Raw genomic sequence first — 57,671 nt, 5'->3', positions numbered from 1 at the left:
TCGGCCAACGCCACCGCTATCCAACTGGCGTGCGCTACCGACAGCGTCACAAACCGCTCCACTTGCAACTCAAGCAGCAATTGCTGGAGATCTGCCAGCAGATCCTGTGCGCCAAGGAAGAGTCCAGCATCGCGATCAGACAGAGCGTGCCCCCGCCAGTCAAGGCTGATCACCCGATACTTTTGCGACGCCAGTGCGGTAAAGGGGGCAAATACGGTTTTTGGTTCACACCAACCGGGCAGCAGGACCAACGTCAGCGGGCCTGAACCGGAATCATGATAATCGAGAGAAAGGGTGCCATGGCGAAACGCTGTCATTTTGTCTCCTAAACGTCATATCCCCCACGATAAGGGGATTTGTGCATTAGCAGTAAAATGACAGCCTTCGTCAGTTTCATCTATTGGAATAGATGCTAAATAAGGGGCTTCGCACCGAATGAAAAAATACGCACTAAATAAACGCGATTAATGCCGTTCACAGGGATAAGCGGCGGTTAATGCCAGCATAATCACCGAAGGCGCGGAATAGTGAAGCTGTTCCGGGTGTTCATTTAAATACTGCATCACCGCGTCCGCCGCCATCCCCACGCTCATCCCGGCATCCGGACAAATGCTACGATTGCCCTGCATTGAGAAGGTATCGAATACGCCGGCCACATAGCCCATAAACATCCCGCCATCGAGCGCTTCGGCGACGGTAGCCGCTCCGTTCTTATTTTTCACATAGCCGCTGGTTTCCGACAGCAAGGCGCTGCCGGAATAAAACCCCGCGCTGGCCGCAGAGGAAAACAATATGGCCACCAAAAGAGAAATCCGCTTAATCATTGCTACGCATCCTGCCTATTATCAGTTTTTGATATTGTAGAATAGCGGCTTTACCGGCAAATGACGCCGTTACAGCCACTTTTCAGAAAATGAGCAAAAGCGGCAGCGTAATTATGCATCAACGGAAAGGCGTTGCGTCGCCTGCCCCTTCACGCACCACTTCCGGCGCGGACTCGGTCAGATCAATCACCGTGGTCGGTTGCTGGCCCAGGAAGCCGCCGTGGATCACCAGATCCACCTGCTTGCCCAGATGATCGTTGATCTCTTCCGGATCGGATTCGGCAAAATCATTGCCTGGCAGCATCAACGTGGTCGACATCATCGGCTCATTCAGCACTTCCAGCAGCGCCAACGCAATCGGGTTAGACGGCACGCGCAGACCGATGGTTTTACGCTTGTCGTTCATCAGGCGACGCGGGACTTCTTTGGTCGCTTTCAGAATGAACGTGTAGTTGCCGGGGGTGTTGTTCTTGATCAGTCGAAACGCGGTATTGTCGACATAAGCGTAAGTAGACAGCTCGGACAGATCGCGGCACACCAAGGTAAAATTATGATTGCTGTCCAATTGACGGATACGGCAGATGCGTTCCATGGCCGTCTTGTCTTCCAGCTTGCAACCCAACGCGTAGCCGGAATCGGTAGGATAGACGATCACCCCACCTTTACGCAGCACATCCACCGCCTGGTTGATCAGGCGCGGTTGCGGGTTATCTGGATGGATATAAAAAAGCTGACTCATGACTTGCTCCTAAAAATGATGCACGCGGGCGGCATCGCCCACGTTAAATCAACTGACCTTGCCCTGCTGCGGTTGTGGCCAGTCACGCCACACGGGTTCAACCCCTCCGGGTAACCACAGTTTGCGGCCCAGTTCGATCCACGAGCAGGGCTGATGAAAATCAGAGCCCTGCGACGCCAATAATTGATATTCCTGCGCATACTTTGCCAGTTGCGAACGCTCATGCGGTGCCTGCTGACACTGGGCAACCTCCATGGCATCCCCCCCTTGTTCGGCAAAGTGCGCCAACAACCGTTTCAGCCATTTGGCCGTCAGGTCGTAACGGCCCGGGTGCGCTATCACCGCCTGACCGCCGGATTGATGAATCACATCAATGGCTTGTTTTATTGTACACCACTGTGGCGGAACGTAGCCGGTTTTGCCTTTGGCCAGGTATTTCTTGAACACCTGAGCCATATTGTCAGCGATGCCAATCTGCACCAGATAACGGGCGAAGTGACCACGCGTCACCGCCCCACCGTCCGCCAACTTTTGCGCGCCTTCAAATGCACCGTCAATACGCGCTTTCGCCAGCCGGACGCCAATTTCCTGTGCGCGCAGGTTGCGGCGCTCAGTCTGCTCGGCCAACAATTGCACCATCGCCGGATGTGCAGTTTCAATTCCCAGACCCACGATATGAATCTCATGATTTTCCCACAGCGTGGAGATCTCCACCCCGTTCACCAACTGCAGCGGTAACGACAGCTCGGCAATGGTTGCGGCTGCGGCGGCTAAACCTTCGGTGGTGTCGTGGTCGGTAATCGCCAATACGCCTACCCGCATCTCGACGGCCCGCTGCACCAACTGCGCCGGCGTCAAATAGCCGTCAGAGGCGGTGGTATGGCTGTGGAGATCGTACAGGGTAAAGGCGGAAGGCTGGGGGCTGCTGTCTGTCAAAAGAAATATCCGTCAAAGGTTTGGCCTTCTATCATACCCGCGTTCGCCCGCAGGACGGAAATCTATTCTGGCCGACGGCCTCTTCCTCTCGATGAAAATTATTCACGCTTGCGGCTAAAACATTGTGTGAAAAGAGGGTTGACTTTATTCTCGCGAACCAGTTAACTAGTACACAAGTTCAGGGCGATACCCTGGTTGGATGATAAACAAGAGAGCACAGAAATGAATAAGCAAACTTCTCTTCTTCGTTGGTGGCGTACCTCCCTTTCGCGGGCGGTGTAATCACGCATACCTGTCATCTGACACTGCAGATTCCCTAAGCCCGCTGGTAACGCGGGCTTTTTTATGGACAAATTTTAACTGGAAGACTCAAGATGAACATCAAACCACAGCTTAAATTACTGAAGGCGGAGGCCAGTTACCGGGGCGATCCGACCACCATTTTCCACCAGTTGTGTGGCGCGCGTCCGGCGACCCTGCTGTTGGAATCCGCTGAAATCAACAGCAAGCAAAACCTGCAAAGCCTGCTGGTGATCGACAGTGCCCTGCGGATCACCGCACTGGGTCGTATCGTCACCCTGCAGGCGCTGACCGCCAACGGTGCGGCAATGCTGCCGCTGCTGGATGAGGCGCTGCCGCCTGAAGTACAGATTCAGGTGCGCCCTAACGGCCGGGAACTGACTTTCCCGCCGATTGACGCTATCCAGGATGAAGACGCTCGCCTGCGGTCGCTGTCGGTATTTGATGCGCTGCGCACCCTGCTAACATTGGTGGATTCTCCCGCCGACGAACGTGAAGCCGTCATGCTTGGTGGCCTGTTTGCTTACGACTTGGTCGCCGGCTTCGAAGACCTGCCGGCACTGCGTCAGGATCAGCGCTGCCCGGACTTCTGCTTCTATTTGGCGGAAACCCTGTTGGTGCTGGATCACCAACGCGGCGTCGCCCGTCTGCAGGCCAGCGTATTCACGGCCGACCCGACCGAGGAGCAACGCTTGCAACTGCGCCTGGAACAGCTGCAGGTTCAATTGAAACTGACGCCGCAGCCCATCCCTCACCAGAAGCTGGAAAACATGCAGCTGAGCTGCAACCAGACCGATGAAGAATACGGTGCCGTGGTCAGCGAGCTGCAACAAGCCATTCGTCAGGGTGAAATTTTCCAGGTGGTGCCGTCGCGTCGTTTCTCGCTGCCCTGCCCGGCCCCGCTGGCCGCGTATCAGACGCTGAAAGACAACAACCCAAGCCCCTATATGTTCTTTATGCAGGATGACGAGTTCACCCTGTTCGGCGCGTCGCCGGAAAGTGCCTTGAAATACGACGCCAACAACCGCCAGATTGAAATCTACCCGATTGCCGGTACCCGCCCACGCGGTCGTCGTGCCGACGGTTCATTGGACCTGGATCTTGACAGCCGTATCGAGCTGGAAATGCGTACTGACCATAAAGAGCTGGCTGAGCACCTGATGCTGGTCGATCTGGCGCGAAACGATCTGGCGCGCATCTGCCAGGCCGGCAGCCGCTACGTAGCCGATCTGACCAAAGTGGACCGCTACTCTTTCGTGATGCACCTGGTTTCCCGAGTGATCGGCACCTTGCGCGCCGACCTTGACGTGCTGCACGCCTATCAGGCCTGTATGAACATGGGCACGTTGAGCGGAGCACCTAAAGTGCGCGCCATGCAGCTGATCGCCGCTTCCGAAGGCACCCGTCGTGGCAGCTACGGCGGCGCAGTGGGTTACTTCACCGCCACCGGTGATTTGGATACCTGTATTGTCATCCGTTCCGCGTATGTTGAAGACGGCATTGCCACCGTGCAAGCCGGTGCCGGCGTAGTGCTGGATTCTGTACCACAGGCGGAAGCCGATGAAACCCGTAATAAGGCACGTGCCGTGCTGCGCGCCATTGCCAGTGCGCACCAGGCCAAGGAGGTGTTCTGATGGCCGATATCTTACTGCTCGATAACGTTGATTCCTTTACCTACAACCTGGTCGATCAGCTGCGCGCCAGCGGCCACCAGGTGGTGATTTATCGCAACCAAATTTCTGCCGAGGTGATTATCGAGCGCCTTCAGCAACTGACCCAGCCGGTGCTGATGCTGTCTCCTGGCCCGGGTACACCGGCCGAAGCCGGCTGCATGCCGGAGCTGTTGCAGCGCCTGCGCGGCCAGTTACCCATTATCGGCATCTGTCTCGGCCATCAGGCAATCGTCGAAGCCTATGGCGGGCACGTCGGCCAGGCCGGGGAAATCCTGCATGGCAAGGCGTCGGCCATCAGCCACGATGGCGAAGGGATGTTTGCCGGTATGGTGAACCCACTGCCGGTAGCCCGTTATCATTCCCTGGTCGGCAGCAATATCCCGGCCGAACTCACCGTTAACGCCCACTTCGGCGACATGGTGATGGCAGTTCGTCATGACAAGCATCGCGTATGCGGTTTCCAGTTCCATCCGGAATCTATCCTGACCACTCACGGCGCGCGTTTGCTTGAGCAAACTCTGGCCTGGGCGCTGGCGAAATAACGAGAGGAAACGACGATGCAAACTATTCTTGAAAAACTGTACCGCTCAGAGTCGATGAATCAGCAGGAAAGCCAGCAGTTGTTTAGCGCCATTGTTCGCGGTGAGCTGGAGCCAAGCCAGTTGGCCGCGGCGCTGATCAGCATGAAAATTCGCGGCGAACGTCCGGAAGAGATCGCCGGCGCGGCTAAAGCGCTGCTGGCCGATGCCCTGCCGTTCCCGCGCCCGGACTACCCGTTTGCCGATATCGTCGGCACCGGCGGTGACGGCACCAACAGCATTAATATTTCCACCGCCAGCGCCTTTGTGGCGGCCGCGTGCGGCGCCAAAGTGGCAAAACACGGTAACCGCAGCGTTTCCAGCCGGTCAGGATCATCCGATCTGCTGGCGGCGTTCGGCATTCGTCTGGATCTGCCAGCGGAACAGGCGCGCCAAGCGCTGGATGACCTGGGCGTATGCTTCCTGTTTGCGCCGCAGTATCACACCGGTTTCCGCCATGCGATGCCGGTACGTCAGCAGTTGAAAACCCGTACGGTATTCAACGTACTTGGCCCATTGATCAACCCGGCGCGTCCGCCGCTGGCGCTGATCGGCGTTTATAGCCCGGAATTGGTGCTGCCGATTGCCGAAACCCTGCGCGTGCTGGGTTACCAACGAGCCGCTGTTGTGCACGGCGGTGGCATGGATGAAGTGGCGATCCACACCGCGACCCACGTGGCCGAGCTGAACAACGGCGAAATTGAAAGCTATCAGCTGACGCCAGAATCCTTCGGGCTGCAACGCTACCCGCTGGAGGCCCTGCTGGGCGGTTCGCCGGAAGAAAATCGTGACATTCTGGCAAGGTTGTTACAAGGTAAAGGTGACCCGGCGCACGCCGCTGCGGTGGCCGCTAACGTGGCGCTGCTGCTGAAGTTATTCGGGCATGAAGACCTGCGCCAAAACGCGCAGCAGGCACTGGACATGATTCACAGCGGGAAAGCTTACGAGCGCGTAACCGCACTGGCAGCAAGAGGATAAATGATGCAGGAAACCGTGCTCAACAAGATTGTTCGTGATAAAGCGCAATGGGTCGCAGCACGACAGCAACAACAGCCACTGGCCAGTTTTCAAAATGAAATCGTCCCCAGCGAGCGTGGCTTTTATCACGCGCTGCAGGGTGCCAGAACGGCGTTTATTCTTGAATGTAAAAAGGCATCCCCTTCCAAAGGATTAATCCGCGAGAATTTCGATCCCGTGGAAATTGCTTCGGTCTACAAAGATTTCGCCTCGGCGATCTCGGTGTTGACCGATGAAAAATACTTCCAGGGCAGCTTCGACTTCCTGCCGCTGGTCAGCAAGACGGTGACACAGCCGGTGCTGTGCAAAGACTTTATTATCGACCCGTATCAGATCTATCTGGCGCGCTTCTATCAGGCCGACGCCATTCTGCTGATGCTGTCCGTGCTGAACGACGATCAGTACCGTCAATTGGCTGCGGTTGCGCACAGCCTGAACATGGGCGTGCTGACCGAAGTGATCAGCGAAGAAGAGCTGCAACGGGCCATTGCTTTGGAAGCGCGCGTGGTCGGTATCAATAACCGCGATCTGCGTGACCTGAGTATCGATCTGGATCGCACTCGCCAGTTGGCGCCTCGCGTCCCACACGGGGTGACGGTGATCAGCGAATCCGGCATCAACAATTACGGTCAGATCCGCGAACTGAGCCACTTTGCCAACGGTTTCCTGATTGGCAGCGCATTAATGTCGGAAACCGATCTCCGTGCCGCCGTTCGCCGGGTGATCCTGGGCGACAACAAAGTCTGCGGGCTGACCCGTCCGCAGGATGCCAGCGCGGCCTATCAGGCAGGTGCGGTGTATGGCGGACTGATTTTCGTCGGGCGTTCACCGCGCTATGTTGATATCAACCGCGCCCGTGAAGTTATCTCGGGTGCCCCCCTGAAATATGTCGGCGTATTCTGCGACGCGCAGGTAGAGACCCTGGTTAAAACCGTCGAACGCCTGGGGCTGAAAGCGGTGCAACTGCACGGTTCGGAAGATCAGGCCTATATCAGCGCCCTGCGCGCCGAACTGCCTGCCGAGTGCCAGATTTGGAAAGCCTTGAGCGTAAAAGACCATTTACCGCAGCGCGATTTGCAGCACGTTGACCGTTATCTGCTGGATAACGGCGCGGGTGGCACCGGGCAGCGTTTCGACTGGTCGGTACTGCACGGCGAAAACCTGGAAAACGTGATGCTGGCCGGTGGCCTGAGCGCAGACAACTGCGTTGACGCAGCCAAACTCGGCTGTGCCGGGTTGGACTTTAACTCCGGCGTAGAGAGCCAGCCCGGCATTAAGGATCCTGCCCGCCTGGCGGCGGTGTTCCAGACCCTGCGCGCTTACTAATTATGATTAACGGATAATAACGGGAACTAAAATGACGCTGCTTAACCCCTACTTCGGCGAATTTGGTGGCCAATATGTGCCGCAGATTCTGATGCCGGCCTTAAAACAACTGGAAGAAGCCTTTGTCAGCGCCCAGCGCGATCCAGAATTCCAGGCTGAATTTATCGACCTGTTGAAAAACTACGCCGGTCGCCCGACGGCTTTGACGCTGTGCAAAAACCTCACTGCCGGTACCAAAACCAAGCTATATCTGAAGCGTGAAGATCTGCTGCACGGTGGCGCGCACAAAACTAACCAGGTATTGGGTCAGGCGCTGTTGGCCAAGCGCATGGGCAAAACCGAAATCATCGCCGAGACCGGTGCCGGTCAACACGGCGTTGCCTCCGCACTGGCCTGTGCTCTGCTCGGCCTGAAGTGCCGCATTTATATGGGCGCCAAAGATATCGAGCGCCAGTCACCCAACGTCTTCCGCATGCGCCTGATGGGAGCAGAAGTGATCCCGGTGCACAGCGGTTCCTCCACGCTGAAAGATGCCTGTAACGAAGCGCTGCGCGACTGGTCCGGCAGCTACAAAACCGCCCACTATATGCTGGGTACCGCTGCAGGTCCGCACCCGTATCCGACGATTGTGCGTGAATTCCAGCGCATGATCGGCGAAGAAACCAAAGCACAAATGCTGGAACGTGAAGGCCGTCTGCCGGATGCCGTACTGGCCTGCGTTGGCGGTGGCTCGAACGCCATCGGTATGTTTGCCGACTTTATCGACGATACCAGCGTTGGGTTGATCGGCGTTGAACCTGCAGGTTTAGGGATTGAAACCGGCCAGCACGGCGCACCGCTCAAACACGGTCACGTGGGCATCTATTTCGGCATGAAGGCGCCGATGATGCAGACTTCCGAAGGCCAGATCGAAGAGTCCTACTCGATTTCCGCCGGCTTGGACTTCCCTTCAGTCGGGCCGCAACACGCCTATCTGAACAGCATCGGTCGGGCTGAATACGTGTCTATTACCGATGACGAAGCGCTGGACGCTTTCAAAGCGCTGTCGCGTAGCGAAGGGATTATCCCGGCGCTGGAGTCTTCCCATGCTCTGGCGCACGCACTGAAAATGATCCGTGAAACGCCGCAAAAAGAACAGATTCTGGTGGTTAACCTGTCCGGCCGCGGCGACAAAGACATATTTACCGTTCACGACATTCTGAAAGCTCGGGGAGAAATCTGATGGAACGTTACCAACAACTGTTCAACCGTCTGGCAGATAAGAAAGAAGGCGCGTTCGTCCCGTTCGTTACCCTCGGCGATCCGAACCCGGCGCTTTCGTTGCAGATCGTCGATACCCTGGTGGAAGCCGGTGCCGACGCGCTGGAACTGGGCATTCCGTTCTCCGATCCGCTGGCCGATGGCCCAACGATTCAAAGTGCTGCGCTGCGCGCCTTCGCCTCAGGCGTGACGCCAACCCAGTGCTTCGAAATGCTGGCGGCGATCCGCCAGAAACACCCGAGCATTCCTATCGGTCTGCTGATGTACGCCAACCTGGTGTTCCATAAAGGCATCGATGCGTTTTACCAACGCTGTGCCGAAGTCGGCGTTGATTCGGTACTGATTGCCGACGTGCCATATGAAGAGTCCGCGCCATTCCGTGCTGCAGCAACGCGCCATGGCATTGCACCTATCTTTATCTGCCCACCCAATGCAGACGACGATTTACTGCGTGAAATATCCTCACACGGCCGTGGCTACACCTACCTGTTGTCTCGTGCGGGCGTCACCGGCACCGAAAGTCGCGCTGAATTGCCACTTCATCACCTGGTGAATAAATTGCGCGAATATCATGCGGCACCGCCGCTGCAAGGGTTTGGCATTTCCGAACCGGCGCAGGTACGCGATGCGCTGCAGGCCGGTGCTGCCGGGGCGATATCCGGTTCGGCTATCGTTAAAATTATCGAGCAGAATCAAGCTAATCCGACAGAAATGCTGACGAAACTGGCGAGTTTTACGCGTGAAATGAAAGCGGCTACCCGGGCATAAGGCTTCAACGGCGGGTGCAGAAGATTGCGCCTGCCGATAACATCTTGTTTACCCTCAAAGTTGTGCGATTTTTTTTACATCTAAAGTTTGAACAAACCCAATTCTTGTCTCACACTTAGCGTTGCGCGTCGGGCATTTCTTTATTTTTAGGGGTGCACTACGTCTTCAGGTGAAAACCCGAATGTAGTTTCAACAATAACATTGCATGGAGAGTAATTTATGAAGCTATTTAAAACCCTTTCAGTCTTATGCATGGCTGCCGTTGTGGCATTCGCAGTGAGTGCCTGCGCGCCAACAGCGAAATCTGAAGGGACTGGCGGTTATATTGATGACACGGTAGTGACGACCAAGGTGAAGTCAGCGCTGCTGGCGGATAAAACCATCAAATCTACCGAAATCAGCGTCGAGACCTTTAAAGGTCGTGTGCAATTGAGTGGCTTTGTCACTTCGAGCGCCGATGCCAACCGTGCGGTGCAGGTAACTCGTGGCGTAGCGGGTGTGAAATCCGTCGAGAACGTCATGCAGATCAAGTAAAAATAAAACGGAGGCGCTGTATGCGCCTCCCTGTTCCACCGCTATCAGAAACGATAACCTGCCCCGAACATAAATACCCACGGATCCAAACGCGTATCTATGCTGTGATGATTACCGGCCGCATCGTCAAAGCGTGTTTTGGTTTCGATGTTCATCCACCAGACTGACATGTTCAGCATCCAGTGCTCATCCAGGTTGTAATCCAGGCCCGCCTGCGCGGCCACACCCCAGGAGTCTTTCAAACTCAGGTTGCTCAACCCGGCATCTTTGCCGTTGTCGTTGAATTTTTCATCGAAGAAGGTGGTGTAGTTCACGCCCACGCCCAGATACGGACGCAGTTTGTCCTGCTTGTCGCCAAAGTAATACTGCGCCATCAGGCTCGGCGGCAAGTCGTGCACCGTAGCGATATCACCGTTCACGGCGGAACCGTTCAAGCCCACCTTGTGGCGAAACGGCGTTGCGGCCAGCAGTTCGACACCAATATTGTCCGTAACCATATAGCCGAAGGTCAGGCCAAGCTGGGTGTTATTATTGGCGCTGAATGAGCCCTGCCCAAGTACATCATCCGATCCGGCATTTGGTCGTACGGTCGCAGAACCTGCACGGAAAAGAAAATCGCCTGCCTGATGCGCACTTGCCAACATAGGGGCCATCATCGCCGCCAATACCACCAGAGTTGTCTTTTTCATTATCCATTCCATTTGTGTGGTTATCATCCAAGGGGAATATACCTACTTACGGGTATTTATGATCCCATCGAGATCACATCTTATGTGTAAAAATTTTAATTCCTACTAAAAACAAGGTTACCTAAGAGACTAATAAATCGAGAATTGATCTGAATCAAAAAACGCTTTTTGTTGCAAATTATTTACATGTTCAAATATCAGTTGCTAAAAAAAACGCCGCTGCGTAATTTCATCTTCCGTGTTGGTTTTGGTTGGTGTCGTAAGGAGTCGGCGGGCAATCAAGATGAGCGAAATTCAAAATCCCTGTGTCAGTTGCGGCGCATGCTGCGGCTATTTTCGAGTGTCATTCTATTGGGCCGAAGCGGAAGATGGCGGCGGCGTGGTTCCTTTATCCCTAACAGAGCCGTTAACCCCCTTCCTGCGCTGTATGCAGGGGACCAACAGCAAGTCCCCACGCTGCACCGCACTCGACGGCGAAATCGGCAAAGCGGTTTCCTGTTCTATTTATCTTAATCGCCCCAGCCCCTGCCGTGAGTTCGATCAGTCGGGAGAGAATGGCCTGCGTAACGAAGCGTGCGACCGCGCTCGCGAACGTTATGGCCTGCCGCCATTGCCGGTTCCGTTGCCACTTTCTTTACCGATCGCCAAGATCGACGAAGAAATAGCCGTAGTGCAATTCGCGGGGTGCCACAGCGACGTGGAACAGGGTACAATCGCCCACTGATTTTGATTTATCTCTGTTTCTCGATGCCAAGGAGTCTGCATGCCTATCACGGCCAACACGTTGTACCGTGACAGTTTTAATTTTTTCCGTAACCAACTGGCCAGTATTCTGATACTGGCGCTGTTGACTGCGTTCATCTCTGTGATGCTCAATCAGGTTTTCAGCCCTGACATCGAGCAGTTGAAGATTCTGAGCGAAACGGAAGGTGACTTTGCTGCGTCCGCCGGTATGGGGATCCAGGAAATCATTCAACAAATGACGCCTGAACAGCAGATGGTGTTATTGAAGGTCTCAGCCGCCGCCACTTTCTCTGCGTTAGTGGGTAACGTGCTGCTGGTAGGCGGGATGTTGACGCTGGTTCGCCTGGTTTCTCAGGGGCAACGCCTGAGCGCCCTGCGCGCTATCGGGGCTTCCGCGCCGGAACTGCCGCGCTTGCTGCTGCTGCTGTTTATTTGCACGCTGCTGATCCAACTGGGGCTGACGCTGTTTGTCGTGCCGGGTGTGATTATGGCGATCGCCTTCTCGCTGGCCCCGGTAATCACCACCGCCGACAAGAAAGGCGTGTTCGCGTCGATCAAACTGAGCTGCAAACTGGCTTTCGCCAATGCGCGCGTGATTGTTCCGGCAATGATGCTGTGGCTGGCAGCCAAGCTGCTGGTGCTGTTTATGGTGAGCCACCTGTCGGTGCTGACCCCGAACGTCGCCAGCGTGGTTCTGACGGCTCTGAGCAACCTGGTTTCCGCCCTGTTGCTGATTTACCTGTTCCGCCTGTATATGCTGCTGCGCAGCTGATCTTGCGACAGGATGCAAAAAAGGCACGCTTCTGCGTGCCTTTTTGCTTATGAGGCCGCGGCTGGTTCCGCCTGCTCCTTGCTTTGAATCAGCTTCAGTGCCAGGTACAAATCCGGTACCAGTATTAATTCCCGATCGCGTCCTACCCGGTTGATGCGGAACCAGCGCGTCAATTCGGTGCGTCGCCCTGCCAACACCAATTTAACGTTACGCTGTAACAAATCACGTTTCAACTCATCAATTGCCGCCAGGACGCTGATATCGGCATGGGTAAAGCTGGTCACGGCGTCCACCACCACCCAGCGCGGTTGAAACGGCGTGCTATCCACCAGGTTCAGGATCCGTCGTTTGAAATACGCCACGTTGAAATAGGTCAACGGCGAGTTGAAGCGATACATCATCACCCCAGGCACCGGCTTAATGCCGTTATTGTTGCCCATCGAGTGGATCATGCCTTCGTCATTGACGCCCAACAGCTGCTCCGTCGGGCGGAATATCGTGCGCAAGAACTGCATCAACCCCAGTAATACCGCCAGGCCAATACCGCTGATTACCCCCACCAGCAGTACACAAAGGAAGGTAAACATCGCCAACCTGAAGGCCTGCGCATTGCGGCGCCGCATGATCCAGATACCGCGAATATCCAACAGCGACCAGGCGGCATACATCAGTACCACCCCCAGACCTGCCACCGGAATAAACTGCAATGGAGCCATCAGAAACAGCAACACGAAGGCAATCACCCCTGCCGCAATGATCGACACCAGTTGGCTCTTGCCACCGTTGGCGTCATTGACAGCCGTGCGCGAATCCGCCCCGCTGATGGCGAAACCCTGCGATAACGCCGAGACGATGTTCACCAGCCCCAGTGCGCGAAACTCCGCGTCCGCATTAACCTCATAGCCGTTCTTGGCCGCAAAGCTGCGGGCGGTCAGCATCATGCTGACGAAGCTCACGACCGCCAGGTTAAGCGCCGGGATCACCATATCGCGCAGCAAGCCTGGCTGAAAATCCGGCCACTGCACGATCGGCAATACGTCGCTAAAACCGCCAACCGTCACTACGCCGTGCTGCTGCAGCCCACCGGCCCAGGTAACAAAGGCCGCCAAAACGATGGCAAACAGCGGAGCTGGCCAGTTAGGCCGCCATTTTTTGAACCCGATCAGCGTAACCAGGGTCAGCAGCGAAACCGCCATGGTCAATACATCGCTGTGCATCAGATTGCCCGGTAAAGCGTAGATTCGCTCGATCAACTGCGCCGGATGCATGCCGAAACCCAGTACCTTGCCAATCTGATCGACCATGATGGTAATAGCCACCCCGTTGAGCAGCCCGCTGAGTATCGGTCTGGAGAGCAAGTCAGCAAGCGCGCCCAGCTTGAAACGGCTGGCTAACAGACACCAGGCGCCCATCATCGCCGTCATCATGATGGTAAGCTGCCAGTGGCGTTCCATGTTGCCCGCCGCCAGCGGCGTCACCACCGCGGCAATGACCGCACAGGTTGCAGCATCCGGCCCGACAATGAGCTGGCGTGAGGAACCGAAGAAGGCATAGGCAACCATCGGCAAAATACAGGAATAAAGCCCCACCACCGGACTAACCCCGGCCAATTCGGCATAGGCAATTGCCACCGGCAAGGCAACGGCGGCAACGGAAAGGCCGGCACGAATGTCCGGTTTAAGCCAACTGCGTTGATACCCTAATAAATGCGTCAAACCGGGCGTTAGCGCCTGGAGAGATTTCCACTGCATAACCTGTTTTCCGTTATAAATTATCCGGCTATTATTGGGCGTATCATGCGATGCCAATGCCGCGCTGGCAATCCACACGCTGCGAACTCGCGACTTCAATCGTAAGTTTATGCAAATTCCTGCTTTCATGGCGGAAATCCGTTGGCCAAACGCCGATAATCAGCGCTTCCCAGCGGTACACAGAACCCGCCAAATCCGGTATAGTCGGCCGATGAACAGATGATGGATTGATTTATGAAGCAGTTTCTTGATTTCCTCCCGCTAATTGTCTTTTTCGCCTTTTATAAGCTCTACGATATTTACGTGGCCTCTGGCGCGCTGATTGTCGCCACCGCCCTGGCACTGGTGTTCACCTGGTTCAAGTACCGCAAAATCGAGAAGATGACGCTGATCACCTTCCTGATGGTGCTGGTGTTCGGCACCCTGACGTTGGTGTTCCATAACGATTTGTTTATCAAATGGAAAGTGACCATCATCTACACGCTGTTCGCGCTGGCGCTGCTGATCAGCCAACTGGTGCTCAAGAAGCCGTTGGTGCAGCGCATGCTGGGGAAAGAGCTGACGCTGCCGGATAAAGTCTGGAACAACCTCAATCTGGCCTGGGCGGTTTTCTTCCTGGTCTGCGGCCTGGCGAACATCTACGTCGCTTTCTGGCTGCCTCAAAGCGTTTGGGTCAATTTTAAGGTGTTCGGCCTGACCGCGCTGACGCTGGTATTTACCCTGCTAAGCGGTATTTATATTTATCGGCACATGCCGGAAGAACAGAAAAAATAGTTACAAAATTGTTAATGCCCGTAGTCCTTGCTACGGGCAGTATAGTGAAATCCCTTCTTTGATAAGCAGACAGCTATGACTCAACAACGACCTTTACCCAGTGGCGAAATGGTGCTGCGCACGCTGGCGATGCCGGCTGATACCAACGCCAACGGTGATATTTTTGGCGGCTGGCTGATGTCGCAGATGGACATCGGCGGCGCTATTCAGGCAAAAGAAATTGCCGAGGGACGCGTAGTAACAGTACGCGTCGATGGTATGACCTTCCTGAAACCTGTCGCCGTGGGTGATGTGGTATGTTGCTATGCGCACTGTATCCGTACCGGGCGCAGTTCTATCACCATCAATATCGAAGTGTGGGTCAAGAAAGTGTCCTCCGCCCCGATAGGCCAGCGTTATCGCGCAACCGAGGCAGTATTTACCTATGTCGCGGTGGACGATGAGGGCAACTCACGGGCCCTGCCCGACGGAAAAATGAATTTCCGTGTAGGTTTCGATGAATAAGCCGTAGCGACAAAATTCGTTTTCAATTAGCCCGATGCACCCCATCGGGCTTTTTTATTGCTGCAGGTTAATCAACGCGTTTCAATAACGCCTTTTGGCGGTTAAAGGCCTGTATCTTGATTTTGCTTGTGTATAATCAACCGGGTACCCTCACGACGTGGGACGCCAGAGTCGGCCTATCGCTATCTTGGTCAGTGCTCCGCCTATCAATTCATCTTGTGGCATAAAACTGAGGTTATAAGTAGAGAATGGCTACCCTTAAAGACGTTGCACGCCATGCCGGTGTCTCTGTAACAACCGTATCTAACTTTATTAATAATAAAAAAAAGCTAAAAGATGATACCCGGCAGAGCATTCTGGAAGCCATTCAGGCTACCGGCTACCGACACAATGCCTTGGCCGCCTCACTCAAGAAAAACTCTGCCAGTTTAAAAAGCATTGGCATCATTTCTATCGTCGACCAAAACCCCTTTTTCTCCGAGCTGTTTTTCAAGCTGGAAAATGAATGCTTCAAGCAGGACTTTACCGTTATCTCCTGCTTCCGCCATGCCGATAAAGAGGATTTGCATACCTACATTAATTTAATGTCGGGCCGCGTGGACGGCATCATCCTCATATCGTTGAAGCGCGACAAAATTGATACCGTAATCAAACAGATCCATGCGGTGCCGGTGGTGGCTATCGCTTTCGATATCGGTGATGTGATGAGTTTGTGCGGGGGTACAGAGTTCAATTTACATAATGAGACTGGCGGCTATATAGCAGGACGGTTCTTGCTGTCCAAAGGGCACAAAAAAATTGCCTGTGTGACCGGGCCCAAAGCGTTAAAGACCACAACAAACCGTATCGCGGGTCTGAAAAAAGCACTGGGGGAATTTAACCTGCCTGAAGACTCCGTCGACTATATCGAAGGAAACTACACCTATCAGAGCGGCGTTGACGCCATGTATCAACTTTTCTCCTCCGCAGCGTTACCAACGGCCATTATCTGTCATAACGATTTAATGGCCATTGGCGTACAGAATGCGGCGAATGAACTGGGCTTGAAGATCCCCAGGGAGCTTTCAGTCATGGGTTACGATGATATAGAAATGTCCAAATTGTCTTTCCCGTCACTCTCCACGGTTAGAATTCCTTTGGACGACATTGCTTACCAAGCCCTGGAAGGCCTGACCATGAAAATGTCTCATCCAGGGAGTAAAGCCATAATATCAATAACACCTAGTCTGGTCGTCCGGGGATCGGTCAGTGAACCCGTCGATTTCGGAAAATGACGTTCAGAAACTAAACCGTCGCCTTCTCCACCATGGTCGCCATATAGAGGTCAAGCACCCCCTGGTGATCAACCTGAACGCAAACACGTTGCTTCGGTTTCCCGCTCCACTCATCAATCGGGTAACGTTTCCCCCCCTCTTTAAGCAGGGTATGCCCGATGGCCGGCCCTTCAGTAATCACCCGTATAGCGCCGACTTTGACGTCGAACAGCTCAGGGGCAATCGCATAGGCAATGGCCGAAGAGTCGTGCACATAAAACCCTTCCATACCCACTTCCCGTTGATGAAAGTCCGCATAAAAGCGCGTTATGCGATAAATGAACTCACCGTATCGGGCTGAATCCAGACGTAGTCGATCAATATATTCGCCGGTCATTACCGTTTGCTGAGTAACGTCCAGCCCAACGACAGTCACCGGCCAGTCAGTGGTCATGACCCTGTCGGCCGCATGCGGGTCGCCGATGATATTGGCTTCCGCGAAGGGAGTCACATTGCCCGTATGGCCGTTATGGCCAAATGCTCCGCCCATCACAATCACCTCTTTGACCAGGCTGGCAATGCTGGGATCCTTTTCAACCGCCAAAGCCAGATTGGTTAACCTGCCGACGGCGATTAAGGTAATCTCGTCCGGATGGGCTTTTACGCTATCGATAATGTAGTCATGAGCCGCTCGCTTATCGATGCCGGGATACTCCCCCGCAGGAATATCTATATCCCCCAGTCCATTTAACCCATGGACAAAAGTGGTTGGCTCACCCGCCGCGACGACCAGCGGGGTATCTGCACCCATCGCAACATCTGCTGTCAGACCAAACCGCTGATTGATATACAGCGCATTTCTGGTGGCATTCTCGATAGTCGCATTGCCAAAAACGGTGGTAATCCCCATCAGCTCTATCTCGGAACTGGCATGTGCCAGCAGCATCGCCATGCTGTCGTCAATGCCGGGATCCGTATCAAAAATGACTTTTCTCTTCATGAATATATTTCCTTTGTGGATTTGGTGTTTTCAATCTTCTCGAGTATCAGACAGGCAACAATGGCGATACAGACGGCGGTAAAGCCCAGGACCGTCATGACCATCGCGCTGGCCACCCCGAACCGATCAACGATGGCGGCAGACAAAGCCGGAGAAATCGTGCTGCCCACGGTTCCGCACGTCAGTAAAAAGGTAACCAGCACGGCCGGAGAATTTTTCACCTGTTGAGAGCCAACGGAAATGCCTAATTTATAGACGCACGAGGTCAGAAAACCGAAGCCGAGTGTGAGGCTCAGGAAAACTTTCGGACTGGGGGTCATGCTTAAGTAAAAGGTCAGCACAATGGCGATGATAGAGACTGCCACCAGCATTTTTCGCGGCGGGATCCTGTTAACCAAGACGGCCGCGGTGATCAATCCAAACACGGATGGCCCCCAATAGTTGCCTACGGCCGCCCCGGACTCCGCCGCTGACAAACCAAACGCCTGCTGCAAGTAACTGGGCGACCAGGTCAGGAAAGTACTCTGAGCAAACAGGTAAACACCGAGCGCAAACCCCATTAAAACCACTCTGGGGGTCATCACCTCTTTCCAGTTAAACCTGGCGCCTGGGGTGTTTGCTTTATCGGCTTCGGCCAAATCCCCTTTCGGATATTTCAATATAAAGGTGCTGATAAACACCAGCGCGGCAATCACGCCCGCCAGTCCGTAGGCGGTAGTCCATTGCATATTGGCCGCAATGATCATTGTCGCCATCGAGGGAAAGATAAAACCGGAAGCGCTAAAGGCACAATCAGTGGCGATAAAGGCAGAAGCACGTTTGTTTTCGTTGAAAACTTTGGAGATAAGCACTGCGCCGCCCGACAAACCGGTGCCGCAACAGGTGCCCAAAACAAAAAGATAGAACGAAACAACAAACGGATTTCTGACATCCAGAAACACCAATGCGGCCAGAACAACCAGGAAAATGGCATAGGTGACGCGCAGAATGTGACGGATCTCAAATCGAGAATACACCGCCATCGAGATGAACGTTCCCAAAAGCGTGCCGCCGGTCAGGTAAGAAAACATCGCCGCGGCGTCCGTGATGCCCATACCCAGATAAACTGACATCGGTTTAATAACAATGCCTATCTGAGTGAGGAGACCCGCCATCACCATATAGGTCATAAATGAGACAGACAGTAAGCTGGCTTGGTAAGAACTCATGGTTTTCCCCGAAAAGGTTTAACGTTACACCATTTCATTTTGTTTTATGTGCCGAAAAGTTGAAGTGATCGGGTTCACAATTAAGTTAAATGAGCGTTAATGTTGCGTGAAGTGAGAGAGCGATCGGCTTTTGTTCAATAAATCAGGTTGAGATGCGTGTTTCACTGTCAGGCGCAGTGAGGCAGGTTTTCTATAGCAGGACTTATAAAGGTTTATCGTTACACCATTTAGCTTCAATAAGACGTATTGCAGGATTAAGGCAACGCATAGCGAATTTCAGGCAGCAAAAAGGGCCGCCGAAGCGACCCTTGTCTTTAATTAACCCTAACCTGTCGGTCAGTTCATTTCCGTGGTGCCGTTAATTTTAAAGCGAATATTCACGGTACGATCTTTCGCTTCTTTGGCTTCATAACGCCACTTACGCATTGCCTGCTTCACTTCACGCTCGAACATATTGCGCGGTTCCGCAGACAGAATACGCACGTTGCTCACACGGCCGTCGCTGTCGATATCGAACTGTACCCGTACATTGCCTTCAATCTGCAATGCTCTGGCACGCGGCGGATAAATCGGATCGACACGGCTGAGCGCCCTCGGTGCCACATCACGCGAATTACCCGCCACCGGGGCTGACGGTGCCTGCTTAACTGGCGCTTTGTCGATAGGCTTGGCCGGCTGGTTATTTTCAAACGGCGAAGGCTCACGCGGCTCAGTTTTCTGCGGTTCACGCTTGACCGTTTTTTCAACCTTCGGCTTAGGTTTTGGCTTCGGTTTGGGTTTTACCGGCTCAGGTTTCAGTATTGCCTTCGGCGGCGGCTCCGGGATCGGTTCTGGTTCCGGCTCGGGTTCAGGCTCCACCTGCGGTTCTGGCTCCGGCTCGGCCGGCGCAGGAGGTGGCGGCTCCGCCATCGCGGCGGTATTGACCATCATGACGCTGATTGGCGCATCTTCAGGTTTCGGCAACTCCATCACTTCTTTGACAGAAGCATAGAGCAGACCCGCCACCAGGGCGCTATGTAAGCCAACGGACAGGACAATCGGCACGGACAAACGGCGATTAAGGAACATCTTTTTTAGCGGCATAATGATTCTGTTTCCTCTGGTTCGCCAAGTTTAAATGCAAATAGCAATCATATTCAATAACGAATGGCAAACTATCGCTCTAATCGTCGTTATTCATCGCTAAAACCTGCAAACTCATGGGGATATTAACCTTTCATTTGCCTTTTCACCGAGGCTTTTACACGCTTCATTAACCTGATTTACCGCCGCCAAGAAGCAAAAAACCCGCCGTAGCGGGTTATTCGTTATCAATGTGGTGTTATTCTTCATCGCCGTAATACAGCACGCCCAGTTTGATCAACGGCCGGCCCTGTGCTTTGCGGTGCAGGTTGGTGTCACGAAGTGAATAAACGCAACCGCAGTACTCCTGTTGATAGAAGCGCTCGCGCTTGCTGATGTCGATCATCCGCGAGGCACCGCCTTTTTTACGCCAGTTGTAATCCCAGTACTCAAGATCCGGGTATTTTTCTGCCGCACGCACGCCGCAGTCGGTGATTTGCTGCATATTCTTCCAGCGGGAGATGCCCAGCGAACTGGAAATGGTATCGTAGCCATTTTCGTGCGCATACAGCGCGGTACGTTCGAAACGCATGTCGAAGCACATCGTGCAACGGATGCCGCGCTCGGGTTCATGCTCCATCCCTTTGGCGCGAGCAAACCAGTTATCGGTATCGTAATCGGCGTCAATAATGGGTACGCCATGCTGCTCGGCAAAACGGATGTTCTCGTCTTTACGCAGCAGGTATTCCTTTTGCGGATGGATGTTCGGGTTATAGAAGAAAATGGCGTACTCGATGCCGGAGGCCTGAATGGCTTCCATCACCTCACCGGAACAGGGAGCACAGCAGGAGTGGAGCAGCAGCTTGCTTTTGCCCTCAGGCAAGTTGAGTTTCTCTCTAACCAGTTCCGTCATTTCTCTACCTCACAAACCTTGTCCGATGAATCGCGCGGCCGCACTATACGAATAAACACTAGCGGCTTCAAGGCATAAGCGCCAGCCATGGCTAAATTCCAGCGGGCGGGCATTCCCTTGTTTCGTCTTTTGCGCTACTTTAAATTTACCGTTCTATAGCAATGATTTTAAAGGTGAAACATGCTTTATCTGATCTACGCGCAAGACGTCCCCAACTCATTGGAAAACCGCCTGTCGGTACGCCCCGCGCACCTGGCGCGCCTGCAGGCACTGCGTGATGCGGGCCGTTTGGTGGTTGCCGGCCCCAACCCCGCCATCGACAGTAACGATCCGGGCAGCGCCGGTTTCAGCGGCTCCACCGTTATTGCGGAGTTCGCCTCGCTGGCGGACGCACAAGCCTGGGCTGAACAAGATCCCTACGTCGCAGCTGGCGTTTATGGTGACGTAACGGTCAAACCGTTCAAACAGGTGTTCTAGCGCGAAGACAGCCCACTGAACTCCCCCTCAGTGGGTTGTGACCACAAAGCATGGCCGGCTACGCCGACGATTGGCCTTACGTATATATCTCCTTCTTGGTTTAGCCTTGACTGGCACAACGACCTTCACCTTTCACGCTATTGTGCATGATGCGATGCGCTCATAGACTCTGGGTGCTGTATATAAATACAGTAACTCCAATTTTCCCTATGAGGATCAAATGATGAACACCTGCCCTGATATTGTCACATTGAGAAACACCGTACCTACCCTTGCCGGTGAGCTGATCGCAGTAACCGCCTATGATTCAAGCTGGAGCAGCAGTAACAGCCAACCTGCAGGCGGTGGCATCTTTGTCGCTAAAGCACAATCGACACCGGCAGACGACGGTGGCATGTTTATTCGCCCTAACTCGTCGTGGGTTTGGCTGCGTATATTGGAGGTGGCAGGTACAGTTTCACCTTATCTGTACGGTGCTAAAGGCGATGGTCTTGCTGACGATACGGATGCGATCCAAAAAGCGCATGACTATGCCAGTTCGTTGGCCAGTGCCAGTGGCTCCCGCGTGTTGAAAAACGGCAACCTAATTTTTGGCAATGGCCGCTTCAAGTGTACAAAGAAACTGATCTTTGACACCAAAACCGTCGATTATGATTTTTCCGGCGCATTGCTGGATTTCACGGATATGGCTCACGGCAGCCAAGATAAGCGTAATACCGCCATCGGATGGCAAAATGATGCCGGCTACGCTCAAGGCAATCTTAGTGTTAAAAATCTGCGTATGCTGGGTCCTGGGGCTGACACTTTTGTCGATGGGATGACATTTTCCACTTCGCTTTCGAAAAGTTACCCACGTAATTCTCTAACGTTCACCGGTGGTGGTCTTGAGGGGTTCGCCCATGGCCTGACAGGCACCACTAATTTCTATTTCCTACGCATGTATGCTTTTACCTTCAATCATTGCGACATCTGTTACTTCTTCCCAAACAACACTACAGACTCCGGTGAAGAGATGAACTTTCACAGCTGTGTCTTCGCGCAAAGTAACTGCGGCGTGAATCTTCAGGGAGGGTATAGCTATTTCTTCAACTGTTCCTTTGATTATATCTACGGAAAAAATGGGCAGCAGACATCGACGGACAGCCTGGGGAAATATATTCATATTGAAGGCGGACAGCACATTTTCCGCGATTGCCACGTTGAAGGCTACGGCCCACAGAATTACATCGTCAACATTCCGGATAATAAAAGCTGCAAGGTTAACTTTATTGGCGGTCTGTTCACCTTTAAAGCAGGAGGTAGCCCATCTACCTATCCCACCACGAGTAATCCATTTTATTTCGGCAACCTGGCCCGTGTCGTGTTTGAGAAGGTTAATATTGGACAGATGCAGCAAGATGGGGATGCGAACGTCAGCGGTTGGATTGATGGCGGCGGCTCGGCATCATTACATGATACTCAATTGCCTATTGCCTGGCCCTATTTGCTGACACAGGTTCGTACCGATAGCGGTATTCAGGACAACTGGCTCGACAGCACAACCTATACCAGTGGCACTGGCAATGAGAAATGGACCGAGGAGGTTTGGGTTCTTCCGCCAGGAGGGATTAACAGCGTGCGCAAATCTCGTTACGGCTGGGGAACCGCAAGCAGCACCAATTTTAGCCTCATCCGGCAGGCCGACTTTGTCTCACTGGGGCGTAACGTCTCCGCAGGCAGCGGCGTGTTTCAAGCCGTGTTAGGGACAATAAAGCTAAAAGGCTACGGCAGCGTCATTCATCATCTTCGCGCCAATACTTTCGCTGGTGATGGACAAAGCTGCCAGGTAAAAATTGTATGGGCAAAACTGAACGAATTTGGTGCACAGCAAGATAAAGAGCCCCAAATACTGCTGCAGCAGACAGGTCACTCGTACACCTTTAATTTCAGTGGCGTTGAATCTGAACTGAAAACCGTGACTATACCTGGCCAAATGCAAGGTTACACCACTCAGCCGCCCAACTTTGAACGCGCTCCTGACTGGGCAACTCATGCTTTTCTACTGATTGATGTGTCAAAAATGAAAAGTAACTTCGACTTGCGCATCACCGATGTTTATATGCGCCAGGTATAAAGAATTTAACATTGACTACAGCCGCGGAGGATCGCGGCTTTTCGTTGCGGACAAAAAAAAGCCAGCACGGAGTGGCTGGCTAAAGGGTTCTTCGAGGGAATATCTTGTTCGATAAACATACTCCCTTCCCCGCTGAATTCGCCATCTATCGGTGCGATAGGCACCGCCTGTACCGCTTATTTTTACCACTGCATGGAAAACCTACAGCTGCGACCTACACTTAAGCCGTAGTCATGTTCGAACTTATCCATTCGTTCTCTACGTAAAAGGAATAGTGATGAAAGCAACTAAATATCTGTTGGCTGTACTGGCATTCGCCTCCTTCTCTTCCATGGCCGCCATTGAAATCACCAAGGAAGAAGCCGCAAAACACACCGAAATTGGTCCGGTGACCATCTCACAAGATGGTGATGATACCGTGGGCATCGATCACGCAAGATTGTCTAAAGCGGTCGATGAAAAAGGCGGGAAATACTATGTGATTATCGGTCGCGAAGGGAAAACCTCCTTCGAAACCATCAATGCCGTGGCCTACAAATAACGCCTGAAGACTCAAATGGCGTATTAACGCGGCGGTGACTCGGGCCGCGTTAATCCTGATCCACTAATAATCTTCAGCGACTCTGCACATTTTGCAAAATCAATGTCTGCATATCCGCAAACATGGCATCCCACTCCGCCGGATCAATCTCCATCAAGCCAAAGTAGCGCAGCATAAATGCTCCTTCGGTGGCCAAAAACGCCAACCGCGCACGCTTGCCTTCCTCAGTGGTTAAATCCAGTCCGGCAATCCGGCTGCGGTACCATTCACGCGTACTGTCCAGATGCTCCGGGGTTTGGATCAGGGTCGCCATCAGCCCGGCAGCCTTGGCGCTGGAGGCCTGATCGGAGCTTCGGGTTGCCTGCAGATGCGCTTGCACACTCGTCGTGGCCGAGGGGTTTTCGCCGGCAATCTCATCGAATACTCGTTCATAGGCTTTACCCCAGCGATCGAACATCGCATCGATCATCGCGTCTTTGCTGCCAAAGCAATATTGCACGCCACCTTTTGAAATCCCCATCGCTCTGGCAACAGAATCAATGGTCAGCCCGGCGGCACCCTGCGTGGCGACAATCTCTTCCGCCACGTCCAGAACCTTGTCACGATCGATGCTGCGTTGACGTCCCATTGAGAAACCCTCTTTTCAATACATACGTATGGATATATATTACGCCAGTATACCACCCGGCAATCCTGAGTGGTGACGATCTTATAGCTACGCCCCCGCGTAGCTTGTTTTTTTGGAATAATATTATGCACGTAAACAACCGCTGGTTGATCCTGGCAATGATTTCCAGCGCGCTATTTTTGATTATTATCGACATGACGGTACTTTACACCGCTTTGCCACGGCTGACCCTGGCGCTGGATGCCAGCGCTTCGCAAAAATTATGGATCGTAAATGCCTATCCACTGGTGGTAGCGGGTTTACTGCCTGGTGCAGGCATGTTGAGCGATCGCATTGGTCATAAACGATTGTTTATAGCCGGGTTGCCGGTGTTTGCCGTCGCCTCGCTTTGCGCGGCCTTTTCCCCGTCGGCCGAATGGCTGATCGCCGCCCGGGTATTCCTTGCGGTAGGTGCCGCGATGATGATGCCGGCTACCCTTTCCATTGTCCGTCATGTCTTTACTGATGAGCGTGAACGCGCCTTGGCCATAGGCATCTGGGCAGCGGTGGCCTCTGGCGGCGCGGCTATTGGGCCAGTAGTTGGCGGCGTGCTGCTGGAGTATTTCTGGTGGGGCTCGGTGTTTTTGATCAACGTCCCTGTGGTGTTGGCAGTACTGCCGTTTGCATGGCGTTTGATTCCACACTGCGGCGGCGAAAACAAAAGCCCTTACGATATCATCGGCTCGGTACAGATCATGGCCGGTCTGGTTGGTTGTATCTATGCGTTAAAGGAACTAAGCAAAGCGGCACCCTCCTTTACCGCGTTGGCGATTGCCGCCGCGATCGGCATTGTCTCGCTCTGGCTATTTGTTCGCCGCCAACGGCGGGCACGCTATCCGATGATCGACTTCTCGTTGTTCCAGAATCGGCTGTTTGCCGGTGGCGTCGGGGTAGCGTTAGTGTCGATGATTGCGTTAGTCGGCGTAGAGCTGGTACTGACTCAACGGCTGCAGCTGGTGCTTGAACTTAGCCCTTTGCAGGCCGCGCTGTTTATTCTGCCGATCCCGCTGGCGTCAGCGCTGGCAGGCCCGTTAACCGGCTTACTGCTGCCGCGCTTCGGTGAGCGCAGCATGATACTCGGCGGATTTATTCTGACCGGCTTGGGTATCGCAGGCCTGGCTCTGCTTTACCAAAGCAGCCTGGTGTTGCAGCTGATTTGCCTGTTCATCGCCGGTTTTGGTCTTGGCGGCGTGATCACAGCAGCCTCAACCGCCATCATGCTTAACGCGCCGGAAGAGAAGTCAGGTATGGCAGCGTCGATCGAAGACGTTTCCTATGAACTCGGCGGGGTTCTGGGCATCACCTTGCTTGGCGGATTGATGACCGCCATCTATAGCCACAGCCTGGCACTGCCTGACAGCCTGCCGGTAAGTGATATCGCCTACGACAGCATCGACGAGGCGTTGAGGCTGGCCGCCAATCTGGCAGCCGATCAGGCTGAACAGCTAAAACAGCTGGCGCGCCTGGCATTCGACCGCGCATTTATCGTCGTGCTGATTGCAGCCGCTACGCTGATGGCACTGGGCGCCGGCGTGGCAAAAATGGCCTTGCGCAAGTAATGGTCGAAAGCTGCTGTTGTTGTTAACGCATTCTGCTTAAACTGATTTGGCAATTTGCTTCGCGGATTTATCGATATTGGTTTTGACGATTGCATTGATGCTTTTGAACGTCTTTAACCCTGCGATAAATCTGGTTACTGTGTTTGTTATGGATATTGTGTAAATCATCGAATCAAATAATCAGGAGAAGATTATTATGGCAACGACGAAGAAAGCAGCAAAAAACCATATCGGCCTGGACAGCAAACAATCGGCAAAACTCTCGGAAGCCTTGAATGCGCTGCTGGCGAATTATCAGGTGCTGTATATGAACGTACGCGGCTACCACTGGAACATTTCAGGCCCGCACTTCTTCGAGCTGCACGTCAAATTTGAAGAAACCTATAACGATCTGCTGACCAAAGTCGATGAACTGGCGGAGCGTATTTTGACCCTGGGTTCACAACCGCGTCATGCTTTTAGCGATTACCTGAAAACTTCCGACATCAAGGAAGACACCAACGTCACCGATGATAAAGGCACGCTAAGCGGTTTATTGCACGGCTATTCGGTGCTGCTGCAACAGCAGCGTGAACTGCTAACGCTGGCCGCCGATGCCGGTGATGAAGGGACCGCTTCCCTGATGAGCGACTACATCAAAGAGCAGGAAAAACAGGTGTGGATGCTTAACGCCTATCTGGGTAAATAACCCCCAGTCTCCGCTAACAAAACAGTCCCCTCAGGGACTGTTTTCGTTTTACCACTCGTATGACACCACAAACAGCAACGAACGTCGGTGCTGATCGTCCAGGCGACGCCGCACCCGAATGATATGCCGATTGCTGCATGACTGGCGTTCCAACCAGCGATGCCTGCGGCGCTGGCTCTGCCGCAACATCCGCCAGCGGCCCACTTCGTTTCTACTGCGTCTCATCGTTTCGTCACTCATTCGTCAAAAGCCAACGGCGGGCATTATAGCCCTTTCGCCGTGCGATCCAAGCCACAGTTTTTCGTATTTTACTCTGCCCCGACAACGCGGCAGTTAGCCCAAAATGTCCTTTTCGTTTACAGCAAGTGCCTTAAGACAATCATATTTTTGCAACATAAGCGCGGAGAAAAGGTTTCCCCTTTACCATTCTGTGCGTACACTCATCGTTGGTGGTTTGCGAACGGGATTTTTCGCCTTTATGACAACATTTTATACCGTAATCAGTTGGCTCATGGTGTTTGGTTACTGGCTGCTTATCGCCGGTGTGACCCTGCGTATTCTGATGAAACGCCGTGCCGTACCGTCAGCGATGGCCTGGCTGCTGGTTATCTACATTCTGCCGCTGTTTGGTATTGTGGCTTATTTATCTTTTGGCGAATTGCACCTGGGCAAACGCCGGGCCGAACGCGCCAAGGCCATGTGGCCCTCTACCGCACGCTGGCTGAGCGAATTAAAAGAGAGCCAGCGGATCTTCGCTACGGAGTACAGCGAGGTTGCCAGACCGCTGTTCCAACTGTGCGATCGCCGTCAGGGGATTGATGGTGTCAAAGGCAACCAACTTCAGCTGCTTACCACGACGGATTCAACGCTGGAAGCGCTTATCCGCGATATTGAGCTGGCTCGCCATAATATAGAGATGGTGTTTTATATCTGGCAGCCGGGCGGATTGGTGGATCAGGTCGCCGAGTCGCTGATGGCGGCCGCGCGCCGGGGCGTACACTGCCGCCTGATGCTGGATTCTGCCGGTAGCCTGCAATTTTTCCGTAGTCCCTATCCCGGCATGATGCGTAATGCCGGTATCGAAGTCGTGGAAGCACTCAAGGTCAACCTGTTCCGTGTGTTCCTTCGTCGAATGGATTTGCGCCAACACCGTAAAGTGGTACTGATCGACAACTATATTGCCTACACCGGCAGCATGAACATGGTGGACCCGCGCTATTTCAAACAGGATGCCGGCGTCGGCCAATGGATCGATTTGATGGCACGCATGGAGGGCCCGGTCGCCAGCACCATGGGGATCGTTTATGCCTGCGATTGGGAAATTGAAACCGGCAAACGTATCCTGCCGCCGCCGCCAGACGTCAATATCATGCCGTTCGAACAGGAAAGCGGCCACACGATCCAGGTTATCGCCTCCGGCCCCGGCTTCCCTGAAGAGATGATCCACCAGGCGCTGCTGACGGCCGTTTACTCTGCGCGCGAACAGCTGATCATGACCACGCCTTACTTTGTGCCAAGCGACGACCTGCTGCATGCTATCTGCACCGCTGCCCTGCGCGGGGTGGAGGTCAGCATTATTGTCCCACGCGACAACGACTCGACGATGGTACGCTGGGCCAGCCGCTCCTTCTTCTCCGAACTGCTGGAAGCGGGCGTGCGGATTTATCAGTTCGAAGGCGGTCTGCTGCATACCAAGAGCGTGTTGGTCGACGGTCAGCTCAGCCTGGTGGGTACGGTGAACCTGGACATGCGCAGCCTGTGGCTGAACTTCGAAATCACGCTGGTGATCGACGATGACGGTTTCGGCAGCGATCTGGCCTGTGTGCAGGATGATTACATTGCGCGTTCACAGTTGCTGAACGCCCAGGAGTGGCAGAAACGGCCGTTCTGGCATCGGATTGTCGAGCGCCTGTTCTACTTTTTCAGCCCGCTGCTATAAATGCCGTAGCGGGCATGGTTTAATAACGCCAAATCATTTGTGATCAGGATTTAATTATGGATTTGAATAACCGCCTTACTGAAGACGAAACGCTGGAACAGGCTTACGACATCTTTCTGGAACTGGCCGGCGACAATCTGGATCCGGCGGATATTCTGCTGTTCAATCTGCAGTTTGAGGAGCGCGGTGGCGCAGAACTGTATGACCCTGCGGAAGACTGGTCGGAACATGTGGATTTTGACCTGAACCCGGATTTCTTTGCCGAGGTAGTGATTGGTCTGGCAGACAGCGATGGCGAGCCAATCAATGACGTTTTTGCCCGCGTGCTGCTGTGCCGCGAGAAAGACCACAAGCTTTGCCACATCCTGTGGAAAGAGTAACCTTCTGATGTTCATATAACCCTGTCGGTCATCGCGACCGGCAGGGTTGCTTACCCTCCTCAGGCCACAATCACCTGAAGATTCGCCGGGAAAACCAAGTTCTTCAGTTTCTTCTCCGGATCGCTGGTCACCAACCACGAGATATCTTTTAACTCTGCCACCAGCCCTGTCGCATGGTTATTCAACTTGTGCCCATCGGCAAGGACAATGGTTTTGTTGCTGTTTTTGATCATCTGACGGGCAATGGCGGCCTCGTTCAAATCCTGATCCATCACCCCTGCCTTTGGGCTCACCGCCCCGGCACCGATGACCGCGTAATCCGCATAGAAAGCGCTGATCCCCTGCAATGCCACCGGGCCAATGCACTCCATTTTCGACAGGCCAAATTGGCCACCAATCAGGATCAGGTTAATCGTTGAATTGTCATGGAACAGATTGGCGATCACCGGAGAATTGGTGATGACGGTAAGCTGATTAATACCGGCAATCTGCTTGGCAAACTTCAGCGTCGTAGTCCCGAAGTCGATAAACAGCGAGTCCCCGGGCTTGATCAATTCGGCCGCCTTAATGGCAATGGCCTTTTTGTCGTCTTCAGCCAATTTGGCCCGCTGATTAAATTCCAGCTCAAACCCAAACTGAGCGATAACCGCCCCACCATGGATTTTCTTGATGTGTTTCAGCTCTTCAAGCTTATTCAGATCTCTGCGAATGGTTTCCTGAGAAACATTAAAGTCATCAGCCAATTCATTGACGAACACCTGCCCACTATTTTTCAACTTATCGAGAATGATGTTCCTTCGTTCTAATGCGTTTGAGTAATCCATCTTCTGATCCATTATGCTGTTTTTAACATTATAAAAAGTGTGGGTTTGCAGGGCATTTTATTGCTTGGTCGACAATTGTTTACCAACTCCTCACGTGAAGCAACTGCCCATTTCACTTTTCACAGGGCTAAAACCACAGCATAACCACACTGCCAGAAGCCAAAACCAAGATGTTGGTCACAATTAAATCGAAAATTGTGAGTTTGATGTTGATTTAATGTGCAGTGATGATACTAAATAATATAAACGGGCACAATGACAACATATAAACCACAAAATAGACCTGAGGGCTTTATGCTGAACCAACGCTATGCAGCCATTGACCAAGGAACAACAGGAACACGCGTCGTGGTGTTCGGCGAGGACGGAAAACATTTTTCCCCCGCCGCCATCGCGCACAAACAATTAACGCCCAATCCTGGTTGGGTGGAACATGATCCCATGGAGATCCTGCGCAATATTCGCACCTGTCTTAGCCAGTGTGGGGTCGTGGATGCCATTGGCCTGGCGCATCAGGGCGAAAGCGTCGTCGCCTGGGATGCCCAGAGCGGCCTGCCGCTCTATAACGCTATTATTTGGCAAGACCAGCGTACCGAATCCGTCATCCGTCAACTACGCAATGAAGGTTTTGAAGAGACCATCAGGGCGAAGACCGGCTTGCCACTGGATACGTATTTTTCCGGAAGCAAGCTGGGATGGATCATGCGCAATGTGCCCGGTGCCCGTGAGCTTTCACGCCGCGGCCATTTGCGACTCGGTACGATGGACAGTTTTTTCATGTTCCACCTGTGCGGGACACACATCACCGATTACAACTCGGCTTCCCGAACCTCGTTATTCAATATTCATACCCTGCAATGGGACGAAGAACTGTGTCGGTTATTTGGCGTTCCAATCGAAGCATTGCCAAACATTCGCGACAATACCGGCCATTTTGGCGACGTGACTTATGCCGGCAATACCACGCCGCTGACGGCCTGCATCGTCGATCAATTTGCCGGCACTTATGGTCATGGCTGCCTGCAGCCCGGTCAGATGAAAATCACTTTCGGCACCGGCGCGTTTTTGCAATCGATTACCGGTCCCAAGGTTCCCGACGCGCAAGGCTCAGGGCTGCTCCCAACATTATGCTGGAAATTACCGGGCGAGCCTCCGCTCTACGGCCTGGATGGCGGCGTCTATAACGCGGCATCAGCCATTAACTGGGCCAAAAAGATCGGCTTGTACAGCGATATCGAGGAGTTCTCCGATTTCCCGGATGAACCGGCCATCGCTCGCGGCTTGGCTTTTATCCCTGCACTCTCCGGCTTGGGTTGCCCCTATTGGGATCGCTCGGCAGCCGGATTATGGGCTGGGCTGTCGCTGGAAACCGAGCGCAAAGACATGCTGCAGTCCATTCTTGAAGGGATCGCCATGCGCTCGGCCGAGGTGATCTACGCCATGGACAAAGTTCGGCCCATTGGCGACACCATTTCGGTGGACGGTGGCTTATCGGCCAACCTCTACTTTAAGCAGTTCCTTGCCAGCCTGATCCAAAAACGCATCGTTACCCCTGCCAACCGGGAAATTACCGCGCAGGGTGTCGCTTTGCTGGCTCGCAAGGGCTTAGGCAACACCCACCCGATGAACGTCAGAACACAACACGTCACCACTGAGCCTGCAGAACGCGATCTGTCTCCTTATTTTGCAAAATATAAGGACATTATTTCCCGTTCCCGCAACCTGCGCGGCGAATAAATAATAAGAAAACGGAGGCAATTATGTCTGAGATTGGCAACATCATTATCTATATCATTATGGCCGGGACCCTGCTCGGCGCCATGGCTTCGGTGATCAAACCCGAAAGCGGATTGGGCAAAGAATTCGTCAATGGTATTCATTCCATTGGCCCGGTATTTCTGGCCCAGGCCGGTATTATGGCGGCGATCCCGATTCTTTCTTACGCTATTACCTACACCGTCGGCCCTCTGTTCCAATCAATGGGATCGGATGCGTCCATTGCCGCCCTGTCGATTATCGCCGTTGATATGGGCGGCTATCAGTTGGCAGACGCGATCGCGGCTAACCGTGATCAATGGATCACAGCCATGTTGGTTGGCTACACCTCCGGTGCCAGTATCGTTTATTTAATTCCGGTCGGCCTGGTCATGCTGCAGCAAAAAGACCACAAATATCTGGCGCTGGGCGCCATGGCGGGGTTAATCAGCATTCCGTTTGGCGTGCTGATTTCATTGATGATCATCACGCTTAATAATATTCCGGTACGGGATATCATCTCCACGGCATCCCCCGCCAACCACTATTTAAGCATCGACTTCTTCAATGCCTTGCAACTGCTTTCTCCCCTGTTCGTTTTTTGCATCCTGCTGGCGTTAGGGCTGAAATACCGAACCCTATGGATGGTCAAATGCTTTCTGTTCTTTGGCAAGATTATGGATGCCTTTATCAAAATGGTGCTGGCCGCCTGTATTATTCAGCACTTCACCGGGGTCTTTAGCAAAGTCTTTGGCGGTTGGGTGTTCGATCCTCTTTTCGCCGACGAAAAAGAACTTTACCGGGCGATTGAGATTGCGGGCTATATCGGCATCATGCTGGCGGGCACCTTCCCGATTTGCTACCTGTTCCAGAAGTACTGCCAGCGCCCGATGAAGTTTATCGGCCGACAACTTCGGCTCGCGGATGCCGGGGCCATTGGCATGGTCATGGTGCTGGCCAACATCATTGCTGTTTATCACCTGTTCAAAGATATGCGTGCCCGTGACAAAGTGCTGTGCGTGGCCTTTGGCATCTGTGCCCAAGCGACCTTAGGCGACCATTTGGCCTTTACCGCCAACTTCCAGCCCACCCTGGTCCTGCCGATTATGGTCGGTAAATTCCTTGCCGGTGCCATTGCCGTGACCATCGCAATCTTTATTTCCGTCCCAGAGGCGCAACGGATGGAGCAGCGCGACGCACGCGAAGAGGCGGCAGCGCAAAACGATCGGCCAACCGTTCCCCTGGCCGTTTAATTTCCCGCTTAATTCCCCAGCAGTGCCTGGCAACCAGGCACTGCTTTCTTTATGTAATCCTATGAGGTTCACCATGCGTAAGATATTCCTTGCCTGCCCCTACAGCCATGCCGATGAGAACGTGGTGCAGGAGCGATTTCACGCCTGCAATAAAGTGGCAGCCAACATCATCGAGGCCGGTCATGCGGTTTTCAGCCAGGTCACCATGTCGCACCCAATTAATTTGCAGTTGCAACACACTGATAAAGCAGAGATTGGCAAAATGTGGGCGCCGGTGGATGCGCTGTTTTTAGTCATGATGGAAGAGTTGATTATTTTGGACCTTCCCGGTTGGGATCAAAGCGCAGGCATTAAACGAGAGATTGAGTTCTATCAATCGCGCAATCAACGCGTAAGTCTGTGGTCAGAGGTTGAACACGAATTCAAATAGCTTTCTGGGCATCAGAATAAACTAAGCCTGCATATGCAGGCTTTTTCATTGTGCTGAGTGGGAAAAACCGCTATCGGGCGATAACGGTCAAGTGACTGTTCGGTGTGAGACCGGAAATATCGATATTTTTAAGAAGAATGCGACGTTCAGGCAAGCAGCGGTGCTTTCCGCGGTAAAGCTCTTTTTCACCGTCGCGTACGATGATTTCGCCTTTATGGTAACGGTTAACACGGACATTGAGCGTGACGCGATCGGCGGCCGGTGCTGATACGGAAACCCGATTTGGCGCAGCAAGACGGAATACCTCGTCCAGTTGAATAGGAATCTCAAATCGCACGGCGTCATCCTGTTGCAGAGATCGGGCAACTTGCCGACCTACGCGCAACCCTTCCTGGTAACACTGATCGCCCATATCGGCGGGGTGCGTCATATTACCTGCAACATAATAGGCCGGATCGGAACAGCGACCGTGCTGGTCGAACCATGGGCGGCCAGTCTCAGGCTCATAGGCCAAATGGCTGTTACGGATCAGCGTATACTCGCCGGTAAAGCGGCCGGTAAAAATAATGCTGTCGCAGGCCAATTGTTGTGAGCTGCCGTCCGCGGCGGTAAATTCGATACTTTCCACCCGCTCGCCGCCATTGATTTGAGTGATGTGCGCACCCAGATGGAGCTTAACGCCCATAATACGGGCATATAACGCAGCCACGCGAAACGCCGTTGGCCGGGGGTTTTCATCTATCAGAGCCAGCGCCTTTATGCCCGCATTGCGCAGCGTCCAGATAGTGGAAAAGCTGACCAGCTCAGACCCGACGATCACCGGCTTAATGCCAGGCTTGAGTTTTTTCAGATAGATAAACTGCTGTAACGCCCCTGCGGTCAGAACCCCCTGCGGCCTTACGCCGCTGACCAGCCTGGCATGGCGTGGCGTTTCGCGCACGCCCGTGGCAATAATCACGCGTTTGGCACGCAAGGTTTCAAGGCCCCGATCGTCAGAGATGATTACCTCGCCGCCGGGCTTGATATTTACCACCGTGGTGCCGGTTCTGATTTCACAATTGTTTTGCACCAGATTCAAAATGCGCTTGGCCCAGAGGTGCCCTTTCATCGGCCGGTAGAACGTCTGCATGCCGAACGTAGGGTGACGGCAATGGCGCGGTACGCCACCCGCCTGTTTTTCTCTTTCCAACAGCAGAACGCGGTTTACGCCTTCATCCCATAAAGCGCGGGCGGCGGCCAAACCGGCCGGCCCGGCGCCAATAATAATCACGTCATATGACTGACTCATTCTACCCTCCCAACGACCAGCGTGTTGTCCAGACGATCGCCCACGATTTCGGCAACCTGATTACTGCAGAAAAAGCCGTTGCAGCGTCCCATCATGACGCGGGTACGGCGACGCAAACCACCGATACATTCAGGCGGCACCGCCGAGTGGAATGCCGCCTCCAGCTCACGCCGCGTGACCAATTCGCAGTGACAGACAATGCCGCCATTGCCCGAACAGGCATAATCACGCGGCTGATAATCAGACAGCATCGGCATCACCGGCCACTGGAGTTCAGCAGGCGGTTGATCGGTAAAGAGCGGATTAAAATGGTCGCGATAAAGTGTTTCTACATGAGCGGCAATCCCCAACGCAGCCGTCAGCCCGGTGGAACGGATCCCGCCCACGCTGATCCAATTTTCCTGCGGATAGTGATAAATTCGGTACTCTTTCTTTTCCGTTGCCGGCCGTAGCCCGGCGTAGGTGGCGGTCACGCCGTATTGCGTCAAAGTCGGCAACATCCGGCTACCTTTTTCAATCAGCCCTTTGAGCACCGATTCATCGACATCGGCCCGGTTACGGTCGGTTTGCTCTTCAGCCGTCGGGCCCAGGATCATATTGCCGAAAATGGTTCGACACAGCAGAACGCCTTTGGTGGTGGGCGTCGGAACCGGCAGGATGATGGCATTGATATCCGCCGCGGCGGCTTTGTCATAGACCAGAAACTGCCCTTTCCTTGGGCGGATTTCATAATCTGGTTTCCGCCACAGGCCATCGATCAAATCGCCATGGTTACCCGCACAGTTGATCACCAACTTAGTACGCACGCTGCCTTGGCTAGTCTGCAATAACCAACCATGCTCATCGCGCGTCGCCTTGGTCACTTCACAGTTAAAACGGTAAGCCCCACCGTGCATCACGGCCTGCGTAACGTAAGCGAGCGGCGCACTCCAGGGATCGATGACATATTCACCGGGGACTAATACCCCACCCAGCACGCCCTCCGCTAATTTTGGCTCTCTCTGGTAAACTTCGGCGGCAGAAATCTGCGCCACGTCTGTCACCCCATTTTCATGTGCCTGTTTCACTATGCCAGGCAGCGCCGCGAGTTGTTCTTCGTTCCAGGCCACCACGATGGCCGTGGTCTGCAACAGCGGAAGGTTCATCTTTTCTCTGATCGCCAAATACTCGTCGTAACCCGCCTGCATGCATTGCAGCTCCAGGCTTCCCGTTGGCGCATCAAAACCGGTATGGAGGATCGCGCTGTTGGCCTTGCTGGCGCCGGACAAGATATCGCCGCCACGCTCCAGCAATAACGTTTTCGCGCCCATCAGGGTGAAACGTCGGAAAACGGCACATCCCACTACGCCGCCTCCGATAACTACCACATCAACATTTTCATTTAGCTGTGTCATACGCGTTTTCTCACCACGAAACATGTGATAATAAAACCACATAAACCACACCATTACAACATCAAAACCACACTTTAAAATCGCAAAGGGGACAGCGAAAATCATAGAAAAATAGAATTACCCATTGAATTTTATTTATTATTTTAAATAAATACGATGAACTTCATTTTTAGCCGCGTGAGTTATTTGTGGTTTTTGTTGGTTTTACCTTGTGGCGGGAATGCCATAAAAAAAGGGTTCATGCAAACATGAACCCTTCAGGCAACAAAATGGAATGAAATGGCCGTTTACAGCGGATCGACCTTCAGACAGGACACGGCATGGCGGAAGCTGCCTTCCAGCAGCGGACGCGTCTTGGCACATTCCGGCCCGGCGATCGGGCAGCGGGTGCGGAACACGCAGCCAGATGGCGGGTTGATCGGCGAAGGCAGTTCCCCTTCCAGTAACTGGATCTGCTTTTCCTTCTCCTTGTCCGGATCTGGGATCGGCACCGCCGACATCAACGCCTTGGTGTAAGGATGCTGTGGATTGTGGTACACCTCATCATACGTACCCAGCTCCACCGCATGGCCCAGATACATCACCAACACACGGTCGGAGATGTGTTTGACCACCGCCAGATCGTGGGCGATAAAGATCAGTGACAGGCCCATTTCACGCTGCAGTTGCTGCAGCAGGTTCACCACCTGCGCCTGAATCGACACGTCTAACGCCGAGACCGGCTCATCGCAGATCACCAACTTAGGTTCGAGGATCAAGGCGCGTGCAATCCCGATACGTTGGCACTGACCGCCAGAGAACTCGTGCGGATAGCGGTTGATCAGGTTAGGCAACAGACCAACCTTCAGCATCATCGCCTTTACCTTGTCTTTCACTTCCTGACGCGGCATTTTTGGGTAATAGGTACGCAGCGGTTCCGCGATAATTTCACCGATGGTCATGCGTGGGTTCAGCGAAGCCAGTGGATCCTGGAAGATCATCTGGATATCACTGCGGGTTTTGCGCCAGTCGACGTCACTCATGCCAAGCAGGTCTTTCCCCAACCAGGCCACGCGGCCGCTGGTAGCCTTCACCAGGCCGATAATGGCGCGGGCGAACGTCGATTTGCCACAGCCGGACTCGCCCACCACGCCCAGGGTTTCGCCTTCGAACAGGCGCAGCGTCACGCCATCAACGGCCTTGAGCGTTTTTGGCGGCTGCCAGAACCACTGTTTGTCATCATGAATGTCGAAGTGCACTTTCAAATCGGCCACTTCGAGCAGCACTTTCTTGTCGGTTACCGCAGTCATACCAACGCCTCCACCGGTTTAAAGCAGGCGCGCAGGCGCCCTTCACCAAACTGCTCCAATGGCGGAGCGCTCGAACATTGCGCCATCGCGTACGCACAACGCGGTTGGAACGGACAGCCCTTCGGCAGGCGCAGCAGGTTCGGCGGGTTGCCGGGAATGGTCATCAGCGCTTCGCCTTCGGCGTCAAGACGCGGTACCGCATTCAGCAAACCAATGGAATAAGGATGGCTCGGGTGATAGAACACATCCCGTGCGCTACCGTATTCCATGGTACGCCCGGCATACATCACCAAGACCTTATTACAGATACCGGCCACAACGCCCAGGTCGTGGGTGATCATGATGATCGCGGTATTGAACTCGCGCTTCAGCTCGTTCAGCAGCGTCATGATCTGCGCCTGCACCGTCACATCCAATGCGGTGGTCGGCTCATCGGCAATCAGCAGCTTGGGCCGGCACAGCAGTGCCATGGCGATCATCACGCGCTGGCGCATGCCACCGGAAAACTCATGCGGGTACATGCGCATGCGCTTGCGCGCTTCCGGCATTTTGACCGCATCTAACATGCGAACCGACTCTTCGAAAGCTTCGCTTTTGCTCATGTTTTTATGCAGCATCAGCACTTCCATCAGCTGCTCACCAACGCGCATATAAGGGTTGAGCGAGGTCATCGGGTCTTGGAAAATCATCGAAATTTCTTCTGCCCGCAGCTTGTTGAGCTGTTTTTCCGGCAGGTTGAGGATTTCACGACCGTTAAATTTGGCCGAACCGCCAATGCGGCCATTGCTGGCCAGCAGTCCCATCAACGCGAAGGCGGTCTGGGATTTGCCGGAACCGGATTCGCCCACGATACCCAGCGTTTCACCGGCGCGCAGATCAAAATTCAGATCGTTCACTGCCGTCACGTCACCGTCCGGGGTGCCGAAGGTCACGCGCAGATCTTTTACATCCAGCAACAGCGACGACTTCACGCTGCCGGCGGTTTGCAACTGCGGATTTTCAATGGTGCTCATGATTGCACTCCTTAACGATCTTTCGGGTCGAGGGCGTCACGCAGGCCATCGCCGATAAAGTTGAAACAAAACAGAGTGACAACCAGGAAACCCGCCGGGAACAGCAGCAACCACGGTGAAACTTCCATCGAGTTGGCGCCATCGCTCAGCAATGCACCCCAGCTGCTTAACGGCTCTTGCGTACCCAGCCCCAGGAAGCTGAGGAAAGATTCGAACAAGATCATGCTCGGTACCAGCAGTGAGGCGTAAACCACCACCACACCCAGCACGTTCGGCACGATATGGCGCAGCACGATGTTGCGGCTCGAAACCCCACACACCAACGCTGCTTCGATAAATTCTTTACGCTTCAGGCTCAGAGTTTGGCCACGCACGATACGCGCCATATCCAGCCACGACACCATGCCGATAGCGACAAAGATCAGCAGGATATTCTGCCCGAAGAAGGTCACCAGCAGGATCACGAAGAACATGAACGGGAAGGAGTTGAGGATCTCCAGCAGACGCATCATCACCGAGTCGATTTTACCGCCCAGGTAACCCGACATTGCGCCGTACAGAGTGCCGACAATCACCGCCACCAGCGCAGCCGACACGCCAACCATCAGCGAGATACGCCCGCCAATTGCCACGCGCACCAGCAGATCGCGCCCCGACGAGTCCGTACCGAAGTAGTGAGCCGATTCGAGACTTGGCGCGGCCGACATCATCGCCCAATCGGTATCGTCGTAGGCAAACTGCGACAGCCACGGCGCCGCAATCACAAACAGAGTAATCAAAGCCAATACGAACAGGCTGCTGAGCGCCGCCCGGTTGTGCACAAAGCGGCGACGGGCATCCTGCCACAGGCTGCGTCCTTCCACTTCGAGCTTCTCGCTGAAGTTCTCCAGAGCCTCGCTGTTCTTTTTCGTCAACATCATTTGCGTGCTCCAGCTTAATAACGAATTTTTGGATCGATAACGGCGTACAGCACGTCCACGATCGCGTTAAACAGGATAGTCAGAGCGCCAACCAGAATGGTCAGACTCAATACCAAAGAGTAGTCGCGGTTAAGCGCGCCGTTAACAAACAGCTGGCCGATACCCGGCAGGCCGTAAATGGTTTCGATAACCATTGACCCCGTGATGATGCCGACAAACGCCGGACCCATATAGGAAAGCACGGGCAATAACGCAGGCTTTAACGCATGGCGCAATATAATGCGGCGCATAGGCAAACCCTTGGCGCGCGCGGTACGGATAAAGTTTGAATGCAGCACTTCAATCATCGAGCCACGCGTGATACGGGCGATACTGGCGATATAGGCCAACGACAGCGCCACCATTGGCAAGATGATAAATTTCGGTGCCCCGCCATTCCAGCCCCCACCCGGCAGCCATTTCAGCGTGATGGCAAAGATCAGTACCAGTAACGGCGCCACCACGAAACTGGGGATCACCACCCCGGTCATGGCAAAACCCATCACCGTATAGTCCCATTTGGTATTTTGATTCAGCGCAGCCACCACACCGGCGCTAACCCCCAGGATCACCGCCAGCAAAAATGCGGCCAGGCCCAGTTTGGCAGAGACCGGGAATGAAGCAGCCACCAGATCGTTGACCGAATAATCTTTATATTTGAATGAAGGGCCAAAATCGCCCTGCGACAGCTGGGCCAGATAATGGCCGTACTGTTTCCAGATAGGATCGTTCAAATGATATTTGGCTTCGATGTTGGCCATCACTTCCGGCGGCAACGCGCGTTCGCCGGTAAATGGACTGCCGGGCGCCAGGCGCATCATAAAGAAGGAGATGGTGATCAGAATAAATAGCGTCGGGATCGCTTCCAATAAGCGACGAAATATAAATTTAAGCATTGCCCTAACCCTGTGTTGCAGCCTGATAACGGCTTATTATTCACAACATGGGCCGGCGGTTAACACCGCCGGCACTTACCGTATCAATGCTTGATGATGTACAGGTTTTTATCGTACACGTTATCAAGCGGGTCTTTACCGGTGTAACCCCCAACATAAGGTTTCACCAGACGGGCATTCACGTAGTAATAAACCGGAACGATGGCAGAATCTTTATCCAGCTGAACTTCGGCTTTCTGATACAGCTCGGCACGTTCTTCTTTGGTTTTCGCCGTCAGCACATTGGCCATCAGCTTATCGAATTCGGCGCTCTTATAGTGCGGGGTGTTACTGCTGCTGTCAGACAGCATCATGTTCAGGAACGAGCTAGGTTCGTTGTAGTCTGCACACCAGCCGGCACGCGCAACGTCGTAGGTCCCCTGATGGCGGGTATCCAGGAAGGTTTTCCACTCCTGGTTCACCAACTTCACATCCACACCCAGGTTTTTCTTCCAGATGGAGGCTGCGGCAATCGCCAGCTTCTTATGCAGATCTGAAGTGTTGTACAACAGGGAGAAGGTCAGCGGTTTGCCTGGGCCATAGCCTGCATCGGCCAGCAGCTTTTTCGCCACTTCATTGCGTTTTTCTTGCGTCCAGCTGAACCACTCAGGCGGAGTCAGTTTGGCGCCGTCGGTGTATGGCGGTGTGAAGCTGTAAGCCGGCAGATCGCCCTGGTTTTTCACTTTATTGGTGATGATGTCGCGATCCAGACCCAATTTCAGCGCTTCACGCACGCGTGCGTCGGTAAATGGCGCTTTCTGGTTGTTGATTTCGTAGTAGTAGGTACACAGATAAGGATCTACGTGAACCTCTTTCGGGATCTCTTTTTTCAACTTCTGGAACAGTTCGATCGGCATGTTGTTATAGGTCATGTCGATTTCGCCGGTGCGGTAACGGTTAACGTCGGTCACTTCCGAAGAAATTGGCAGGAAGGTCACTTTGTTGATGATGGTTTTCGCGTTATCCCAATATTCCGGGTTACGTTCCAGCACAATACGTTCGTTAACCACCCAATCTTTCAGTTTGTAAGCGCCGTTGCTGACGTAGTTGGCCGGTAAGGTCCACTTCTCGCCAAACTTCTCGACGGCTTCTTTATATACGGGCTTCATCGCATAGTGCGGCGTCATTTCAACCAGGTATGGCACCGGCTCGGTCAGGGTCACCTGGAAGGTGTGGTCATCAATGGCTTTCACGCCCAGGGTAGACTTATCTTTCTTGCCGGCGATGACGTCATCCACGTTTTCTACGTGGGCATATTGCAGGTAGCTGGCATAAGGTGACGCGGTTTTCGGATCCACCACGCGCTGCCAGCTATACACGAAATCTTGCGCCGTGACCGGCTTGCCGTTCGACCATTTTGCGTCTTTACGCAGATGGAAGGTCCAGACTTTAAAATCTTTGTTATCCCAGCTTTCCGCTACGCCCGGGACAATGGAACCATCCAGGCCGTTGTTGGCCAGACCTTCCATCAGATCGCGCGTTACGTTGTTTTCAGGCACGCCTTCGATTTTATGCGGGTCGAGCGATTGCACTTCCGAACCGTTGTTCTTAACGATCTCTTGTTTGTCCGCCAGTTGCACGCCCGCCGGCACGTCGGCCGCAAAAGCACTTCCGGTTGCTGTGATACCCAGCGCGGCAATAATGCCGGCCGCAAGGATGGTTTTTTTCGTGATGTTGGTCATGTGTATACTCCAGTTTTTATTATCACAGGCTCATCGTGGAGCCTGCGTTGCCCGTGAGCGGACCTTGTTATACCGGCTGCCGCTGAACGAATACGGCAGGCGGCCTTCCCTGTATTACTCCACCGCTGATGGCGTGGCGTAATACCCCTCGTTACTGCTTGATGATGTACAGATTTTTCACATCGGTGTAATCCAGCGGATCTTTACCGGTAAAGCCCCCCACCGACGGTCTGATCAGGCGGGCGCTGACGCGGTAATACACCGGAATCAACGCCGAATCTTTATCTAACTGAGCTTCTGCCTGCTGATAAAGGGCGGCGCGTGCAGCCTCGTCCGGCGCTTTTAGCGTGCCGGCAATCAGGGCGTCAAACGCCGGGCTCTTGTAAAAAATGGTGTTGATGCTGCTGTTGGAAAGCACCAGATTGAGGAATGCGCTCGGCTCGTTATAGTCACCGCACCAGGTGGCACGCGCTATGTCGTACTGCCCCTGATGGCGGCTTTCAAGCGAGGTTTTCCATTCTTGATTGCGCAGTGTCACCTCAGCGCCGAGGTTTTTCTTCCACATCGAAGCGGCGGCGATGGCCTGCTGCTTATTTTGGTCGGAGGTGTTGTACAGCAGCGTGAACTTAAGCGGTTTGGCGGCGCTGAAACCGGCTTGCTCCAGCAGCTTCCTGGCCTCGGCATTGCGCTGTTCCTGGCTCCAACTCGCCCACGCCGGCGCGGTGAATTTGGCGCCCTCAGTAAAGGTTGGGGTGAAACTGAACGCCGGGATCTGACCCTGGCCCATGATTTTGTTGGCGATAATGTCGCGGTCCAGCGTAAGTTTCACGGCAGCGCGCACTCGCGGATCGGTAAAGGGCGCACGCTGGTTGTTAATCTCGTAATAAAAGGTGCACAGATAAGGGTTAACGTGCAGTTGCTCAGGGACCTCTTTCTTCATCTTCGCGAACAGGTTCGGCGGGATGGCGCTGTTGGTGATATCAATTTCACCACTGCGGAAGCGGTTAACGTCACTGACCTCGGAGGCGATCGGCAAGAACGTCGCCTTATCGATCACCGTTTTCTTGTTGTTCCAATAGCTCGGGCTGCGTTCAAGCACAATACGCTCATTCACCACCCACTCTTTCAGGCGATAGGCTCCATTGCCGACATAGTTCGCCGGCAGCGTCCATTTCTCGCCAAACTTCTCGATCACCGAACGTTTTACCGGCTTCAGCGAGGTGTGGCTCAGCATGCTAATGAAGTAAGGTACCGGTTCGCTCAGCGTGACCTGCAGCGTTTTATCATCGATGGCTTTAATACCCAGGCTTTGCGGCGTTTTCTTGCCGGTCAGGATGTCGTCGATATTTTCAATTTTGGCGTACTGCAGATAGCTGGCGTAAGGCGAGCCGGTTTTCGGATCGGCCAGGCGCTGCCAGCTATAAACGAAGTCCTGTGCGGTAACCGGGGAGCCGTCGCTCCACACCGCGTCCGGACGCAGGTGGAAAGTCCAGGTTTTGAAATCCTGATTTTCCCACTGGGCTGCCGCCGCCGGTACCACATGCCCATTGGCATCGGTGCTGACCAGCCCTTCCAACAGGTTAAGAATAATATTACTTTCCGGTATCCCCTCGACCTTATGCGGATCCAACGAAGCCACTTCCGTGCCGTTGTTAATTACGATGTTCTGCTGCTGAGCCAATTGCACTCCGGCCGGAACGTCGGCCGCCTGAGCAGAATATACGGCGCTGATACTCAGCAAGCCGGCAATGAACATAGCCAATGGAGTACGCTTTCGGGTTTGCTGCATGGTCGAGGCTCCTTTTCACCAACAAGCATTGCTTATCGATATTCGTGAAGTATTTATAAGAATTCTAAATAAACAGACACCAGCAAAAATCATTCCCACTTTGACGACGCAATCGCGTTAATTGCGCGTAGAAAGTTGCTCGGAAATTAGCAGAAGGCAAATTCCATAGCCAATAATTTTTACAGAAATGTTAAGCAATTCTCTTTTATTGCATCAAGCCCGATCTGTACCCCCCGGACGAGGGTGACAGTTACACAACATAACTAATTGATTTTAATCAGATAAAATAAAGCAAGCCTTATCCTGACGGCACGAAGCAAACTGGCAAAACAGACAAAGAAACATTCAGTTAACAAACCGACCGTTCAAAGAACAAACACCTGCTTATGTGCGGTTAATCACTAATAACACCTGGATGAAAGCGAGACAAGCCCTACAGAATGATGTGATTAAATTAACAGCGGATTTGATGTTAGGAGGCAGAAAAAGGGCAAAAACTGGGGAGGATAAGGGGTAAAAACAACGCTTAGCGTTTTTATTGAGCAACAAATTGAGATTTATGCCACATCCTGGTGCAAGTGAATAAAATTCATTCATATTGCGCACTATATTAATGCGAACCAATAATTGATTTTAATTTTTAAAATTAATTTGAGTCGCGAATCACCCTATTCACGACTCAGTCGCCGGATTACAACAGTCCCGGGAATATGGCCTTAATACCGGTAACGATAAATTCGATACCTAAAGCCATCAGCAACAAACCCATGATTCGGGTGATGACGTTAATGCCGGTTTGCCCCAATAAACGCACCAACAAAGGCGCAGCCCGGAACAACAGCCAACAGCAAAAGGCAAACAATGCGATAGCCAGAGTAAAGCCCAACAGGTTCTGCCAGCTATGGTAGCGGGAACTCCAAACGATGGTGGAGCTGATCGCACCCGGTCCGGCCATAAGCGGTAATGCCAGCGGCACGACGCCAATGCTTTCGCGGATCGCGCTTTCTGATTTTTCCTGTTTGTTCTGTTTGTCTTCCCCCAGTTTGCCGCTGATCATCGACATCGCAATGGTAACCACCAGGATGCCGCCGGCAATGCGGAAGGAATCGATTGAGATGCCGAACATGCGCAAAATCCCCTCCCCCAAAAATAGCGAGGTCCACAGGATAATGGCGACCGACAGATTGGCGGTCAGGTTGGTTTTATTGCGCCCGGCAGCTGCCTGGTAGCTGGTCATGCTGATAAATACCGGCAAAATGCCCACCGGGTTCACCAGCGCAAACAGGCCGACAAAAAATTTAATGTAGCCGGAAAAATCCAACAGAGATTGGCCCACAAATGACTCCGCTTTAATAGCTTTAAAAGTGACACTGCCTACGCGCGCTAATGTAATGGAATTGCCACGGGTTATCCATTGGTCATCAGCAGGATTTTTATCTATTAATGCGTGTACTGATAAAGCAAATCACCATTGTTAACGTAATGTACGGTTTATGATTTTTTATGTTGAAAAAAGTGCCTGACATCGCGGTTATTAAGAATGATTCTCAAAAACCATAGCTGAATGGTGTCAGCATGCGATTTTTTTGATTTAAATCACATAATCACTACCCAAGAGTAGTTAAGCTCTTAGTCGTAGTCAGGGAGTAGAACAGGTTAAGGAAAAAGTGGCATCTCTGTTCGGCCCGCTGTCTTCTCCTGCTGAAGCATCGGGTAAAGCTCTTTAAGCAAATCAGCAACATGCAGCACAAAAAGATGGGAAACCTTTGTTTTTAAAACAGCATTTTCCACCGATCTGTCTATACTAGTTGCTCGCACGGCTGATTTACTGAAAGAGTTTAACATTATCAGGAGAGCATTATGGCTGTAACAAATGTCGCTGAACTGAACGAGCTAGTTGCACGTGTCAAAAAAGCCCAGCGCGAATATGCCAACTTCACTCAAGAGCAAGTTGATAAAATTTTCCGCGCTGCTGCCCTCGCCGCTGCCGATGCCCGTATTCCTCTGGCTAAAATGGCCGTTGAAGAATCCGGTATGGGTATCGTTGAAGATAAAGTGATCAAGAACCACTTCGCATCAGAGTTTATCTATAACGCCTATAAAGATGAAAAAACCTGCGGTATCCTGTCTGAAGACGATACTTTCGGTACCATCACCATCGCCGAACCTATCGGCCTGATTTGCGGTATCGTACCCACCACCAACCCAACTTCCACGGCCATTTTCAAAGCGTTAATCAGCCTGAAAACCCGTAACGGTATCATTTTCTCTCCGCACCCACGTGCGAAAAACGCCACCAACAAAGCGGCCGATATCGTGCTGCAGGCAGCGATTGCCGCCGGTGCGCCAAAAGACATCGTCGGCTGGATCGATCAACCTACCGTTGAACTCTCCAACCAGCTGATGCACCACCCTGACATCAACCTGATCCTGGCCACCGGTGGCCCAGGCATGGTGAAAGCAGCCTACAGCTCCGGCAAACCGGCCATCGGCGTGGGTGCGGGTAATACCCCGGTAGTGGTTGACGAAACGGCGGATATCAAACGCGTCGTGGCCTCTATTCTGATGTCTAAAACCTTCGACAGCGGTGTGATTTGCGCCTCTGAGCAATCCGTCATCGTGGTTGACTCCATCTATGACGCAGTGCGCGAACGTTTCGCTTCCCATGGCGGCTACATGCTGCAGGGTAAAGAGCTGAAGGCCGTACAGGACATCATCCTGAAAAACGGTGGCCTCAATGCGGCTATCGTCGGTCAGTCAGCACCGAAAATCGCTGAAATGGCAGGCATCAAAGTCCCGGCAAGCACTAAAGTGCTGATCGGTGAAGTGAAGCTGGTCGATGAGTCAGAACCTTTCGCTCACGAAAAACTGTCGCCAACGCTGGCTATGTATCGCGCCAAAGACTTTGAAGACGCCGTCAGCAAAGCGGAAAAACTGGTCGCCATGGGCGGTATCGGTCACACCTCTTGTCTGTACACCGACCAGGATAACCAGCCGGAACGCGTAGCCTTCTTCGGCGACAAGATGAAAACCGCGCGTATCCTGATCAACACCCCTGCTTCTCAGGGTGGGATCGGTGACCTGTACAACTTCAAACTCGCTCCGTCTCTGACGCTGGGCTGCGGTTCATGGGGCGGTAACTCCATCTCTGAAAACGTCGGTCCAAAACACCTGATCAACAAGAAAACTGTAGCGAAGCGAGCAGAAAACATGTTGTGGCATAAACTTCCGAAATCAATCTACTTCCGCCGTGGCTCACTGCCAATCGCGCTGGAAGAAGTAGCGACCGACGGGGCAAAACGCGCCTTCATTGTGACCGACCGCTACCTGTTCAACAACGGCTATGCAGACCAGATCACCTCCGTTCTGAAATCGCACGGCATTGAAACAGAAGTATTCTTTGAAGTTGAAGCGGATCCAACGCTGTCCATCGTGCGTAAAGGCGCTGAACAGATGAACTCCTTCAAGCCAGACGTGATCATCGCGCTGGGCGGCGGTTCACCGATGGATGCTGCGAAGATCATGTGGGTGCTGTACGAACACCCTGAAACCCACTTCGAAGACCTGGCGCTGCGCTTTATGGATATCCGTAAACGCATCTACAAGTTCCCGAAAATGGGCGTGAAGGCAAAAATGATTGCCGTCACCACCACTTCAGGTACCGGTTCAGAAGTTACACCGTTTGCGGTAGTGACCGACGACGTAACCGGCCAGAAATACCCACTGGCAGATTACGCATTGACACCAGACATGGCGATCGTTGACGCCAACCTGGTCATGAACATGCCGAAATCCCTGTGCGCCTTCGGTGGCCTGGATGCGGTAACTCACGCGCTGGAAGCTTATGTTTCAGTCCTGGCGAACGAATACTCCGACGGTCAGGCGCTGCAAGCGTTGAAACTGCTGAAAGAGTATCTGCCGGCCAGCTATAAAGAAGGTGCCAAGAACCCGGTAGCCCGTGAGCGCGTGCACAATGCTGCGACCATCGCCGGTATCGCTTTCGCCAACGCCTTCCTCGGGGTTTGCCACTCAATGGCCCACAAACTGGGCTCCGAGTTCCATATCCCACACGGCTTGGCCAACGCCATGCTGATTTCCAACGTCATTCGCTATAACGCGAACGACAACCCGACCAAGCAAACGGCTTTCAGCCAGTACGACCGCCCACAAGCGCGTCGCCGCTACGCTGAAATCGCTGACCATCTCGGCCTGAGCGCACCGGGCGACCGTACCGCACAGAAAATCGAGAAGCTGCTGACCTGGCTGGACGAGATCAAGGCCGAACTGGGCATCCCGGCTTCAATCCGCGAAGCCGGCGTGCTGGAAGCCGATTTCCTGGCGAAAGTAGACAAACTGTCTGAAGACGCCTTTGACGACCAATGTACCGGTGCTAACCCACGTTATCCGCTGATTGCTGAACTCAAGCAAATCATGCTGGATACCTTCTACGGCCGTAAATTCAGCGAAGCGGTTGATGAAGAGGTTCTGGCCGCACCGGTTGTCGCCAAGACGGTAAAGAAGACCAAAAAATAACGGTTCATTGAATGAGCCAACAAAAAACCGCCGAAAGGCGGTTTTTTTATGCGACGAAATCATTGGTCAAGCCGCCATGTCTGTTCAATAGCCCCCAAACGCGCCAGAAGGTGCTCTGTAGCGCTCGGGCAATCATTCCAAGGCCTGTATAGCCTCTTTGTAATGCTTACGGCAGACGGAGACGTAGCTTTCGTTCCCGCCAATCACCACCTGTTCGCCAGCATGCATCGCCTGCCCGTTCTCATCGAGCCGCAGCACCATATTCGCCTTACGCCCGCAATGACAAATGGTTTTCAACTCCACCAGTTTGTCCGCCCAAGCCAGCAAATATTGACTGCCAATAAATAGTTCCCCCAGGAAATCAGTACGCAAACCGTAGCACAACACCGGAATATCCAACTGATCGACAACATCGCACAATTGCTCAACCTGCTGTTTGGTCAGGAACTGGCTTTCATCGAGCAGAACGCAATGTACAGGCTGCTGCTGATGTTCCTGGGCAATCATCGCAAATAGCATAGAGTCATTATTGTAGAGCTGTGCCTGGGAAGACAGGCCGATCCGCGAACTCACCTTACCCACGCCAAAACGGTGATCTATTTCGGCGGTAAACACCAGCGTACGCATACCACGTTCTTGATAATTATATGAAGATTGCAACAACGCAGTAGATTTCCCTGCATTCATAGCAGAGTAATAAAAATAAAGTTGAGCCATGGGCCAGCAACTCCAATGGTATAAGAAATATTCAGCGGTTGATTCAGAAGCCAAGTGTAACATAAGGCGCCCGTCGGCTCACACCTTCGGATTAATCAATACCGCGGACAAAGCAATACCAGACTTTCAAATGAAACTTTTCGGTCTGCTCCCGTTAAGCTTTTGCATCTATTTACAAGATGCTTTCTGCCTGTCGTCACATTTAATTACTACTAATGATTAGCGTCCGGCATTAATGGTTATGCCAATGAAGTGAAGCGCCCCACAACAGCGGGCTGACGCAAGATTATATCTATTAACACCACTTGGCCTCCATACCAGAGTATTTAATGACATAAAGCAGCCAAGGGTACAGTTCTTGACGTTACCTTTACTGATATACCCCTATTGTTTACAGTGTTGGCAGACAAATCGCGTGATTTAACCCACAGAATTCGGCGTAATATTGATATAAAACACAATTATAACTTAGCCATGAATGCCATTCTGGCATAGTAAACATACCGCCGCTGTTGAAAATTTGACTTAAAAATGGAGGTTGTAATACTTATCTCCCCCGCCTATATTAACCAGAGAGTTCCGATTAGGTCTTTTAAAGGTAAATTTGAGTGTTCCTTTCAATTTGGCTATTGCAGAAAAGAAAAGAGCACTCTATTATTATCCAGACGCCCCCCACCAATATAATTTGAGACTAGGACAATGAGCGAAGCATTAAAGATTTTGAACAACATCCGTACTCTACGCGCTCAGGCCAGAGAATGCAGCCTGGAAACGCTGGAAGAGATGCTTGAAAAACTGGAAGTTGTTGTGAACGAACGTCGCGAAGAAGACAGCCAGGCTCAAGCAGAAGTTGAAGAACGCACTCGTAAACTGCAACAATATCGTGAAATGCTGATTGCTGACGGTATTGATCCAAATGAACTGCTGCAAACTATGGCTGCAACTAAAGCCGCAGGTAAAGCTAAACGTGCAGCACGTCCGGCTAAATACCAATATAAAGACGAAAACGGCGAACTGAAAACCTGGACTGGCCAGGGCCGTACCCCAGCAGTGATTAAGAAAGCTATCGAAGAGCAAGGTAAATCTCTGGACGATTTCCTGCTGTAATAGCATTCCGTTGCATGTTAAAAAGGCTCCCTTGGGAGCCTTTTTGTTATGCTTATTTTTCAGATTTTTTAGAGCGCCAATCAGCCTTTACGTAATAATCCTAATGGATGACCCGGTTTATCCGTTGGCGAACGACCACGCCCCTCTCTTTTACAAGGCATAAAAAAAGGGGCCGGAGCCCCTTATAGCATTACCGCATCGCTCAATTACTGAGCTTTATAAAACGACTTATACCATTCAACAAAGCGTTTCACACCTTCTTCAACGCTGGTTTCCGGTTTAAATCCAATCACGCGATAAAGCTCGGCAGTATCGGCACTGGTATCCAACACGTCGCCTGGTTGCATAGGCAACATATTTTTACGCGCTTCAATCCCCAACGCCTGTTCCAGTGCACTGATATATTTCATCAGCTTCACCGGGCTGCTATTGCCGATATTATAAACATGGTATGGAGCAGAACTGGTCGCTGGCGATCCCTGCTCTACCGTCCAGTCAGCATTTGGCTGAGGAATAACCGCCTGCAAGCGGACAATAGACTCGGCAATATCGTCGATGTAGGTAAAGTCACGGTGCATCTCACCGTGGTTATATACATCGATACTGTCACCCGCCAATATGGCCTTGGTGAATTTGAACAGCGCCATATCTGGACGCCCCCACGGACCATAGACGGTAAAGAAACGCAGGCCGGTGGTTGGGAGACCATACAGGTGAGAATAGCTGTGCGACATCAACTCATTGGCTTTCTTGGTTGCCGCATACAATGATATCGGGTGGTCGACCGAATCTTCAGTCGCAAACGGCAGCTTTCGATTCAGACCATATACCGAGCTGGAAGAAGCATATAACAGATGCTCAACTTTATTGTGTCGGCAGCCTTCCAGCACGTTTAAATGCCCGATAAGATTTGCGTCCGCATACGCCAACGGATTCTCCAGCGAATAGCGCACGCCAGCTTGCGCGCCCAGATGGATCACTCGTTGGAATTGGTGCTCTGCGAATAACTGCGCCATCCCCTCTCGATCGGCCAAATCCAGCTTAATAAACTGGAACGCTGGCTTATCCGCCAGCAGATCAAGACGGGCCATTTTCAGGCCCACATCGTAATAATCATTCAGGTTATCGATACCGACAACCTGATGACCGGCGGCCAACAAACGCTCAGCAGTATGATAACCAATAAAACCTGCCGCGCCTGTAACCAGGAATTTCATAGGTATCCCTTAAATAACCGGCTGAATGGACGCACCGCGTCCAATCGCATAATAAGTGAAGCCTCGGCTTTCCAGGCGTTCTGGATCAAACAGGTTGCGACCATCAAAGATCACCGGTTGCTTCAGCGCGCCCTTAATCACATCGAAGTCCGGCGCACGGAAGTTCTGCCACTCAGTACAGATAACCAACGCGTCAGCGCCATGCAGCGCCGCTTCTTTGGTTCCTACCAGCTTCAGATCGTCACGTTGACCGTAAATACGTTGCACTTCATTCATCGCTTCAGGATCGTAAGCCTGAACGATAGCGCCCGCTTCCCACAGTTGTTCCATCAACACCCGGCTGGAGGCTTCGCGCATATCGTCGGTATTCGGTTTGAATGCCAAACCCCATAGCGCAAAGGTTTTGCCTTTCAGGTCTTCACCGAAATGCTGCTTGATAAATTTGGTCAGCTTATACTTCTGCTGATAGTTAACCTGCTCTACGGCCTGCAACAGTTTTGGCTGGTAGCCAATATGTTCCGCAGTGCGGATCAGCGCTTGAACGTCTTTCGGGAAACAGGAGCCGCCGTAGCCGCAGCCTGGATAGATAAAGTGATAACCAATACGGGAGTCTGAACCGATACCCTGGCGCACTTTCTCAATATCCGCACCCAGCATTTCGGCCAGGTTGGACATTTCGTTCATAAAGCTGATTTTGGTCGCCAGCATGCAGTTGGCGGCATATTTGGTCAACTCTGCACTGCGAATATCCATCATGATCATGCGATCGTGATTGCGGTTAAACGGCTCGTACAGTTCACGAATAGGCTCGATCACATCTTTGTTATCGGTGCCGATTACGATGCGCTCAGGACGCATGCAGTCTGCTACCGCTGCCCCTTCCTTCAGGAACTCGGGGTTAGAAACCACATCGAAAGGCACTTTACTGCCGCGCTTTTGCAAGGTTTCTTCCATAACCTGACGCACTTTGTCTGCGGTACCGACCGGCACGGTAGACTTGTCGACCACTACCTTGTGTTCAGTCATGTGCTCCGCGATGGTACGCGCAACGGCAGTCACATATTTCAGGTCGGCAGAGCCGTCCTCATCCGGTGGCGTACCTACAGCAATAAACTGGATAGATCCATGCGCAACCCCAGCCTTGGCATCGGTAGTAAAATGCAGACGACCGGCTTCATAGTTTTGTTGCACCAGCGGCGTTAAACCTGGCTCAAAAATAGGGATATTCCCTTTCTTCAGGTTTTCGACTTTGCATTCGTCTATATCAATGCACATAACGTCGTGACCGACCTCAGCCAACACCGCAGCCTGCACCAGGCCAACATAGCCAATACCAAAAACTGTCACTTTCATGTGAAAATCCTAGTTTTTCAAATTAAGGTGAAAGATAAAAAAATCACTGCTTATCCGCGGTCAGCAGCTGATTCAACCACTGAGTAAAATCTTTGCCCAGCCCAGGATGGCGCATGCCATATTCGACAAAGGCTTGCATATAGCCGAGCTTATTGCCGCAATCATGGCTGATCCCTTTCAGATGATAGGCTTCTACCGTTTCTTGCTGCATCAGCATTTCGATGCTGTCGGTAAGCTGGATTTCATTGCCAGCGCCCGGAGGGGTTTTCGACAGCAGTGGCCAAATGTCGGCGGAAAGCACATAGCGACCAACGATGGCCAGGTTTGAAGGCGCTTCGTCCGGAGAAGGCTTCTCGACGACGCTGACCATTGGCGCACTTTCGCCAGGCTGCAGTTCATAGCCTTTGCAGTCAGCCACGCCGTAATTACCAACATCTTTATGCGGAACCGGTTCAACCATGATCTGGCTGATGCCGGTTTGCTCAAACCGCTGCAGCATTTCGTGCAAGTTGTCTTTTTTAAGATCCGCGCTGTACTCATCAAGGATCACGTCAGGCAAAATCACGGCCACCGGCTCGTCACCCACCAACGGATAGGCACACATAATGGCATGCCCAAGCCCTTTGGCAACGCCCTGACGTACCTGCATCACGGTCACGCCCTTCGGACAAATGGATTGCACTTCGTCCAGCAACTGACGCTTAACGCGCTTTTCAAGCATCGCTTCCAATTCAAAGCTGGTATCGAAATGGTTTTCGATCGAATTCTTGGAGGAATGGGTAACCAGCACAATCTCGTTAATCCCCGCCGCAATACATTCGTTGACTACATATTGGATCAAGGGTTTGTCGACCAGCGGCAGCATTTCTTTTGGAATGGCTTTTGTCGCCGGTAACATCCGTGTTCCCAAGCCTGCAACCGGGATCACAGCCTTTCTGACTTTACGATTTACAGCAGGCATTATTTCCTCTCTTAATAGCGCTCATTTTATGAGCTTTATCTGCTATACAAAACCACCGGAGTATACCAGCTTATGTGTCTCTGACATTAATCGCAGCACGATATAGAAAAAAATTAAGACAATCACCTAATGGGTCACTTAAAGTGAAACCAAGTACGTCAAATAGCTAAATTTCAAATACTATAAGTCCCGGTAGGTTTATTCAGCACTCAGCATCAACCGCAGTCGCCCGCCAGAACCCCAAACCTGGCACTGCCAGGCGGCACAGTGTTGGCTGATCTGATTCATGTAGGTGGCACCCAGAGTGCCGAGCGGCACACCGTTGCTCAATTGAATTTGATTGTCACCGGTATTCACATTGGCATGCAAACCGGCGGAGACCAGAATCAGGTTTTTATATTCGGCGTGGTAATAACCCACCAGCAGTGGGAATTGCCCTTCCAACTTGCCTTGGCGTAATAATTGATTAACTTGCTTTAACAATGCGCTCATTTGCGGCAGCCTTTGACGCTGATTCGCTAAATGATCTTGCAGTAACCCATTAAATAAAGCTCGCAACAGTAGCGCCGCCAATACGCCATTATCCCCTGCACGCGTCACATCCAGACAATAGAAAGCCAGATCCTTATCCGACAGAGCCGCAATATCCAGTACCAGTCCGGGGTTTTCACCGGTGGTTAATTGCCGATAATTAATCCGGCAATGGGCAACGGTCTGCTGCACTGGAGGCTGTAACTGTTTGAGTAGCTTCACCGCTTCGGAGGGGTTTTTACTCAGCGCGTCCCAGTCCTGTAACAGCTCCACTTCTTCAATCGCCGGGGATGTGAACATGTTGGGATACAGACAGCCCAACACCGCTTCACGCAGGCGGTTCAGATCGGTCACCGGCTTTAACAGTACGTCCTGAACACCCAATCGGAGCATTTTGGCGATATCGGCCATTTTATCGGTCGCCGATATTACCAACACTGGAATTTGTACGCCCTGCAGGCGCAGATGTTCGACAAACTCTATCCCGTCCATTTCCGGCATCGCCAGATCGCACAGGATTAAATCCGGGTGAACGTCATCTACCAGACTCAAGGCCAGCAAACCATTGGGCGCCTCACTGGTTTCTGCTCCCAACGATTTCAAATAGCCAACAAGCACCGAACGAAAAACCAGTTCGTCCTCAACCACCAAAATGCGCTTGTGAGTCAATGGTAATGCCATCAGCCGTGCCTCTTCCCTTTCCATAGTGTAATAGTGGCTCAAAAAGGCCATTTATGCTTGCCGGAAATTTTTCCAACGGTGGAGTATTTCCCCGCAAACCGGTAGTTATTTGTTTTTTATCAACGGCAACAGCATATCGATCTGTTTTTCCACCGCCAGTTTTCCAGCGGCAATCGCCTCCTCGGCGCGATGGAAATCCAGCGTCGAAATCTGAGGGCAATAAGGCTGAATCAACACATCTGGCGGGTCGCCGGCCATGCGGTTACGTTTCAGGCGATTTTCCAGAACCTGGATCGACGTCCCCATGATTTCCATCGCCGTTGGGGTGAAATTGGGCTTTCTGGTCGTCATTTTGCTGATTCGTTCTCTTAAACGCCCTCGCCAGTTGCGCGCAGGAAGATCTTGCGGCGCCTCTACATCGTGATTGCGCACCGAGAATAGGTCCTGCTGCATTAAATGAGCATCATGCTGCAAATCGACGGCAATGACGATGTCGGCGCCCAATGCACGGGTCAATGAAATAGGCACAGGATTCACCACTGCGCCATCCACCAGCCAATAGCCATCAAACCAGACAGGTGCCAACAGGCCCGGCATGCTGCACGACGCACGCACCGCCTGATGAATATCGCCTTCCGTCAACCACAGCTCACGCCCGGTACTGAGATTGGTTGCCACAGCGCCGAATTTGAGTGAGCACTCGGCGATATCATCGATCTTCAGCAATTGTCCCACCGCGTTGAAAACCCGTTCACCGCGTAGCAGCCCGCCCCGTTGCCAGGACAAGTCCATCAATCGGATCACGTCCCAATAGCTGAACGAACGCACCCAGGTTTCCATGGCAGGTAAACGATGGCTGGCAAAAGCGGCCCCCACCAGGGCACCCACCGAGCAGCCGGCTACTATATCGACCTCAACGCCCAACTTCTTTAGCGCGTTGATCACGCCGATATGCGCCCACCCTTTCGCCGAACCCGCGCCCAATGCCAATCCAATCTTTATTTTTCGCATAGTTTCCGCCTTTTGCCCGGTGAATTGTATCAATGACGCTGTCAGCGTAGATTGTCACGATCGAATAATGTTAGGTAACATATGCGCTAAATTTCTTTCGGCATCGGCCCGTTCCTCAGGTTCCGGCCTTTTTAGGAGTCACCTTGTCCGAATTATGCCCCTGCGGCGGCGGAGTGGAGTATAGCGCATGCTGCGAGCCCTACATCAACGGTAGCCAAACGCCATCGACCCCCGGACAGTTAATGCGTTCGCGCTTTAGCGCTTACGTAAAACACAACGTGGATTATCTGATTGCTACCTGGCACCCCGACTGCCACGCGGCAGAATGGCGCAATGGCATCGTCGACAGTTTCAAAGACACCGAATGGCTCGGCCTGACGGTGGTGGAAGAAAAACCCGGCCATGAGGCCAGTGAAGGTTTTGTCGAGTTCATTGCCCGCTTCATCGACGGCAGCACCGGTGAGCAAAGGGCGATGCACGAACGCTCGCGCTTCCTTCAGCTTGGCCAACGCTGGTATTATATTGACGGAACCAAACCTCAGCCTGGCAGAAATGCCATTTGCCCATGCGGCTCAGGAAAAAAATATAAAAAGTGCTGCGGGCGTTAGCCGGCAGTCACCGTGCTCAAGAGATTTCAGGCGATGGCCTGAAAATGAAAGCGATAAAATTCTCGCCTGCGCAGACAGGACATACCGTATCAGACAGGATCCTCATCCCCATGCCACACCAAAATGTACAAAGAAAAGTTTTGCGCACCATTTGCCCGGATGCCAAAGGCCTGATCGCCAAGATCACCAATATTTGCTACAAGCATGAGCTCAACATTGTTCAGAACAACGAGTTCGTCGATCACCGCACCGGTCGTTTCTTTATGCGTACCGAGTTGGAAGGCATTTTCAACGACACCACGTTGTTGGCGGATCTCGACAGCGCGCTGCCGGCAGGCTCGGTTCGTGAACTGCATAACTCCGGCCGCCGCCGCATTGTCGTGCTGGTGACCAAAGAAGCACATTGCCTGGGCGACCTGCTGATGAAAAGCGCCTACGGTGGCCTGGACGTGGAGATCGCGGCAGTTATCGGCAACCACGATACGCTGCAAACGCTGGTAGAACGTTTCGACATCCCATTCCATCTGGTCAGCCATGAAGGCCTGACTCGCGATCAGCACGATCAGAAAATGATGGCCCAGATCGACCAATACCAACCGGACTACGTGGTACTGGCCAAATATATGCGCGTATTGACGCCAGCATTCGTACAGCACTACCCGAACCAGGTGATCAATATTCACCACTCCTTCCTGCCGGCCTTTATCGGCGCAAGGCCTTATCATCAGGCTTACGAGCGCGGCGTTAAAATCATCGGCGCCACGGCGCACTACGTTAACGATAATCTGGATGAAGGCCCGATCATCATGCAGGACGTGATCCACGTCGATCACACCTACTCTGCCGAAGATATGATGCGAGCCGGACGTGACGTTGAGAAAAACGCGCTTAGCCGTGCGCTTTATCACGTGTTGGCGCAGCGCGTATTTGTATACGGCAACCGGACGGTTATTCTGTAATTGCTCAATAAAGCGGTGCCTTTCGTTCAGGGATGCACCGCCAAGGGTAAAAAATCGGCAAACGATTCATTTTCTGCATTTCAATACTTTACACGCGCGCTTCATTTGATATGATGCGCCCCGCTTACCGAGACAGACGTTTCGCAAGCAAGGCCAGTGGTGGGGTTCCCGAGCGGCCAAAGGGAGCAGACTGTAAATCTGCCGTCACAGACTTCGAAGGTTCGAATCCTTCCCCCACCACCATCTTCTCTCTGCCAAGAGCGAAGACGCAGTAAGGAAACCGGCCAGGTTTCTTCCGGATAAAACCGGAACTACAATTTGTAAAGCCATGAATACCATGGTGGGGTTCCCGAGCGGCCAAAGGGAGCAGACTGTAAATCTGCCGTCACAGAC

At 52.8% G+C, this 57,671-nt stretch carries 52 protein-coding genes, 1 tRNA gene, 1 pseudogene and 1 other annotated feature (1 of these 55 running past the window's edge); of the genes and pseudogenes, 26 read left to right on the top strand and 28 right to left on the bottom strand.

What is annotated here, in order from left to right:
- From NR114_RS04420 to NR114_RS04405, 4 genes are all read right to left on the bottom strand, one after another.
- On the bottom strand, nucleotides 1-317 hold the 5' end (the start) of the coding sequence (locus NR114_RS04420; protein WP_256813645.1) for an alpha/beta fold hydrolase. 481 nt of this gene lie to the left of the window's left edge; 317 of the gene's 798 nt are visible here — the first part of the coding sequence; the start codon lies at nucleotides 315-317; the stop codon falls past the left edge of the window.
- 147 nt (nucleotides 318-464) lie between these two features.
- Nucleotides 465-824: a Rap1a/Tai family immunity protein gene (locus tag NR114_RS04415; RefSeq protein WP_020827148.1), complete on the bottom strand. Its 360-nt coding sequence runs from the start codon at nucleotides 822-824 to the stop codon at nucleotides 465-467.
- 118 nt (nucleotides 825-942) lie between these two features.
- Entirely contained in the window at nucleotides 943-1,563 is a 621-nt protein-coding gene (locus NR114_RS04410; RefSeq protein WP_256813644.1) for an L-threonylcarbamoyladenylate synthase, read from the bottom strand.
- A 48-nt stretch (nucleotides 1,564-1,611) separates the two neighbouring features.
- Entirely contained in the window at nucleotides 1,612-2,499 is an 888-nt protein-coding gene (locus NR114_RS04405; protein WP_046373391.1) for a PHP domain-containing protein, read from the bottom strand.
- Between the two features lie 243 nt (nucleotides 2,500-2,742).
- Nucleotides 2,743-2,846, top strand: a sequence feature (Trp leader region).
- Nucleotides 2,847-2,873: 27 nt separating this feature from the next.
- Between NR114_RS04405 and NR114_RS04400 the strand changes: the two genes are divergently transcribed.
- From NR114_RS04400 to NR114_RS04375, 6 genes and pseudogenes are all read left to right on the top strand, one after another.
- Nucleotides 2,874-4,433 carry an anthranilate synthase component 1 gene (locus NR114_RS04400; protein WP_234529733.1) on the top strand — a complete coding sequence of 520 codons (1,560 nt, stop codon included), beginning with the start codon at nucleotides 2,874-2,876 and terminating at the stop codon, nucleotides 4,431-4,433.
- Nucleotides 4,433-6,028 (top strand): annotated as a pseudogene (gene trpD, locus NR114_RS04395) (bifunctional anthranilate synthase glutamate amidotransferase component TrpG/anthranilate phosphoribosyltransferase TrpD). The gene NR114_RS04400 and the pseudogene trpD overlap by 1 nt, the downstream one beginning before the upstream one ends.
- A 3-nt stretch (nucleotides 6,029-6,031) precedes the next feature.
- Nucleotides 6,032-7,393, top strand: a complete 1,362-nt coding sequence (trpCF, locus tag NR114_RS04390; protein WP_172958990.1) for a bifunctional indole-3-glycerol-phosphate synthase TrpC/phosphoribosylanthranilate isomerase TrpF — start codon at nucleotides 6,032-6,034, stop codon at nucleotides 7,391-7,393.
- Nucleotides 7,394-7,424: 31 nt separating this feature from the next.
- Nucleotides 7,425-8,615: a tryptophan synthase subunit beta gene (gene trpB / locus NR114_RS04385; protein WP_020827155.1), complete on the top strand. Its 1,191-nt coding sequence runs from the start codon at nucleotides 7,425-7,427 to the stop codon at nucleotides 8,613-8,615.
- Nucleotides 8,615-9,421, top strand: a complete 807-nt coding sequence (gene trpA, locus NR114_RS04380) for a tryptophan synthase subunit alpha (RefSeq protein WP_020827156.1) — start codon at nucleotides 8,615-8,617, stop codon at nucleotides 9,419-9,421. Before trpB ends, trpA begins: the two co-directional genes overlap by 1 nt.
- Nucleotides 9,422-9,640: 219 nt before the next feature.
- Entirely contained in the window at nucleotides 9,641-9,955 is a 315-nt protein-coding gene (locus NR114_RS04375; protein ID WP_020827157.1) for a BON domain-containing protein, read from the top strand.
- Nucleotides 9,956-9,999: 44 nt separating this feature from the next.
- Here NR114_RS04375 and ompW read toward each other — a convergent pair whose 3' ends face one another.
- On the bottom strand, nucleotides 10,000-10,644 hold the full coding sequence (gene ompW, locus NR114_RS04370; protein WP_020827158.1) for an outer membrane protein OmpW: 645 nt from the start codon (nucleotides 10,642-10,644) through the stop codon (nucleotides 10,000-10,002).
- 283 nt (nucleotides 10,645-10,927) lie between these two features.
- On the opposite strand from ompW, the gene NR114_RS04365 reads away from it, so the two are divergent.
- Both NR114_RS04365 and NR114_RS04360 read left to right on the top strand, forming a co-directional pair.
- The gene (locus NR114_RS04365; protein ID WP_020827159.1) at nucleotides 10,928-11,368 is read left to right on the top strand and encodes a YkgJ family cysteine cluster protein; all 441 of its coding nucleotides are present in this window, start codon (nucleotides 10,928-10,930) and stop codon (nucleotides 11,366-11,368) included.
- 39 nt (nucleotides 11,369-11,407) lie between these two features.
- Nucleotides 11,408-12,160: a YciC family protein gene (locus NR114_RS04360; protein WP_256813643.1), complete on the top strand. Its 753-nt coding sequence runs from the start codon at nucleotides 11,408-11,410 to the stop codon at nucleotides 12,158-12,160.
- Nucleotides 12,161-12,207: 47 nt separating this feature from the next.
- Here the strand turns inward: NR114_RS04360 and NR114_RS04355 are convergent, their stop codons facing one another.
- Entirely contained in the window at nucleotides 12,208-13,911 is a 1,704-nt protein-coding gene (locus tag NR114_RS04355; RefSeq protein WP_256813642.1) for a SulP family inorganic anion transporter, read from the bottom strand.
- Nucleotides 13,912-14,145: 234 nt separating this feature from the next.
- On the opposite strand from NR114_RS04355, the gene NR114_RS04350 reads away from it, so the two are divergent.
- The 3 genes from NR114_RS04350 (at nucleotide 14,146) to NR114_RS04340 (ending at nucleotide 16,463) form a co-directional block, all read left to right on the top strand.
- Entirely contained in the window at nucleotides 14,146-14,685 is a 540-nt protein-coding gene (locus NR114_RS04350) for a septation protein A (RefSeq protein WP_020827162.1), read from the top strand.
- Between the two features lie 75 nt (nucleotides 14,686-14,760).
- On the top strand, nucleotides 14,761-15,189 hold the full coding sequence (gene yciA, locus NR114_RS04345) for an acyl-CoA thioester hydrolase YciA (RefSeq protein ID WP_020827163.1): 429 nt from the start codon (nucleotides 14,761-14,763) through the stop codon (nucleotides 15,187-15,189).
- Nucleotides 15,190-15,437: 248 nt separating this feature from the next.
- The gene (locus NR114_RS04340) at nucleotides 15,438-16,463 is read left to right on the top strand and encodes a LacI family DNA-binding transcriptional regulator (RefSeq protein ID WP_046373386.1); all 1,026 of its coding nucleotides are present in this window, start codon (nucleotides 15,438-15,440) and stop codon (nucleotides 16,461-16,463) included.
- A 10-nt stretch (nucleotides 16,464-16,473) separates the two neighbouring features.
- On the opposite strand, the gene NR114_RS04335 is transcribed toward NR114_RS04340, so the two are convergent.
- The 4 genes from NR114_RS04335 to NR114_RS04320 all read right to left on the bottom strand — a co-directional run bounded on the left by NR114_RS04335 (nucleotide 16,474) and on the right by NR114_RS04320 (nucleotide 20,625).
- Nucleotides 16,474-17,442 carry a nucleoside hydrolase gene (locus NR114_RS04335; RefSeq protein ID WP_256813639.1) on the bottom strand — a complete coding sequence of 323 codons (969 nt, stop codon included), beginning with the start codon at nucleotides 17,440-17,442 and terminating at the stop codon, nucleotides 16,474-16,476.
- Entirely contained in the window at nucleotides 17,439-18,650 is a 1,212-nt protein-coding gene (tsgA, locus tag NR114_RS04330; RefSeq protein WP_256813638.1) for an MFS transporter TsgA, read from the bottom strand. Before tsgA ends, NR114_RS04335 begins: the two co-directional genes overlap by 4 nt.
- A 336-nt stretch (nucleotides 18,651-18,986) precedes the next feature.
- Nucleotides 18,987-19,733, bottom strand: coding sequence for a TonB system transport protein TonB (gene tonB, locus NR114_RS04325; protein WP_020827167.1), 747 nt, complete (start codon nucleotides 19,731-19,733; stop codon nucleotides 18,987-18,989).
- Between the two features lie 238 nt (nucleotides 19,734-19,971).
- A complete protein-coding gene (locus tag NR114_RS04320) occupies nucleotides 19,972-20,625 on the bottom strand; it encodes an epoxyqueuosine reductase QueH (RefSeq protein WP_020827168.1) in 654 nt (217 codons plus the stop codon).
- Nucleotides 20,626-20,805: 180 nt separating this feature from the next.
- On the opposite strand from NR114_RS04320, the gene NR114_RS04315 reads away from it, so the two are divergent.
- The 3 genes from NR114_RS04315 (at nucleotide 20,806) to NR114_RS04305 (ending at nucleotide 23,756) form a co-directional block, all read left to right on the top strand.
- Complete coding sequence (locus tag NR114_RS04315) at nucleotides 20,806-21,102, top strand: YciI family protein (protein WP_020827169.1); 297 nt, start codon at nucleotides 20,806-20,808, stop codon at nucleotides 21,100-21,102.
- A 220-nt stretch (nucleotides 21,103-21,322) separates the two neighbouring features.
- Nucleotides 21,323-23,215 carry a hypothetical protein gene (locus NR114_RS04310; protein WP_256813636.1) on the top strand — a complete coding sequence of 631 codons (1,893 nt, stop codon included), beginning with the start codon at nucleotides 21,323-21,325 and terminating at the stop codon, nucleotides 23,213-23,215.
- A 277-nt stretch (nucleotides 23,216-23,492) separates the two neighbouring features.
- The gene (locus tag NR114_RS04305) at nucleotides 23,493-23,756 is read left to right on the top strand and encodes a DUF1471 domain-containing protein (RefSeq protein ID WP_048758642.1); all 264 of its coding nucleotides are present in this window, start codon (nucleotides 23,493-23,495) and stop codon (nucleotides 23,754-23,756) included.
- 73 nt (nucleotides 23,757-23,829) lie between these two features.
- Here the strand turns inward: NR114_RS04305 and NR114_RS04300 are convergent, their stop codons facing one another.
- On the bottom strand, nucleotides 23,830-24,384 hold the full coding sequence (locus tag NR114_RS04300) for a TetR/AcrR family transcriptional regulator (protein WP_020827172.1): 555 nt from the start codon (nucleotides 24,382-24,384) through the stop codon (nucleotides 23,830-23,832).
- Between the two features lie 125 nt (nucleotides 24,385-24,509).
- Here NR114_RS04300 and NR114_RS04295 point away from each other — a divergent pair, with 125 nt between their 5' ends.
- Both NR114_RS04295 and NR114_RS04290 read left to right on the top strand, forming a co-directional pair.
- Nucleotides 24,510-25,982 carry an MFS transporter gene (locus NR114_RS04295; protein ID WP_256813634.1) on the top strand — a complete coding sequence of 491 codons (1,473 nt, stop codon included), beginning with the start codon at nucleotides 24,510-24,512 and terminating at the stop codon, nucleotides 25,980-25,982.
- A 196-nt stretch (nucleotides 25,983-26,178) separates the two neighbouring features.
- Nucleotides 26,179-26,670: a Dps family protein gene (locus tag NR114_RS04290; protein WP_020827174.1), complete on the top strand. Its 492-nt coding sequence runs from the start codon at nucleotides 26,179-26,181 to the stop codon at nucleotides 26,668-26,670.
- A 48-nt stretch (nucleotides 26,671-26,718) separates the two neighbouring features.
- Here the strand turns inward: NR114_RS04290 and NR114_RS04285 are convergent, their stop codons facing one another.
- Nucleotides 26,719-26,895 (bottom strand): YciY family protein, encoded by a 177-nt coding sequence (locus NR114_RS04285; RefSeq protein ID WP_071827036.1) that lies wholly within the window; start codon nucleotides 26,893-26,895, stop codon nucleotides 26,719-26,721.
- Nucleotides 26,896-27,148: 253 nt separating this feature from the next.
- Between NR114_RS04285 and cls the strand changes: the two genes are divergently transcribed.
- Nucleotides 27,149-28,609 carry a cardiolipin synthase gene (gene cls / locus NR114_RS04280; protein ID WP_041414608.1) on the top strand — a complete coding sequence of 487 codons (1,461 nt, stop codon included), beginning with the start codon at nucleotides 27,149-27,151 and terminating at the stop codon, nucleotides 28,607-28,609.
- 56 nt (nucleotides 28,610-28,665) lie between these two features.
- Complete coding sequence (locus tag NR114_RS04275; protein WP_004945300.1) at nucleotides 28,666-28,989, top strand: HI1450 family dsDNA-mimic protein; 324 nt, start codon at nucleotides 28,666-28,668, stop codon at nucleotides 28,987-28,989.
- A gap of 59 nt (nucleotides 28,990-29,048) precedes the next feature.
- Here NR114_RS04275 and NR114_RS04270 read toward each other — a convergent pair whose 3' ends face one another.
- A complete protein-coding gene (locus NR114_RS04270; protein WP_256813633.1) occupies nucleotides 29,049-29,813 on the bottom strand; it encodes a DeoR/GlpR family DNA-binding transcription regulator in 765 nt (254 codons plus the stop codon).
- A gap of 294 nt (nucleotides 29,814-30,107) precedes the next feature.
- Here NR114_RS04270 and NR114_RS04265 point away from each other — a divergent pair, with 294 nt between their 5' ends.
- From NR114_RS04265 to NR114_RS04255, 3 genes are all read left to right on the top strand, one after another.
- Nucleotides 30,108-31,550: a glycerol kinase gene (locus tag NR114_RS04265; protein WP_046373381.1), complete on the top strand. Its 1,443-nt coding sequence runs from the start codon at nucleotides 30,108-30,110 to the stop codon at nucleotides 31,548-31,550.
- 23 nt (nucleotides 31,551-31,573) lie between these two features.
- Nucleotides 31,574-32,821, top strand: a complete 1,248-nt coding sequence (eutH, locus tag NR114_RS04260) for an ethanolamine utilization protein EutH (protein WP_256813632.1) — start codon at nucleotides 31,574-31,576, stop codon at nucleotides 32,819-32,821.
- A gap of 73 nt (nucleotides 32,822-32,894) precedes the next feature.
- A complete protein-coding gene (locus NR114_RS04255; RefSeq protein WP_116690342.1) occupies nucleotides 32,895-33,251 on the top strand; it encodes a DUF1937 family protein in 357 nt (118 codons plus the stop codon).
- A gap of 70 nt (nucleotides 33,252-33,321) precedes the next feature.
- On the opposite strand, the gene NR114_RS04250 is transcribed toward NR114_RS04255, so the two are convergent.
- From NR114_RS04250 to NR114_RS04210, 9 genes are all read right to left on the bottom strand, one after another.
- A complete protein-coding gene (locus NR114_RS04250) occupies nucleotides 33,322-34,539 on the bottom strand; it encodes an FAD-dependent oxidoreductase (protein WP_256813631.1) in 1,218 nt (405 codons plus the stop codon).
- Nucleotides 34,536-35,933 carry an NAD(P)/FAD-dependent oxidoreductase gene (locus tag NR114_RS04245; protein ID WP_048758684.1) on the bottom strand — a complete coding sequence of 466 codons (1,398 nt, stop codon included), beginning with the start codon at nucleotides 35,931-35,933 and terminating at the stop codon, nucleotides 34,536-34,538. Before NR114_RS04245 ends, NR114_RS04250 begins: the two co-directional genes overlap by 4 nt.
- 287 nt (nucleotides 35,934-36,220) lie before the next feature.
- Complete coding sequence (oppF, locus tag NR114_RS04240; RefSeq protein WP_020827182.1) at nucleotides 36,221-37,222, bottom strand: murein tripeptide/oligopeptide ABC transporter ATP binding protein OppF; 1,002 nt, start codon at nucleotides 37,220-37,222, stop codon at nucleotides 36,221-36,223.
- Complete coding sequence (locus tag NR114_RS04235) at nucleotides 37,219-38,235, bottom strand: ABC transporter ATP-binding protein (protein WP_020827183.1); 1,017 nt, start codon at nucleotides 38,233-38,235, stop codon at nucleotides 37,219-37,221. Before NR114_RS04235 ends, oppF begins: the two co-directional genes overlap by 4 nt.
- A gap of 11 nt (nucleotides 38,236-38,246) precedes the next feature.
- A complete protein-coding gene (oppC, locus tag NR114_RS04230; RefSeq protein ID WP_020827184.1) occupies nucleotides 38,247-39,155 on the bottom strand; it encodes an oligopeptide ABC transporter permease OppC in 909 nt (302 codons plus the stop codon).
- 14 nt (nucleotides 39,156-39,169) lie between these two features.
- Nucleotides 39,170-40,090, bottom strand: coding sequence for an oligopeptide ABC transporter permease OppB (oppB, locus tag NR114_RS04225; RefSeq protein WP_020827185.1), 921 nt, complete (start codon nucleotides 40,088-40,090; stop codon nucleotides 39,170-39,172).
- An 83-nt stretch (nucleotides 40,091-40,173) separates the two neighbouring features.
- Complete coding sequence (gene oppA, locus NR114_RS04220; RefSeq protein WP_020827186.1) at nucleotides 40,174-41,811, bottom strand: oligopeptide ABC transporter substrate-binding protein OppA; 1,638 nt, start codon at nucleotides 41,809-41,811, stop codon at nucleotides 40,174-40,176.
- 151 nt (nucleotides 41,812-41,962) lie between these two features.
- On the bottom strand, nucleotides 41,963-43,600 hold the full coding sequence (locus tag NR114_RS04215) for an ABC transporter substrate-binding protein (RefSeq protein ID WP_256813628.1): 1,638 nt from the start codon (nucleotides 43,598-43,600) through the stop codon (nucleotides 41,963-41,965).
- Nucleotides 43,601-44,291: 691 nt separating this feature from the next.
- Nucleotides 44,292-44,936: a YchE family NAAT transporter gene (locus NR114_RS04210; protein ID WP_020827188.1), complete on the bottom strand. Its 645-nt coding sequence runs from the start codon at nucleotides 44,934-44,936 to the stop codon at nucleotides 44,292-44,294.
- 524 nt (nucleotides 44,937-45,460) lie between these two features.
- Here NR114_RS04210 and adhE point away from each other — a divergent pair.
- A complete protein-coding gene (adhE, locus tag NR114_RS04205; RefSeq protein ID WP_256813627.1) occupies nucleotides 45,461-48,133 on the top strand; it encodes a bifunctional acetaldehyde-CoA/alcohol dehydrogenase in 2,673 nt (890 codons plus the stop codon).
- A 132-nt stretch (nucleotides 48,134-48,265) separates the two neighbouring features.
- Here adhE and NR114_RS04200 read toward each other — a convergent pair whose 3' ends face one another.
- Complete coding sequence (locus NR114_RS04200; RefSeq protein ID WP_020827190.1) at nucleotides 48,266-48,850, bottom strand: thymidine kinase; 585 nt, start codon at nucleotides 48,848-48,850, stop codon at nucleotides 48,266-48,268.
- Between the two features lie 699 nt (nucleotides 48,851-49,549).
- Between NR114_RS04200 and hns the strand changes: the two genes are divergently transcribed.
- Complete coding sequence (gene hns / locus NR114_RS04195; RefSeq protein WP_006321188.1) at nucleotides 49,550-49,957, top strand: histone-like nucleoid-structuring protein H-NS; 408 nt, start codon at nucleotides 49,550-49,552, stop codon at nucleotides 49,955-49,957.
- Between the two features lie 206 nt (nucleotides 49,958-50,163).
- Here the strand turns inward: hns and NR114_RS04190 are convergent, their stop codons facing one another.
- From NR114_RS04190 to rssA, 5 genes are all read right to left on the bottom strand, one after another.
- Nucleotides 50,164-51,174 (bottom strand): NAD-dependent epimerase, encoded by a 1,011-nt coding sequence (locus NR114_RS04190; RefSeq protein WP_149573157.1) that lies wholly within the window; start codon nucleotides 51,172-51,174, stop codon nucleotides 50,164-50,166.
- 9 nt (nucleotides 51,175-51,183) lie between these two features.
- Entirely contained in the window at nucleotides 51,184-52,527 is a 1,344-nt protein-coding gene (locus tag NR114_RS04185) for a UDP-glucose/GDP-mannose dehydrogenase family protein (RefSeq protein WP_197821031.1), read from the bottom strand.
- 43 nt (nucleotides 52,528-52,570) lie between these two features.
- Nucleotides 52,571-53,488, bottom strand: a complete 918-nt coding sequence (galU, locus tag NR114_RS04180) for a UTP--glucose-1-phosphate uridylyltransferase GalU (RefSeq protein ID WP_116690337.1) — start codon at nucleotides 53,486-53,488, stop codon at nucleotides 52,571-52,573.
- Between the two features lie 198 nt (nucleotides 53,489-53,686).
- Nucleotides 53,687-54,700, bottom strand: coding sequence for a two-component system response regulator RssB (rssB, locus tag NR114_RS04175; protein ID WP_041415428.1), 1,014 nt, complete (start codon nucleotides 54,698-54,700; stop codon nucleotides 53,687-53,689).
- A 105-nt stretch (nucleotides 54,701-54,805) separates the two neighbouring features.
- Nucleotides 54,806-55,711 (bottom strand): patatin-like phospholipase RssA, encoded by a 906-nt coding sequence (rssA, locus tag NR114_RS04170; RefSeq protein ID WP_020827195.1) that lies wholly within the window; start codon nucleotides 55,709-55,711, stop codon nucleotides 54,806-54,808.
- 143 nt (nucleotides 55,712-55,854) lie between these two features.
- On the opposite strand from rssA, the gene NR114_RS04165 reads away from it, so the two are divergent.
- From NR114_RS04165 to NR114_RS04155, 3 genes are all read left to right on the top strand, one after another.
- Entirely contained in the window at nucleotides 55,855-56,319 is a 465-nt protein-coding gene (locus tag NR114_RS04165) for a YchJ family protein (RefSeq protein ID WP_046373374.1), read from the top strand.
- 110 nt (nucleotides 56,320-56,429) lie between these two features.
- Nucleotides 56,430-57,278, top strand: a complete 849-nt coding sequence (gene purU, locus NR114_RS04160; protein WP_020827197.1) for a formyltetrahydrofolate deformylase — start codon at nucleotides 56,430-56,432, stop codon at nucleotides 57,276-57,278.
- 158 nt (nucleotides 57,279-57,436) lie between these two features.
- Nucleotides 57,437-57,521: transfer RNA gene (locus tag NR114_RS04155), tRNA-Tyr, on the top strand.
- The last annotated feature ends 150 nt before the right edge of the window (nucleotides 57,522-57,671 follow it).

This window comes from Serratia sp. Ser99 (genome assembly GCF_024519545.1).
Lineage (GTDB): Bacteria > Pseudomonadota > Gammaproteobacteria > Enterobacterales > Enterobacteriaceae > Serratia > Serratia liquefaciens.
Note: the sequence above shows the minus strand (reverse complement) of the source record. Positions and strands in the feature narration are given on the sequence as shown.

Coding starts and splice junctions, on each gene's coding strand:
- NR114_RS04415 (WP_020827148.1), bottom strand. CDS start 824: ATGATTAAGCGGATTTCTCTTTTGGTGGCCATATTGTTTTCCTCTGCG.
- NR114_RS04410 (WP_256813644.1), bottom strand. CDS start 1,563: ATGAGTCAGCTTTTTTATATCCATCCAGATAACCCGCAACCGCGCCTG.
- NR114_RS04400 (WP_234529733.1), top strand. CDS start 2,874: ATGAACATCAAACCACAGCTTAAATTACTGAAGGCGGAGGCCAGTTAC.
- trpCF (WP_172958990.1), top strand. CDS start 6,032: ATGCAGGAAACCGTGCTCAACAAGATTGTTCGTGATAAAGCGCAATGG.
- trpB (WP_020827155.1), top strand. CDS start 7,425: ATGACGCTGCTTAACCCCTACTTCGGCGAATTTGGTGGCCAATATGTG.
- trpA (WP_020827156.1), top strand. CDS start 8,615: ATGGAACGTTACCAACAACTGTTCAACCGTCTGGCAGATAAGAAAGAA.
- NR114_RS04375 (WP_020827157.1), top strand. CDS start 9,641: ATGAAGCTATTTAAAACCCTTTCAGTCTTATGCATGGCTGCCGTTGTG.
- ompW (WP_020827158.1), bottom strand. CDS start 10,644: ATGAAAAAGACAACTCTGGTGGTATTGGCGGCGATGATGGCCCCTATG.
- NR114_RS04365 (WP_020827159.1), top strand. CDS start 10,928: ATGAGCGAAATTCAAAATCCCTGTGTCAGTTGCGGCGCATGCTGCGGC.
- NR114_RS04360 (WP_256813643.1), top strand. CDS start 11,408: ATGCCTATCACGGCCAACACGTTGTACCGTGACAGTTTTAATTTTTTC.
- NR114_RS04355 (WP_256813642.1), bottom strand. CDS start 13,911: ATGCAGTGGAAATCTCTCCAGGCGCTAACGCCCGGTTTGACGCATTTA.
- NR114_RS04350 (WP_020827162.1), top strand. CDS start 14,146: ATGAAGCAGTTTCTTGATTTCCTCCCGCTAATTGTCTTTTTCGCCTTT.
- yciA (WP_020827163.1), top strand. CDS start 14,761: ATGACTCAACAACGACCTTTACCCAGTGGCGAAATGGTGCTGCGCACG.
- NR114_RS04340 (WP_046373386.1), top strand. CDS start 15,438: ATGGCTACCCTTAAAGACGTTGCACGCCATGCCGGTGTCTCTGTAACA.
- NR114_RS04335 (WP_256813639.1), bottom strand. CDS start 17,442: ATGAAGAGAAAAGTCATTTTTGATACGGATCCCGGCATTGACGACAGC.
- tsgA (WP_256813638.1), bottom strand. CDS start 18,650: ATGAGTTCTTACCAAGCCAGCTTACTGTCTGTCTCATTTATGACCTAT.
- tonB (WP_020827167.1), bottom strand. CDS start 19,733: ATGCCGCTAAAAAAGATGTTCCTTAATCGCCGTTTGTCCGTGCCGATT.
- NR114_RS04320 (WP_020827168.1), bottom strand. CDS start 20,625: ATGACGGAACTGGTTAGAGAGAAACTCAACTTGCCTGAGGGCAAAAGC.
- NR114_RS04315 (WP_020827169.1), top strand. CDS start 20,806: ATGCTTTATCTGATCTACGCGCAAGACGTCCCCAACTCATTGGAAAAC.
- NR114_RS04310 (WP_256813636.1), top strand. CDS start 21,323: ATGATGAACACCTGCCCTGATATTGTCACATTGAGAAACACCGTACCT.
- NR114_RS04305 (WP_048758642.1), top strand. CDS start 23,493: ATGAAAGCAACTAAATATCTGTTGGCTGTACTGGCATTCGCCTCCTTC.
- NR114_RS04300 (WP_020827172.1), bottom strand. CDS start 24,384: ATGGGACGTCAACGCAGCATCGATCGTGACAAGGTTCTGGACGTGGCG.
- NR114_RS04295 (WP_256813634.1), top strand. CDS start 24,510: ATGCACGTAAACAACCGCTGGTTGATCCTGGCAATGATTTCCAGCGCG.
- NR114_RS04290 (WP_020827174.1), top strand. CDS start 26,179: ATGGCAACGACGAAGAAAGCAGCAAAAAACCATATCGGCCTGGACAGC.
- NR114_RS04285 (WP_071827036.1), bottom strand. CDS start 26,895: ATGAGACGCAGTAGAAACGAAGTGGGCCGCTGGCGGATGTTGCGGCAG.
- cls (WP_041414608.1), top strand. CDS start 27,149: ATGACAACATTTTATACCGTAATCAGTTGGCTCATGGTGTTTGGTTAC.
- NR114_RS04275 (WP_004945300.1), top strand. CDS start 28,666: ATGGATTTGAATAACCGCCTTACTGAAGACGAAACGCTGGAACAGGCT.
- NR114_RS04270 (WP_256813633.1), bottom strand. CDS start 29,813: ATGGATTACTCAAACGCATTAGAACGAAGGAACATCATTCTCGATAAG.
- NR114_RS04265 (WP_046373381.1), top strand. CDS start 30,108: ATGCTGAACCAACGCTATGCAGCCATTGACCAAGGAACAACAGGAACA.
- eutH (WP_256813632.1), top strand. CDS start 31,574: ATGTCTGAGATTGGCAACATCATTATCTATATCATTATGGCCGGGACC.
- NR114_RS04255 (WP_116690342.1), top strand. CDS start 32,895: ATGCGTAAGATATTCCTTGCCTGCCCCTACAGCCATGCCGATGAGAAC.
- NR114_RS04250 (WP_256813631.1), bottom strand. CDS start 34,539: ATGAGTCAGTCATATGACGTGATTATTATTGGCGCCGGGCCGGCCGGT.
- NR114_RS04245 (WP_048758684.1), bottom strand. CDS start 35,933: ATGACACAGCTAAATGAAAATGTTGATGTGGTAGTTATCGGAGGCGGC.
- oppF (WP_020827182.1), bottom strand. CDS start 37,222: ATGACTGCGGTAACCGACAAGAAAGTGCTGCTCGAAGTGGCCGATTTG.
- NR114_RS04235 (WP_020827183.1), bottom strand. CDS start 38,235: ATGAGCACCATTGAAAATCCGCAGTTGCAAACCGCCGGCAGCGTGAAG.
- oppC (WP_020827184.1), bottom strand. CDS start 39,155: ATGATGTTGACGAAAAAGAACAGCGAGGCTCTGGAGAACTTCAGCGAG.
- oppB (WP_020827185.1), bottom strand. CDS start 40,090: ATGCTTAAATTTATATTTCGTCGCTTATTGGAAGCGATCCCGACGCTA.
- oppA (WP_020827186.1), bottom strand. CDS start 41,811: ATGACCAACATCACGAAAAAAACCATCCTTGCGGCCGGCATTATTGCC.
- NR114_RS04215 (WP_256813628.1), bottom strand. CDS start 43,600: ATGCAGCAAACCCGAAAGCGTACTCCATTGGCTATGTTCATTGCCGGC.
- adhE (WP_256813627.1), top strand. CDS start 45,461: ATGGCTGTAACAAATGTCGCTGAACTGAACGAGCTAGTTGCACGTGTC.
- NR114_RS04200 (WP_020827190.1), bottom strand. CDS start 48,850: ATGGCTCAACTTTATTTTTATTACTCTGCTATGAATGCAGGGAAATCT.
- hns (WP_006321188.1), top strand. CDS start 49,550: ATGAGCGAAGCATTAAAGATTTTGAACAACATCCGTACTCTACGCGCT.
- NR114_RS04190 (WP_149573157.1), bottom strand. CDS start 51,174: ATGAAATTCCTGGTTACAGGCGCGGCAGGTTTTATTGGTTATCATACT.
- NR114_RS04185 (WP_197821031.1), bottom strand. CDS start 52,527: ATGAAAGTGACAGTTTTTGGTATTGGCTATGTTGGCCTGGTGCAGGCT.
- galU (WP_116690337.1), bottom strand. CDS start 53,488: ATGCCTGCTGTAAATCGTAAAGTCAGAAAGGCTGTGATCCCGGTTGCA.
- rssB (WP_041415428.1), bottom strand. CDS start 54,700: ATGGCATTACCATTGACTCACAAGCGCATTTTGGTGGTTGAGGACGAA.
- rssA (WP_020827195.1), bottom strand. CDS start 55,711: ATGCGAAAAATAAAGATTGGATTGGCATTGGGCGCGGGTTCGGCGAAA.
- purU (WP_020827197.1), top strand. CDS start 56,430: ATGCCACACCAAAATGTACAAAGAAAAGTTTTGCGCACCATTTGCCCG.